This window comes from Shewanella abyssi (assembly GCF_023284025.1).
In the GTDB taxonomy this organism is placed as follows: Bacteria; Pseudomonadota; Gammaproteobacteria; order Enterobacterales; family Shewanellaceae; genus Shewanella; species Shewanella abyssi.
In genome coordinates this window covers 1-57,671 of the sequence record NZ_JAKIKR010000003.1, presented here as the reverse complement: position 1 = coordinate 57,671, position 57,671 = coordinate 1, and the positions used below count along the sequence as shown (strand labels likewise).

Annotated in this window: 48 protein-coding genes; 34 read left to right on the top strand and 14 right to left on the bottom strand. The window is 44.6% G+C overall.

The features are described from left to right. Positions 1–30: 30 nt before the first annotated feature. The gene (locus L2755_RS02555) at positions 31–552 is read right to left on the bottom strand and encodes a MarR family winged helix-turn-helix transcriptional regulator (RefSeq protein ID WP_248979188.1); all 522 of its coding nucleotides are present in this window, start codon (positions 550–552) and stop codon (positions 31–33) included. A 330-nt stretch (positions 553–882) separates the two neighbouring features. Here L2755_RS02555 and L2755_RS02550 point away from each other — a divergent pair, with 330 nt between their 5' ends. Beyond that, on the top strand, positions 883–2,421 hold the full coding sequence (locus L2755_RS02550) for an Ig-like domain-containing protein (protein WP_248979187.1): 1,539 nt from the start codon (positions 883–885) through the stop codon (positions 2,419–2,421). 862 nt (positions 2,422–3,283) lie between these two features. On the opposite strand, the gene L2755_RS02545 is transcribed toward L2755_RS02550, so the two are convergent. Together L2755_RS02545 and L2755_RS02540 are read right to left on the bottom strand one after the other, a co-directional pair. Further along, entirely contained in the window at positions 3,284–3,682 is a 399-nt protein-coding gene (locus L2755_RS02545; protein ID WP_248979186.1) for a DUF3301 domain-containing protein, read from the bottom strand. Beyond that, positions 3,679–4,692, bottom strand: a complete 1,014-nt coding sequence (locus tag L2755_RS02540) for a DUF3549 family protein (protein WP_248979185.1) — start codon at positions 4,690–4,692, stop codon at positions 3,679–3,681. The genes L2755_RS02545 and L2755_RS02540 overlap by 4 nt, the downstream gene beginning before the upstream one ends. Before the next feature lie 322 nt (positions 4,693–5,014). Here L2755_RS02540 and L2755_RS02535 point away from each other — a divergent pair, with 322 nt between their 5' ends. The 4 genes from L2755_RS02535 (at position 5,015) to purU (ending at position 8,188) form a co-directional block, all read left to right on the top strand. Next, positions 5,015–5,335 carry a YqcC family protein gene (locus L2755_RS02535; RefSeq protein WP_283102701.1) on the top strand — a complete coding sequence of 107 codons (321 nt, stop codon included), beginning with the start codon at positions 5,015–5,017 and terminating at the stop codon, positions 5,333–5,335. Positions 5,336–5,351: 16 nt separating this feature from the next. Further along, positions 5,352–6,185, top strand: coding sequence for a tRNA pseudouridine(65) synthase TruC (gene truC, locus L2755_RS02530; protein WP_248979267.1), 834 nt, complete (start codon positions 5,352–5,354; stop codon positions 6,183–6,185). Between the two features lie 278 nt (positions 6,186–6,463). Continuing rightward, positions 6,464–6,928 carry a flavodoxin gene (locus L2755_RS02525; RefSeq protein WP_248979183.1) on the top strand — a complete coding sequence of 155 codons (465 nt, stop codon included), beginning with the start codon at positions 6,464–6,466 and terminating at the stop codon, positions 6,926–6,928. 426 nt (positions 6,929–7,354) lie between these two features. Further along, the gene (gene purU, locus L2755_RS02520; protein WP_248979182.1) at positions 7,355–8,188 is read left to right on the top strand and encodes a formyltetrahydrofolate deformylase; all 834 of its coding nucleotides are present in this window, start codon (positions 7,355–7,357) and stop codon (positions 8,186–8,188) included. 68 nt (positions 8,189–8,256) lie between these two features. Here the strand turns inward: purU and L2755_RS02515 are convergent, their stop codons facing one another. From L2755_RS02515 to map, 4 genes are all read right to left on the bottom strand, one after another. Further along, on the bottom strand, positions 8,257–8,598 hold the full coding sequence (locus L2755_RS02515) for a DUF3718 domain-containing protein (protein ID WP_248979181.1): 342 nt from the start codon (positions 8,596–8,598) through the stop codon (positions 8,257–8,259). A gap of 212 nt (positions 8,599–8,810) precedes the next feature. Continuing rightward, a complete protein-coding gene (dapD, locus tag L2755_RS02510; RefSeq protein WP_248979180.1) occupies positions 8,811–9,635 on the bottom strand; it encodes a 2,3,4,5-tetrahydropyridine-2,6-dicarboxylate N-succinyltransferase in 825 nt (274 codons plus the stop codon). A gap of 34 nt (positions 9,636–9,669) precedes the next feature. Then, entirely contained in the window at positions 9,670–12,225 is a 2,556-nt protein-coding gene (gene glnD, locus L2755_RS02505) for a bifunctional uridylyltransferase/uridylyl-removing protein GlnD (protein ID WP_248979179.1), read from the bottom strand. A gap of 214 nt (positions 12,226–12,439) precedes the next feature. Then, complete coding sequence (gene map / locus L2755_RS02500; RefSeq protein ID WP_248979178.1) at positions 12,440–13,240, bottom strand: type I methionyl aminopeptidase; 801 nt, start codon at positions 13,238–13,240, stop codon at positions 12,440–12,442. Positions 13,241–13,535: 295 nt separating this feature from the next. Between map and rpsB the strand changes: the two genes are divergently transcribed. From rpsB to tilS, 17 genes are all read left to right on the top strand, one after another. Further along, positions 13,536–14,264, top strand: a complete 729-nt coding sequence (rpsB, locus tag L2755_RS02495; protein ID WP_248979177.1) for a 30S ribosomal protein S2 — start codon at positions 13,536–13,538, stop codon at positions 14,262–14,264. Between the two features lie 132 nt (positions 14,265–14,396). Then, positions 14,397–15,245, top strand: a complete 849-nt coding sequence (gene tsf / locus L2755_RS02490; protein ID WP_248979176.1) for a translation elongation factor Ts — start codon at positions 14,397–14,399, stop codon at positions 15,243–15,245. A gap of 148 nt (positions 15,246–15,393) precedes the next feature. Then, on the top strand, positions 15,394–16,122 hold the full coding sequence (gene pyrH, locus L2755_RS02485; RefSeq protein WP_248979175.1) for a UMP kinase: 729 nt from the start codon (positions 15,394–15,396) through the stop codon (positions 16,120–16,122). 271 nt (positions 16,123–16,393) lie between these two features. After that, entirely contained in the window at positions 16,394–16,951 is a 558-nt protein-coding gene (gene frr / locus L2755_RS02480; RefSeq protein ID WP_248979174.1) for a ribosome recycling factor, read from the top strand. 184 nt (positions 16,952–17,135) lie between these two features. Beyond that, a complete protein-coding gene (gene uppS / locus L2755_RS02475) occupies positions 17,136–17,936 on the top strand; it encodes a polyprenyl diphosphate synthase (protein ID WP_248979173.1) in 801 nt (266 codons plus the stop codon). A gap of 20 nt (positions 17,937–17,956) precedes the next feature. After that, positions 17,957–18,814, top strand: a complete 858-nt coding sequence (locus L2755_RS02470; RefSeq protein WP_248979172.1) for a phosphatidate cytidylyltransferase — start codon at positions 17,957–17,959, stop codon at positions 18,812–18,814. Positions 18,815–18,818: 4 nt separating this feature from the next. After that, positions 18,819–20,009: a 1-deoxy-D-xylulose-5-phosphate reductoisomerase gene (gene ispC / locus L2755_RS02465; RefSeq protein ID WP_248979171.1), complete on the top strand. Its 1,191-nt coding sequence runs from the start codon at positions 18,819–18,821 to the stop codon at positions 20,007–20,009. Between the two features lie 14 nt (positions 20,010–20,023). After that, entirely contained in the window at positions 20,024–21,394 is a 1,371-nt protein-coding gene (rseP, locus tag L2755_RS02460) for a sigma E protease regulator RseP (RefSeq protein ID WP_248979170.1), read from the top strand. A 31-nt stretch (positions 21,395–21,425) separates the two neighbouring features. Beyond that, on the top strand, positions 21,426–23,909 hold the full coding sequence (gene bamA / locus L2755_RS02455; protein WP_248979169.1) for an outer membrane protein assembly factor BamA: 2,484 nt from the start codon (positions 21,426–21,428) through the stop codon (positions 23,907–23,909). Between the two features lie 59 nt (positions 23,910–23,968). Continuing rightward, positions 23,969–24,466 (top strand): OmpH/Skp family outer membrane protein, encoded by a 498-nt coding sequence (locus L2755_RS02450; RefSeq protein WP_248979266.1) that lies wholly within the window; start codon positions 23,969–23,971, stop codon positions 24,464–24,466. A gap of 4 nt (positions 24,467–24,470) precedes the next feature. After that, positions 24,471–25,487 carry a UDP-3-O-(3-hydroxymyristoyl)glucosamine N-acyltransferase gene (gene lpxD, locus L2755_RS02445; protein WP_248979168.1) on the top strand — a complete coding sequence of 339 codons (1,017 nt, stop codon included), beginning with the start codon at positions 24,471–24,473 and terminating at the stop codon, positions 25,485–25,487. Positions 25,488–25,526: 39 nt separating this feature from the next. After that, the gene (gene fabZ, locus L2755_RS02440) at positions 25,527–25,988 is read left to right on the top strand and encodes a 3-hydroxyacyl-ACP dehydratase FabZ (protein WP_248979167.1); all 462 of its coding nucleotides are present in this window, start codon (positions 25,527–25,529) and stop codon (positions 25,986–25,988) included. After that, the gene (gene lpxA / locus L2755_RS02435; RefSeq protein ID WP_248979166.1) at positions 25,985–26,755 is read left to right on the top strand and encodes an acyl-ACP--UDP-N-acetylglucosamine O-acyltransferase; all 771 of its coding nucleotides are present in this window, start codon (positions 25,985–25,987) and stop codon (positions 26,753–26,755) included. Before fabZ ends, lpxA begins: the two co-directional genes overlap by 4 nt. Positions 26,756–26,826: 71 nt before the next feature. Beyond that, the gene (gene lpxB, locus L2755_RS02430) at positions 26,827–27,990 is read left to right on the top strand and encodes a lipid-A-disaccharide synthase (RefSeq protein ID WP_248979165.1); all 1,164 of its coding nucleotides are present in this window, start codon (positions 26,827–26,829) and stop codon (positions 27,988–27,990) included. 5 nt (positions 27,991–27,995) lie between these two features. Beyond that, a complete protein-coding gene (gene rnhB, locus L2755_RS02425; protein ID WP_248979164.1) occupies positions 27,996–28,604 on the top strand; it encodes a ribonuclease HII in 609 nt (202 codons plus the stop codon). Positions 28,605–28,718: 114 nt separating this feature from the next. Then, a complete protein-coding gene (gene dnaE, locus L2755_RS02420) occupies positions 28,719–32,189 on the top strand; it encodes a DNA polymerase III subunit alpha (RefSeq protein WP_248979163.1) in 3,471 nt (1,156 codons plus the stop codon). Positions 32,190–32,191: 2 nt separating this feature from the next. Continuing rightward, positions 32,192–33,547, top strand: coding sequence for a tRNA lysidine(34) synthetase TilS (gene tilS, locus L2755_RS02415; RefSeq protein WP_248979265.1), 1,356 nt, complete (start codon positions 32,192–32,194; stop codon positions 33,545–33,547). A 58-nt stretch (positions 33,548–33,605) separates the two neighbouring features. Here the strand turns inward: tilS and dgcS are convergent, their stop codons facing one another. Then, positions 33,606–34,496 carry a diguanylate cyclase DgcS gene (dgcS, locus tag L2755_RS02410; RefSeq protein WP_248979162.1) on the bottom strand — a complete coding sequence of 297 codons (891 nt, stop codon included), beginning with the start codon at positions 34,494–34,496 and terminating at the stop codon, positions 33,606–33,608. A gap of 167 nt (positions 34,497–34,663) precedes the next feature. Between dgcS and L2755_RS02405 the strand changes: the two genes are divergently transcribed. Both L2755_RS02405 and L2755_RS02400 read left to right on the top strand, forming a co-directional pair. Next, entirely contained in the window at positions 34,664–36,613 is a 1,950-nt protein-coding gene (locus L2755_RS02405; protein ID WP_248979161.1) for a monovalent cation:proton antiporter family protein, read from the top strand. Between the two features lie 29 nt (positions 36,614–36,642). After that, entirely contained in the window at positions 36,643–37,347 is a 705-nt protein-coding gene (locus tag L2755_RS02400; RefSeq protein ID WP_248979160.1) for an SGNH/GDSL hydrolase family protein, read from the top strand. 104 nt (positions 37,348–37,451) lie between these two features. Here L2755_RS02400 and L2755_RS02395 read toward each other — a convergent pair whose 3' ends face one another. After that, positions 37,452–38,576 (bottom strand): patatin-like phospholipase family protein, encoded by a 1,125-nt coding sequence (locus tag L2755_RS02395; RefSeq protein WP_248979159.1) that lies wholly within the window; start codon positions 38,574–38,576, stop codon positions 37,452–37,454. Positions 38,577–38,912: 336 nt separating this feature from the next. Here L2755_RS02395 and L2755_RS02390 point away from each other — a divergent pair, with 336 nt between their 5' ends. Then, positions 38,913–39,563 (top strand): response regulator transcription factor, encoded by a 651-nt coding sequence (locus tag L2755_RS02390; RefSeq protein ID WP_248979158.1) that lies wholly within the window; start codon positions 38,913–38,915, stop codon positions 39,561–39,563. A gap of 63 nt (positions 39,564–39,626) precedes the next feature. Here the strand turns inward: L2755_RS02390 and L2755_RS02385 are convergent, their stop codons facing one another. Beyond that, positions 39,627–43,121 (bottom strand): hybrid sensor histidine kinase/response regulator, encoded by a 3,495-nt coding sequence (locus L2755_RS02385; RefSeq protein WP_248979157.1) that lies wholly within the window; start codon positions 43,119–43,121, stop codon positions 39,627–39,629. 268 nt (positions 43,122–43,389) lie between these two features. Here L2755_RS02385 and L2755_RS02380 point away from each other — a divergent pair, with 268 nt between their 5' ends. The 8 genes from L2755_RS02380 to L2755_RS02345 all read left to right on the top strand — a co-directional run bounded on the left by L2755_RS02380 (position 43,390) and on the right by L2755_RS02345 (position 52,883). Further along, complete coding sequence (locus tag L2755_RS02380; protein ID WP_248979156.1) at positions 43,390–44,430, top strand: DcaP family trimeric outer membrane transporter; 1,041 nt, start codon at positions 43,390–43,392, stop codon at positions 44,428–44,430. Between the two features lie 165 nt (positions 44,431–44,595). Next, positions 44,596–45,393: an ABC transporter ATP-binding protein gene (locus L2755_RS02375; RefSeq protein ID WP_248979155.1), complete on the top strand. Its 798-nt coding sequence runs from the start codon at positions 44,596–44,598 to the stop codon at positions 45,391–45,393. Then, a complete protein-coding gene (locus L2755_RS02370) occupies positions 45,393–47,357 on the top strand; it encodes a long-chain fatty acid--CoA ligase (protein ID WP_248979154.1) in 1,965 nt (654 codons plus the stop codon). Before L2755_RS02375 ends, L2755_RS02370 begins: the two co-directional genes overlap by 1 nt. Then, positions 47,354–48,247: a branched-chain amino acid ABC transporter permease gene (locus tag L2755_RS02365; RefSeq protein WP_248979153.1), complete on the top strand. Its 894-nt coding sequence runs from the start codon at positions 47,354–47,356 to the stop codon at positions 48,245–48,247. Before L2755_RS02370 ends, L2755_RS02365 begins: the two co-directional genes overlap by 4 nt. 63 nt (positions 48,248–48,310) lie before the next feature. Then, entirely contained in the window at positions 48,311–49,384 is a 1,074-nt protein-coding gene (locus tag L2755_RS02360; protein WP_248979152.1) for a branched-chain amino acid ABC transporter permease, read from the top strand. 70 nt (positions 49,385–49,454) lie between these two features. Next, positions 49,455–50,741, top strand: a complete 1,287-nt coding sequence (locus L2755_RS02355; protein ID WP_248979151.1) for an ABC transporter substrate-binding protein — start codon at positions 49,455–49,457, stop codon at positions 50,739–50,741. A gap of 85 nt (positions 50,742–50,826) precedes the next feature. Beyond that, positions 50,827–51,645: an ABC transporter ATP-binding protein gene (locus tag L2755_RS02350; RefSeq protein WP_248979150.1), complete on the top strand. Its 819-nt coding sequence runs from the start codon at positions 50,827–50,829 to the stop codon at positions 51,643–51,645. 14 nt (positions 51,646–51,659) lie between these two features. After that, on the top strand, positions 51,660–52,883 hold the full coding sequence (locus tag L2755_RS02345; protein ID WP_248979149.1) for a phenylacetate--CoA ligase family protein: 1,224 nt from the start codon (positions 51,660–51,662) through the stop codon (positions 52,881–52,883). Positions 52,884–52,980: 97 nt separating this feature from the next. On the opposite strand, the gene L2755_RS02340 is transcribed toward L2755_RS02345, so the two are convergent. Next, positions 52,981–54,693, bottom strand: a complete 1,713-nt coding sequence (locus tag L2755_RS02340) for a proline--tRNA ligase (protein ID WP_248979264.1) — start codon at positions 54,691–54,693, stop codon at positions 52,981–52,983. 299 nt (positions 54,694–54,992) lie between these two features. Here L2755_RS02340 and L2755_RS02335 point away from each other — a divergent pair, with 299 nt between their 5' ends. After that, positions 54,993–55,571, top strand: coding sequence for a dihydrofolate reductase family protein (locus L2755_RS02335; protein ID WP_248979148.1), 579 nt, complete (start codon positions 54,993–54,995; stop codon positions 55,569–55,571). Positions 55,572–55,670: 99 nt separating this feature from the next. Here L2755_RS02335 and L2755_RS02330 read toward each other — a convergent pair whose 3' ends face one another. Genes L2755_RS02330 through rcsF form a run of 3 tightly spaced genes read right to left on the bottom strand, consistent with a single transcriptional unit; the run spans position 55,671 to position 57,449 of the window. Then, a complete protein-coding gene (locus tag L2755_RS02330) occupies positions 55,671–56,294 on the bottom strand; it encodes an acyltransferase (RefSeq protein ID WP_248979147.1) in 624 nt (207 codons plus the stop codon). Next, a complete protein-coding gene (gene tsaA / locus L2755_RS02325; protein WP_248979146.1) occupies positions 56,294–57,040 on the bottom strand; it encodes a tRNA (N6-threonylcarbamoyladenosine(37)-N6)-methyltransferase TrmO in 747 nt (248 codons plus the stop codon). The genes L2755_RS02330 and tsaA overlap by 1 nt, the downstream gene beginning before the upstream one ends. A gap of 25 nt (positions 57,041–57,065) precedes the next feature. Next, on the bottom strand, positions 57,066–57,449 hold the full coding sequence (gene rcsF / locus L2755_RS02320; RefSeq protein WP_248979145.1) for an Rcs stress response system protein RcsF: 384 nt from the start codon (positions 57,447–57,449) through the stop codon (positions 57,066–57,068). Between the last annotated feature and the right edge of the window lie 222 nt (positions 57,450–57,671).

Genomic DNA, 57,671 nt, shown 5'->3' with positions numbered 1-57,671 from the left:
AATACTCAATCTTTTATCCAACTTTAAAAGCTAACTGACTCCCATAAACTGAATACGCTTTGGGAATTCCCCATTAGTGCTATTCATACTTTTTAATATGCGTTGCATCAAACCGTCTAATTGCTCCAAATCCACTGAACTCAAGGCTCTCAGCATCTGTTTTTCCTGCTGGTGCAGCACTGGCATGATCTTCTCAAGGAGTTGTTTACCTTCGGCAGTGAGTGCTACCAGCTTACTTCGTTTATCTTCAGGGTTTTCAAGCCTATCAATTAGCCCTGCTTGCTGTAAACGGGTCAACACCTTAGTCAGTCCACCAGAGCTAAATAACATACTTTTATACAATTCAGTAGGCGAAAGTGTGTGCGGTGAAGGATTACGACGTAAGCAGCATAAAAGGTTAAAATCCGAACTTTGCAGCTGGTATGACTCCACACACTCTTTGATTATTTGGACAAAAATATTATTGACCTGGGTTAGGCGCAATAAAGCAGGATATGAAGTTTCTGCGCACTCAGGCCAATTAACTTCATTCAACTGCAAAATATCTTCCATACACTTTTCCACTTGCTCTACCTCTCATTATGAATAATTCGCCCCAACTTATCTTGCTGGAAAGACAATTGTCACGCAATATCTTTCTGGAAAGCCATATGCTTGATTTAAGCAAAAACGATGACATGAACGCATTCTATAACACCATATTTCTCGACACAAATACCAGTGCGAGAGGTTTTGAGTTGGTAAGGGCGTAATTGTATAGAAGACCCGCCATTTGGTGAGTGATATTGACCTCTGTGCTCATACACACGTTGACTAACTTACCGGATGGCACTGCCAGTGCCCTCCGTAAGAGGGGGTACTTATAATAAAGAGAGTGATGATATGATAATGTTTAAAAAAGCATCCTTAGCGATGCTAATAGGGCTAGCGCTTACTGGTTGTGGGAGCGACGATGCTCCAACAACTCCCGAAGTGCCGAATACAGCCCCCATTGCAGTAGCGGATGTTGCGAATGCAGTGCTAGGTTCACCGGTTCGTATTGATGTACTAGCCAACGATACCGACGCCGAGGGCGATGAACTAACACTTTTAGACTTCGTAATCCTTGAGGGCACAGGTTCAGTAGCTCAAGACGGTAACGATTTACTGTTCACTCCTGAATCGAAAGGTACCACGGTTGTCGACTACACAATCTCAGACCCATCTGGGGCTCAAGGATTCTCAACGGTGACCATTACCGTCGCTGAGCCTGAAGCAGAAACCCATGAGTATGTAGGCTCTCAAACGTGTGTTAGTTGTCATAGTGATAAAGCTACGTTCTTTGAAACAGGCCACAACTTCAAATTAAACAAGGTTGTTGACGGTAAAGCTCCCGAGTACCCATTCAGTTCGATAGAAGGTGCTGTTGAGCTAATGTACGGTGCGAATAACAGTCTAGGCACGCCTAATAGCTGGGATGATATCAGTTACGTGATTGGTGGCTATGATACTTGGGCTAACTTCTTAGATAAAGATGGCTACGTTTTATCTGGTACTGGAATAGCCGTCTCAATGCCACAAAATGGCGAAGATATCACTATAAACCACATGCAAGGCTATCTACCTGATTCTGCGCCAGATTCACAACCGTTCGACTGTGGCCGATGCCACTCTACAGGTTGGAAAGACTTCACTCCTGACTCGGAATTAAACCCAAACCACCAAGATGGTCTAAAAGGCTTTGCTGGGACGTACAACCAAGCGGGTATCCAGTGCGAAGCTTGTCATGGTGCTGGCGGGAAGCATATCAAAACGATGTCTCCCGACGATATTTCACGCATAGCTAAAGGACGTTTAACAGCCGATTTGATAAAAGATGATATGGGTTACGGGCAAGCTATCACCTGCGCGGAATGTCATAGTAAAAAGACAAATCGACAATACCCAGACTTCGTTAGTGAGCATAACGAAGATTTTGGTGGAGACAGTATCGGTGGACGTACAATCCCATATTTCGATGGTGGTCGTGTAGCTGGTGATGCAATGCTTGGTATTGATGTCAATACAGGCGAGATGACAGGTAAGAAGCGTGATATGGCGTGCCACACATGTCATAACCCGCATCGTTCTAAAGCTAACGAAGACCAGCCTGGACACGAAGATGCTCTTATAAAAGAGTGTACCGATTGTCATGGCAACAAAGAGTTTAATACCGACCTTGAAGTTCACGAATTTATGGCAAAATGTACAACCTGTCATATGCCAAAGAGCAATCATTTCTTTCGGATTAACTTAGAGTTTGCCTCAGATAGCCCTGAAAATCGCTCGGAAGACGGTATGTATGTACAGCCGTGGAACGTGGCGAAAGATAGTTGTGGCGGTTGCCATGATAACTACGATGAACGTGCAGCAATGATAGAAAAGATGCACAAACAAAACTAATTCTGAATAGAGCCCTAAAATAGCTTGAGGATTTTTATTTAGCCAGTTGGAACTCCCGACTGGCTTTTTTATTTGAAGCACTTATAAACTAAGGCAAGGTAAAAATGACTAGAAGAATCTGCAGGCTCTCTGATTAATAAAGAAAAGCGATTTCATCACATAGCATCTATAAAGCAAAGATGCGCTTTGCAAGTTGAAGCGGCTAAGTCACATTGGCCATCGTTTGTAAGCATTCGGTGAACTACCTTGAAGCGCTATCATAGAAATGACTAATATTCGTCCTTTTTGCGGCTCATCGACACCAGCACCAATAGTCTTCCATCGATGTAAATCATGACGTTACCATCAATTACAGATCTCTATCGTGATTTAACGCTTTACAGGTGGAATTTTTCCGTATTCGTAATCCGTCTATTCAGCGCTCGATTTATGTAAAACCCACATAACATCAGAGTGTTATTTGATTACGATATACCAATCGAGAATAGATTGCGTAAATAAACCGCATAGAACACCAAGCCCATCAGGATTAGCTCTACTAGGGCAATATTTATGAGACACACTCAGCGAGACCATTCATTCTAAGAAGCTTTGGGGCATTTCCAAGTTAGCGGCTGAAAGTTACCGTCGACTATAAATAGCAATTACTCAGTTTAGATGCGGCTGAGGCCGTCGAAAAAGTGACAGTTGGAAGCTCACATCCTTTATCAAACGAAGTTTGCTTAGCGTAACTTTCGGGGGAGCGAAGCACCACTAGTTGAATAGGCCGAAGACCTTAGTATCAAATGAAAATACAGATAAAAAAATGAGCCAGTATTTCTGCTGACTCATTCAAAGCTTGACTAACCCTTGGTGCTGGCGATTACTTACATCCGCCTGAACTACAATTGCTTTTGCCGCGTCCACCACCACAACCACCGCCGACAGTACCACGAGATTCAGGTGCATCATGCCATTCAGGCTCTGGAAAAATCGGCCACTGTACTTTTTGGATTTTCTTACCGTGCATCCACAAGCTACCGCGATATTGGTTAATACCATCGGTACTGAATTCAAATAGGTATTTTACTTTCCAAGTGAAACCAGTCGTGCCACCTAAGCTAGGTTTTGCCGTTTCCTGAGCAATGGCAAGTAGTTGAACTTTCTGCTTCTGGCACTCTTTTGTGGCAAAAACACGGCTCATCTCTGCCATTTGTCTTAATTGCCAAAAAAAGGCGGCGATAACAATTACCGCTACTATTAATAAAAAATCTGTCATCATGCTTTAATTACCTTAAATAAGCCGCCAATAGCTGCAGAAAGCTCTGCACTTCGGTTAGGGTTTCGCAATTGAGTGAGCAGTTGTGTGCGAATTAATGGAATAGCCACAATATCAGCAAAAATCTGGTTAAAGAAGTGTTGTTCTTGTTTAGCAAGCGCTTCTAAGTAGATACTGAGAGTTGGCTCATCTTTTAAGGCTGACCAATTTCGAGCTGCTATCGTAATCAACATGTCAGCGGATAGACCATTACAACTGTCTAAATAAGCTATCGCTTTCTGACTCTGCTCAGGGTGAGAGGCTAACGCTCTTAAAAGGTAAGCTTGGCTTTCTATGGCAGCAGCTTTAAATTTTTCGAAAAGTTGTGCCGCGAGAGCATCTTCAATTGTTAAGTGCTCTAGACATTGACACATGGCAATTTGTACTTCTACAGATGCGCGTTCGAAACTGGCACTAATATGTTGTTGGTGATCAAGTTCTGCAGCTCTGACACAAACATCAGCTACTCCCTGCATACCAATGTTTTGCCAATGTTCAGCTGGATGTTGTCCAGACAAATACTGGTAGGCAAATTCATATTGAGCAGAGGCCTTTTCGCCGAGTTGCTTTCGCACGAGTGCATTAAACACCGCTAACTTTTCTTGAGAGGGTTTAAAGTTAAAGGGATGATTTGCGAGTTGTTCTTGCTGTTGCTCAGTTAAAGGTTGGGTTGGATCTCTGCCTAGGGCTTCAATTATCATCTTGATGAATTGGAGGCGCGGTGCTGGCGCAAGCAATCCGCGTTCATCTAGGGCTAATTTTATAAACCAAATATAGTGTTTTTGGCTAGCATCCCAAAAGACAATAGCGAACTGAGCGTGTCCTTGAATTGGAGAGGGGTAAGGCGTGAGTAACTCTTCTATTTGGTGAAAAGCCATCATATCGATATGTTGAACTCTACGGCCCATATCGTAAACTTGGAATTGAGTTTTAGCAGTTTTAAGAAATTGGCTAAGGGTCGTTATTTCAGTCATATCGCTATCGAGTCAGTATTAATTAGCCCACATTATAGGGATAACTGTGGCTAGATGGTATGATCTGATGCGAAATTTCATTGAGTAATTTAAATTCTCGATGGCGGCAGTTTTTTGAACTGTAAGTTAATGCAATAGAGTTAAGATCACGATAACCCTGCTTCAAAATTGTTCGGTCTCATTGCACTATTCATTGTATATTTTTCCTTCGAACCTTTACAGGTATTAGTCTAAGGTGATTTCCCGGCGGTTATTATAATGGGAATACGCTAAATGATATTGCTAACCTTGTAGACAGGTTCATTAAACTGGAGTGCAAGATTTGTTAAGCCATTTTACCAGAGACAAGCTAACTCGATTGCAAGGCGATCTTGTTAACGCAGCATTATGGGCTGATATGCGACCTTCAGAAAGTGCAATGCAAAGTAGTGCACCGTTTGCCTGTGATACCATGGCATTTGAACAGTGGCTGCAATTTATTTTTATCCCCAAGATGCATCACTTACTTGATAGCGCGATGCCGCTACCAACAGCGATTGCGATTGCTCCCATGGCGCAACATGTATGGGCTGGTAAGCCTGAATTTTGTCGCATAATCAAAACCCTTACAGAACTAGATGAGCTATTAAGTGAAACAAAGTAGACCTGAAGTAACCCAAATCGATGAGGTCGATGAGGCGCTAGAGCTCACAGAACTCGAGGAGCTAGCGCTAGAGGATGAGATAGCACCTTATATCGAAATTTTATTTGAAGACGATGATATTGTTGCTATTCATAAGCCCGCGGGCTTATTGGTTCACCGTAGTTATTTAGCGAGACGAGAACGCTTTTTTGCAATGCAATTAACACGGGATATAGTGGGTTGCCATGTTTTCCCTGTGCATCGCTTAGACAGGCCTACATCGGGTATTTTGTTATTTGCTAAAAACAGTGAAATGGCCAGAGAATTGTGTGAACAGTTCGCCTCCCACACTATCGATAAAGAATATTTAGCCATTGTTCGCGGCAATATGCATGAAGCTGCTACGTTAGACTATGCGCTAAAAGTAGAGCTGGACGAATTGGGTGATAAAGATGTGGATCCTAATAAAGCGGCGCAGAATGCTGTGACTTCATATCGTCCGATGCTCAACTGTGAGATCCCTTTTGCCTCGGGACGTTATGCTACGAGCCGGTATGCACTGGTTCACCTTTCACCTCATACTGGACGTAAACATCAATTGCGCCGTCATATGGCACATCTACGCCACCCTATACTTGGGGACACGACACATGGTGATGGTAAGCAGAATAAGTTCTTTAGAACTCACTTTGGCGTAAATCGATTATGGTTAATAGCTAAAAAATTGAGCTTTAACCACCCTCGAACGGGTGAGCGAGTTAACATTGAAACCGAACTCGAACAGCATTGGCTAGACCTGTTCGCAGGGCTGGGATGGCAAGAAGAAGCATTGTCTGACGTAAACAACGCCATTCTAATCGCTGATAATTAACAGATAGGCTTACAGCGGTCTTTTAACTCGGCAGCCGAAGTTTGGGCATTATCATAGGCGAGTTGCAAAGACTTTAGATTTTTTACGGTATGGAAATAGCACATTCTTCTGATATGTGCTGAGCGGTTAAGATGTTTACGATGTTTTTGTCTGCAAGAGTGTCTCATTACGGCTCATCCTAGTACACATTCACTTTTAATTGCTGCGAGGCTTGCAGCAATGTTCATCGATACAGTATGTTAAGGATATAGCTAAATGGCTTTTAGGCGAAGTAAAACATGAAAAAAGTGAATCTAGTTTTTGGAACAGTTTATGGTGGCGCGCAGTACGTCGCCGAAACTCTACAGCAGGCCTTAACAGATTTAGGCCGTGAAGCTGTGTTATATCAAAGCGATGAGCTTGTGGGTTTTGTCCCTCCTCAAGATGAATTGCTATTGCTTATCTGTTCTACAACAGGCCAAGGCGATCTCCCTGATGATATCCAAGCATGGTTCTACGATATGCAATCTAAAGCTCCTTACTTGCCTGAGCTAAAATTTGGCGTGATTGGATTAGGGGATTCAAGTTATGAAACTTTTTGCGGTGCAGCAGAGCAACTAGCGGCGTTATTTGAAGAGCTTGGTGCACAACGTTTAGGTGATTTCTTAAAGATCGATGCCTGTGAAACCATGGAACCAGAAGTTGAAGCGTTAGCTTGGTTGCCTAGCTGGAACAAGTTGATTGATAAAGACCTCGCAGCTTAATATTATTTTAGGAGCCAAATTGGACAGCCAAATGAGCTCCTTATTGCTGAAACATAGTTCATAAAGCGTTAGCGCTATAAGATTTTGGTTTTATAATAACTTCATCAAGTCTGCTATTTTGCTCATGTTAACTTCTTTCCAATGGTAGCAAGCCTGCAAAAACAATTTGCGACTCTCCTTATTTCTGCCACCTTTAAACTCCATTGTATAACTAAGCTGCCAAATATATCGCTGACATTATTAGCTTAATCGCGGTATTTATTGATGTTTCTTCATTAAACAAGACAGATAATTAACGCTTTGACAATAGCTTCGCTATTTATCTGGCTTATTGTTTAGCCTCGGTTGTTTTCGCTAATTAAGACATTTATGTTGGCATTGGCTCATGTCACTCAAGGTATGTGCGTCTAAAGATAGAGAGGGCATATGGAACGAAAGGTACTGATTATAGACTGTGCCGATGCGCCAGGACTTATCACTAAGATTACTGGGGTGTGTTTTGCACACGGCCTCAACATCGTTAAAAATAGCGAATTTGTAGATAATGCTCAAGGACGTTTCTTTATGCGGACGGAACTTGAAGGCATTTTTGAACCTGCTAGATTGTTAGCTGAACTACAGAATGTACTACCGACTAAAAATCATACTAAATTAGTAGCTGTAGGCAAAAAACGTATCGTGGTGATGGTGACTAAAGAAGCACATTGCATTGGTGATTTGCTCATTAAGTCGTATTCGGGTGCCCTAGATGCTGAGATTGTTGCTGTTATCGGTAATTACGATCTGCTAGCACCTTTGACTGAAAAGTTTGATGTGCCATTTCATTATATTAGCCATGAAAATATCGATCGTAATCAACATGAGCAAGCAATGTTGAAGGTTATCAATGGCTACGATCCCGAGTACGTTGTACTTGCTAAATTTATGCGTGTATTAACGCCTGAGTTTGTGCGTCAATTTCCAGATAAGATCATCAATATCCATCACTCTTTCTTACCTGCTTTTATCGGCGCGTCACCCTATCGACAGGCTTGGGAGCGGGGCGTCAAAATAATCGGTGCTACGGCTCACTTTGTGACCAACTCATTGGATGAGGGCCCGATCATTAAGCAAGACGTTATCTCTGTTGATCATAGTTATAGCGTGGAAGCACTCTCTAAATGTGGCCGCGATGTAGAAAAAAGCGTACTCAGTAAGGCGTTGCAACTGGTCATTAATGAAGAGGTGGTTGTCTATGGCAACAAAACGGTGGTTTTTTAGCTAGGTGCATAACAAGAAAAGAGACCGCAGTCTCTTTCTTCTTTTTGCTGCTATTTTTAAAAAGTGATTTAGAAATTAACAACGTAAAGATCGTTGTCTTGTTCTGTTTGGGCAATATCTTTAATCGTCACAGTACCTCTAGCGTAGGGCGCAATTTTTGCCGCCGTTTTGTCAGCGCCAGCATTTAGAGCAAAATTGTAAAATGACTCACCATTACAAACCAGTCTTGGAAAGATTCGACTTTTATTGATACGGTAGCTCTTCATTGTGTTGTTGAATTGATAGTTGCGGTTACTGGCTCCAGCTTTACAAACTGATATGAGTGCGGTTTCCATATGAGGTGTCATTGCAGCATTAGCGCTAAATGTCATTGCTAGCGCGGCAACGGCTATCGCGAGTGTCTTGATCATGTCATGCTCCTACTCTTCCATTGGGGTTCACCATTGAGTAAAGCTCATCACATGAAAAATATTGTAACCATTGTGTAGATAACTGTATCAAAGTGTGGAATTTGGTTCATTGTATGACTGTGGGTTACAAGATGTTTCATTTCGGAAGGTATTTCAGCGGATACAAAAAATCCCACTAAGGAGTGGGATTTCAATAACACTATCAAACAAAGTTAGTCAACGATGCGTAACAGCTCGTTGATGCCGACTTTACTACGAGTCTTAGCATCAACTTTCTTTACAATGATAGCGGCATACAAGCTGTATGTGCCACATTTTGAAGGTAGATTACCAGAGACGACGACAGAGCCAGCTGGAACACGACCATAGTGAACTTCACCGGTCTCACGATCAAAAATACGTGTGCTCTGGCCGATATAAACACCCATTGAGATAACGCTGCCTTCTTCAACAATCACGCCTTCAACTATTTCTGAACGTGCGCCAATGAAACAGTTGTCTTCAATAATCGTAGGACCGGCTTGTAATGGCTCTAGCACGCCACCAATGCCCACACCGCCAGATAAATGTACGTTCTTACCAATTTGGGCACAAGAGCCTACTGTAGCCCAAGTATCAACCATAGACCCTTCATCCACATAAGCGCCAAGGTTGACGTAAGAGGGCATCAAAACGGTATTTCTGCCGATAAATGAACCTTTACGTACAGTAGCAGGTGGTACGACACGGATCGCTTCTGCTCTGAAACGAGCTTCATCATAGTCGGCAAATTTCATGGGTACTTTATCGAAGTACTTGGTTTCGCCGCCATCGATCACACCATTATCAAAGATACGGAACGAGAGTAGCACTGCTTTTTTTAGCCATTGGTGCACATGCCATTCGCCATCAATTTTTTCTGCGACTCTTGCTTCGCCTTTATCTAGCATTGCAATGACTTTCTCAACATCAGCGCGAACACTCGGTTCTACTGATGCTGGGGTAATTTCAGCGCGAGCCTCAAAAGCCGCCTCTATACGTTGGCGTAAAGCTTCCATTAACTTCTCCCGGTATTATCGTTTAGTCATAAGTTTAAAGAGCACTGGTGAGTGCTTTTCGTAATTTGATTTGTTGCGCTTCATCTAACTGTTCGTCTTCAGCGGTTTGCAACAAAAAGAAATCTTCCGCTCGCTCACCGATAGTGGTGATTTTCGCTGCTAATAATCGGATTTCGCAGCGATACAAGACTTCACCTATTCTGGCTAGTAGTCCTGGTGAATCTAATGCAATGAGCTCCATCATACTTGTACCATGACGGCGGGTAGGAGGGAAACTGACTTGCGTCGCTACTTTAAAAGGTTTCATCTTTCTTGATAGTTTTCTAAACTTTGGCAACTTTGGCGTATCACTGCTTAAGGCTTTAATTAACGTTTTCTTAATGCCTTGGATCCGCGATAGCTGCGAAACGGGCTTGCCATCTTGTTCTAAAATAACAAAAGAGTCTAGCGCGTATTTATCTTTCGAGGTCATAACTGTGGCGTCATGTACGTTAATATTTTTGTTGTCTAAAATCGCCATTACGGTGGCGAATAGCTTAGGTTTATCTTTGCCGTATATGAACAGCTCTGTACCGCCTCTAGTGGTGTGTTTAGAGATGAGCACCAGTATGTCTTCACTCTTGTGCTTGATAATGGCTTCTGCATGCCAAGCAATTTGATTCGGCTGATGACGCAGGAAGTAGTCGGCTTTAAATCGTTGCCATAATGCATCTAAATCTTTCTCTTTAATCCCGCGGCGTATAAGATCTTTTTTTACTTTTGCTTGGTGCTCACGGACGCGGGCTCTGATGTCAACGGGCTTTTCTTTGCCTCTCGCTAACACCCTTTGTGTTGAAAAGTAGAGTTCACGTAATAAGGAGCCTTTCCAGCTGTTCCAAGTTTTTTCATTAGTGGCACATATATCAGCCACCGTCAGGCAGTAAAGGTAACTGAGATGCACGCTATCACGCACTTTTTCCGCAAAATCACTAATGACATCAGGATCTGATATGTCGCGTCTTTGGGCGGTGACTGACATCACTAGGTGGTTATCTACTAGCCAGCTGACAAGTCTTCCGTCATGGTCGTTCATGCCGTGCAGTTTACAAAATTCGAGCGCGTCAACGGCACCTAATTTACTGTGATCACCACCTCGCCCTTTACCGATATCATGAAAAATAGCCGCGAGTACGAGTAGCCCCTTTTTAGGCAGCTGATTGATCAGTACCGAACCGAGAGGGAATTCTTCTTTTTGTTCAGGTTGTGAAAAACGATCGATATTGAGCAGCAGTCTATGGGTGTGTTCATCAACGGTGTAAGCATGGAAAAGATCGAATTGCATCTGCCCTTCAATACTTCTCCATGCGGGGAGGTAGGCTGATAAAATCCCATGCTTATGCATTAACGATAATGACACAATACCACGTGGGTGACGCAATATTTCCATAAACAGTTCGCGGCATTGTTCATTAAAGATGAGGGGGTGTTTTAGCGTTCTTCTGGCTAGCCTTAGACTGCGTAAAGTCACGGCATAAATAGATTTTACATTTGAGTTTTTAGCAACGCAGAGAAATAAGTGCAGAATGTTCTCTGGTGTATCAAACAGCTCAGGATAAAGGCTCTCTATAAATTTCCCACGTCGCTGGAATTGACTATTAATGGCGACCACGTCTAAGGCTTTAATATGGCCTAACGTAGCGCGTTTAAAAAGTTGCAACAACATTTGATTGAGTTCCATTACACGCCTAACTGTGCGGTAATAACGTTTCATCATCTGCTCTACAGCAAGTTGAGTTTTGTTTTCATATCCCATTAAATCTGCAACTTGTGGCTGCAAATCAAATAGCAGTCTGTTCTCATCTCGTCCGGAGATCAGGTGCAAGCAGCAGCGTAATTGCCACAAAAAATCTTGGCATTCGAGCAATTCGTCTAGTTCATGAGGCTCAAGAAAATCATATACCACCAGGTCTTCAAGTTTTTCAGCATTAAAGTGTCGCATTGCTACCCAAGCGACGGTTTGAATGTCGCGTAGCCCACCAGGGCAGCTCTTTAAATTGGGCTCTAAATCAAATGCATTGGCTTTTGCGTGGCGGACAATTTGTTCGTCACGTTTAGCGACATAAAAGTCGCTACTTGGCCAAAAATCATCTTGGCGGATATCATAATAAAGGCGGCTAAAGAGTACTTGTGGGCCACATAGTAAGCGAGATTCAAGTAGATTGGTTGCAATGGTAATATCTGCACGTCCCAGCGAAAGAGTTTCTTCTATGGAGCGAACACTGTGACCAACTTCTAGACCCACATCCCAAAGAAAGGCAATAAATGCACTCAATGCTTGTTCTGCGTCAGCCGTCAGTTCACCTTCAGTAAGAAACAGCAAATCGACATCCGATTGTGGGTGTAATTCGCCGCGGCCATAGCCACCAACCGCAATGAGTGCAATCGGGAATAGCTGTAAGCCATGTGACAACCACTCTTTTTTTAACAGTGCATCGACATGCTGGCAGCGCTCGCTTACGATCGCACGAATATCCGATCTGTCATTAAACGTATCGAGTAATGTGTTGTTTAAATCGATAAGAACGCTTTTTGCTGTTTGGGCACTGTTCATTAATATTTTCTTTAATGCGTTACTGTCATTGGTGTGCTGTGATTATCTATGCAATAAAAGTAAATTTGAAGCGCTTTATTGCCATAAATCATATCGGGATGAGCAGCAGTAAGGTTTTAGGGATAATGTACTTATTTAGAGGTTTGAATTTGCGAAAAACAATACAAAAAAGGCGTGATGATTCACGCACTTTAAATCGACGACCCCGAATCGTTTAATGATTAATGATACGAGGTAAGTCTTTTTCCTCTTCGCGTAATGTTAGCACTTCCACACCGGTTTTAGTGACCAGTAGTGTGTGCTCCCATTGTGCAGAGTTTTTGCCATCTGATGTGGTGACAGTCCAGTTGTCTGTCTTGTCGAGTACGCTAGTGTGACGGCCTGCATTGATCATTGGCTCTATGGTAAAGCACATACCTGGGCGAAGTACGGTTTTATCATTGTTTTTGTAATGCATTACTTGTGGCTCTTCATGGAATACCGCGCCAATACCGTGGCCGCAATAGTCGGTTACTATGCTGTACTTTTCCAATCCCGTCTTTTTAGACTTGATGAATTTTTCGATTAAAGTACCAATTTCACCTAATTTCATGCCCGGGCGGACTTTCTTAATGCTGGCATAGAGGCTTTCTTGTGCAATACGGCAAAGGCGAGTGTTTTTAGGGCTAACGTCACCGATAAAAAACATCTTAGAAGTATCACCATGAAAACCATTTAGAATGACTGTGATGTCGATATTGATGATATCACCGTCACTAAGTGGTTTGTCATTAGGGATACCGTGACAAATGACGTCATTAACCGAGGTGCAGATCGATTTAGGAAAACCGTGGTAATCAAGCGGAGCAGAGATTGCAGCGTTTTCTTCAGTGAACTTGGCACAGATATCATTTAGTTGATTGGTGGTGACGCCAGCTTTGACATACGGGGCAACCATTTCGAGTACTTGCGCTGCAAGTTTGCCTGCAGCACGCATTTTTTCAATCTCTTCAGCTGTCTTAATTACTATACTCATTTAAATGTCTCTTATATCTTTTAAGTTGTCGTCATTACAATAGGAGGATTATGCCTTAAAACGACGTCAATATTTGTGTTTTTTTTCATAATATGGTATAAAGCGCGCCGTTATGCTTGACTCTTGTTCGTTCCACTTCGAGTGATTCGACTGGGTCAAGATTACGGTCATTATACATGGCTATCGATAAATACTAAATCACACACATATCGACACATTCTTCGGGGTGCCCTTAACCGGGTCGAAGGTATGGGATATGTGGAGGTCTAACCCCCTAAAACTTAAGGTAAATAAAATGACTACAGTTTCAATGCGCGACATGCTTCAAGCCGGTGTTCACTTCGGTCACCAAACTCGTTACTGGAACCCAAAGATGAAGCCATTCATCTTTGGCGCACGTAACGGCGTTCATATCATTAACCTAGAGCACACAGTGCCTATGTTCAATGAAGCACTAGCGTTTATCAGCAACATCGCTTCTAAGAAAGGTAAGGTTCTTTTCGTTGGTACTAAACGTGCTGCGAGTGAAGCAATCAAAGAATCTGCTACTTCTTGTGACCAGTTCTACGTTGATCACCGTTGGTTAGGTGGTATGTTGACTAACTGGAAAACAGTTCGTCAATCAATTAAGCGTCTTAAAGATCTTGAAAGCCAGTCAATTGACGGTACTTTCGACAAGCTTACTAAGAAAGAAGCGCTAATGCGTACTCGTGAACTTGAGAAACTAGATAAATCTCTTGGTGGTATCAAGAACATGGCTGGTCTTCCAGACGTGATCTTCGTTATCGGTGCTGACCACGAGCATATTGCGATTAAAGAAGCTAACAACTTAGGTATTCCAGTTGTTGCTGTTGTTGATACTAACTCTTCTCCAGACGGTATCAACTACATCATTCCTGGTAATGATGATGCTATGCGTTCTATCCGTTTATACACTGAGTCTGTTGCTACTGCTGCTAAAGCAGGTCGTAACCAAGACCTAGCTGTTCAAGCTGAGCAAGACGGTTTCGTAGAAGCTGAATAATAAGGTTGATGATTTTCATCGCCCTTATTAACCAAGGTACTTGATTGGTAAACAGGGGCGCTCTCATCTTAGGTGGGAGGCCCCTGTTTTATATCTATTGAATTTGAAGAATTATTTGTAGAGGATTTAACAATGGCAATTACTGCTGCCCAAGTTAAAGAACTTCGTGACCGCACTGGCGCTGGCATGATGGACTGTAAGAAAGCATTGACTGAAACTGATGGTGACATCGAACTTGCGATTGATGCCATGCGTAAGAGCGGTGCTGCCAAGGCTGCTAAAAAAGCAGGTAACATCGCTGCTGAAGGTACTATCCTTATTAAGAATGGCGAAGGTTACGCTGTGCTTTTAGAAGTTAACTGTCAAACTGACTTCGTTGCAAAAGACGCAAACTTCCTAGCATTTGCTAACGCTGTTCTAGAGGTTGCTGCTGCATCTAAAGTCACTATTGAAGACTTGAAAGCACAATTTGAAGAAACCCGTGTTGCACTCGTGACTAAAATTGGTGAAAACATCAACGTACGTCGTATTGAGTACATCGATGGTGCAAACCTTTCTTCTTACCGTCACGGTGAGCGTATCGGTGTTGTTGTTGCAGGTGAAGCTGACGAAGAAACTCTTAAGCACATTGCAATGCACGTTGCTGCTTCTAAGCCAGAATTCGTTAATCCTGAAGATGTTCCGGCTGATCTTGTTAAAAAAGAGAAAGCACTTCAGATCGAAATCGCTATGAACGAAGGCAAGCCTGCAGAGATTGCTGAGAAAATGGTTTTCGGTCGTATGAAGAAGTTCACCGGTGAGATCTCTCTTACTGGCCAAGCGTACATCATGGAACCAAAGAAAACAGTTGGCGCAATTCTTAAAGAGAAAGGCGCTTCTGTTTCAAACTTCGTACGTTTAGAAGTTGGCGAAGGTATCGCGAAGAAAGAAGAAGATTTTGCTGCTGAAGTTGCTGCACAAATCGCTGCTACTAAAGGTTAATCTCCTTTTTTAGCGAACATAAGACCGTAGCAACAGCTGCGGTCTTATTGTATTTACTGAAATAAGTTTATGATGTTAGACATGAGTACTGCATTGTGAGGCTATTTGAGTATACAATTTCCTAAAGCCATTATCAGGACTAATAAATATGACTACCAATCCAAAACCTGCTTATCGCCGTATTCTTTTAAAACTAAGTGGTGAAGCGCTAATGGGTGATGAGGGCTTCGGCATCGATCCTAAAGTGCTTGATCGTATGGGCCAAGAGATCAAAGAACTTGTTGAATTGGGTATTCAAGTTGGTGTTGTCATTGGTGGAGGTAACCTGTTTCGTGGAGAAGGTTTAGCAAAAGCAGGCATGAACCGTGTTGTAGGTGACCATATGGGAATGCTTGCTACCGTTATGAATGGCTTAGCAATGCGCGATTCATTGCACCGTGCTTATGTCAATGCACGCTTGATGTCAGCCATCCCCCTTAAAGGTGTTTGTGATGATTACAACTGGGCAGAGGCGATCAGTTTGCTAAAGTCAGGTCGTGTTGTTATTTTTGCTGCTGGAACGGGCAATCCTTTTTGTACTACAGATTCTGCTGCATGTTTACGTGGTATTGAAATTGAAGCAGAAATTGTGATTAAAGGCACTAAGGTTGATGGCGTCTATTCCGATGATCCAGTGAAAAACCCTGAAGCGGTTAAATACGACCAAATGTGCTACAACGAAGTGCTCGAAAAAGAACTAAAAATTATGGATTTGGCTGCATTTACTTTGGCCAGAGATCACAATATGCCATTATTGGTGTTTAACATGAATAAACCTGGCGCATTGCGCCGCGTGATCATGGGCGAGCAAGAAGGCACGCTTATTAACGCAGGTTAATTAGTGCAGTGCGTTAGCCTATCGTGGGTGTTAAGCTGCAAATGAAACAGGTTCCGACAATATACTTTAGGTTGAGTGCGACTCTGCATTAGCAGATGCTAACTTAAAAGGCATTGATATAAGGTGGCAAGGAGTGTGCAGTACTTTAATCATACGCTTTATGCGCTTTGATTTTATGGCTTCACAGGTTGACACTCGTCTTGCGCAAAGAAACGAATTTAATAGGCCTCAAAAGGCAATTAGCTCCTAGTGACTAAAAAGGACATATAACGTGATAAACGAAATTAAAACTGATGCGAAAACACGCATGGACAAATGCATTGAGTCTACCATCACTCAAATGGCTAAAGTGCGCACAGGCCGTGCACACCCAAGCTTACTGGATACTATTAAAGTACCCTATTATGGCTCTCTTACGCCGCTAAAGCAGGTTGCAAGCGTTTCTATCGGAGATGCTCGCACGTTAAACGTATCGGTATTTGATCGTACTATGATTGCAGCAGTTGAAAAGGCAATCATGAGCTCTGATCTTGGATTAAACCCAATGTCTGCTGGTGCAACTATCCGTATCCCTCTGCCAGCATTGACTGAAGAGCGTCGTAAAGACCTGATTAAGGTTGTTCGTGCAGAAGCTGAGAATAGCCGTATTGCAGTTCGAAATGTACGTCGTGATGCAAACTCTGATATTAAAGCACTAGAGAAAGAAAAAGAGTGTACCGAAGATGACGTTCGTCGCAGCGAAGATGAAGTGCAGAAGTGTACTGATGCGCACATCAAGAGAATTGATGAAATTTTAGCGGCAAAAGAAAAGGAATTGATGGAGTTCTAATATTGAACACTATCAGACTTTATAGCGCTTTGTTAAAACGTCGAGTACGTTATCGCTCACGCCTTACGCTAAAAGCTTAATGATTGAGTGAATATTGAGCGTGAAACAGAAACAGGCTATAGAGTTCAGACGCCGTGTAGAGTTATACTACACGGCGTTTGTCTATTTTTAAGGGTAGTAATAGATGTCATTCGATTCCCAATCTGACACTCATTTGTCAGAGGCATTACCAGAAGATTTTTCAGCTTTGGTAAAACAGTCTATACCTAAACACGTTGCTATCATAATGGATGGTAATGGGCGTTGGGCGCAGGCGCAAGGGAAGCCACGAGTTGTTGGTCATAAGGCTGGCGTCAAGGCGGTTAGACGTGCGGTGAGTACTGCACGAACCCTAGGAGTAGAATCATTAACCTTGTTTGCCTTCTCCAGTGAGAATTGGCGTCGACCTGATAAAGAGGTCAGCTTGTTAATGGAACTGTTTTTTACGGTGTTGCAACGCGAGTTAAAGTTGCTGACTAAAAACGGCGTGCGACTCAATATTATCGGTGACATCAGTCGCTTTTCAGCGCGGCTGCAGAAGCAAATTGCAGTTGCTGAAGAGAAGACGGCTAAAAATAGTGATTTGGTATTAAATGTGGCGGCCAACTATGGTGGTCGTTGGGACATTATGCAAGCAGCACAGAAGCTAGCAATGAAAGTTGAAGCGGGTGAGATGAGTAGCGAGCAGTTCACCGAAGAGGCCTTAAATGAGCAGCTATGCATGCATAATCAATCTGAAGTTGATTTAATGATCCGCACCGGTGGCGATTGTCGAATCAGTAATTTTGTACTTTGGCAGGCAGCATATGCGGAGTTAGTCTTTACTGACACGCTATGGCCAGATTTTGACGAGGATGCTTTCAAAGATGCCGTCGTTAAGTTTGCTAGCCGACAGCGCCGTTTCGGTTTGACTGGTACTCAAATTGATACCATTCGCGCTTTGTAATTATAAATGAGGGCAGTTTTTTGCTAAAACAACGAATAATAACAGCAATATGGTTAATCCCCTTAGTTTTAGGTGCCATATTTGGCTTGCCGACTGAGTACTTTTCCTGGGCGCTTTTGGGCGTCTTTTTAATTGCCGCGAAGGAGTGGGGGCGTATCATTGATAGTCAGTGTGAAATGACTCAATGGAGCTTTGCCATCACTATCGGCGTTCTGCTGATCGCGCTTAATATTATGGTGCCAGCGGACGAGATTTGGTTTAAAGGAATGATGCACCCTATATTCTTAGGGGTGATAGCGATGGGCGGGTTGTGGTGGCTTATCTCATTTATGATGGTGGTCTCCTATCCACGCAGTGCAGGCTTCTGGAATAAGAGCCACATGCTTAAATCCATGTTCGGACAGCTTACTTTAATCCCATGTTTTGTTTCTTTATTGTCTCTAAAAGCGTTAAGCACTGAAGCATCTCCTTACTACGGCGGCACCTTAGTATTTTTAGTGATGTTAGTTGTTTGGGCTACTGATTCTGGTGCTTATTTTGCGGGTAAGTCATTTGGCAAACGAAAGCTGATGCCAAATGTGAGCCCAGCGAAAACCATTGAAGGCTTATTAGGTGGACTTGCAACAACCATGTTAGTTGTTGCTGGCGTAATGTACTTTTCGCCTGAACAAGAGCTTGGTTTATTGATTGCAGTGACTATATTTACCGCGCTAGCATCTGCAGTGGGTGACCTGTCTGAAAGTATGTTTAAGCGAGTGGCTAACATAAAGGATTCGGGCACGATATTACCGGGTCATGGCGGCGTATTAGATCGCATTGATAGCCTAACGGCTGCATTACCCGTATTTACCTTAATCTATATAGCTTTTTGGATGTAACAATATGCAAAATATGGTGATTTTAGGGGCGACAGGCTCTATTGGTGCGAGCACGTTAAGCGTCATGGAGGCTAATAGCGAGCAATATCGTGTCTTTGCATTAGTGGCCAATACCAATGTCGACAAAATGCTCGAGATCTGCATTAAGCACCGCCCTAAGGTTGCGCATATGGTTGATGCAAAAGCCGCTAATCAGCTTAAGTTGCAGCTACCAAATCATTTAGCCGTTGAAGTGACGACGGGGGAAGACGAGCTTTTATCACTCGTCAGTAGTGCAGAAGTCGATACCGTCATGGCGGCTATTGTTGGCGCGGCCGGTTTGCCGTCAACCCTTGCTGCGGTTAAAGCGGGTAAGCGAGTATTACTGGCAAACAAAGAGTCTCTGGTCATGTCTGGAGAGCTCTTTATTGAGGCGATGCAAGCATCTGGTGCACAAGTTTTGCCAGTCGATAGTGAACACAATGCGATTTTCCAGTGTTTATCTGAACGAAACCAGCTAGAGATTGGTCGATGTGATTTAACGGCCGCTGGTGTGTCACACATTTTGTTAACGGGTTCCGGTGGACCTTTTTTAACATCTGATTTATCAACACTCTCATCGATGACTCCAAAGCAAGCTTGTAAGCACCCCAACTGGTCGATGGGCCGTAAAATCTCGGTCGACTCAGCGAGCATGATGAATAAGGGCTTGGAATATATCGAAGCCCGTTGGTTATTTAATGCCAGTGCTGAGCAGCTAAAGGTGGTTATCCATCCGCAAAGCGTGATTCACTCAATGGTGCAGTATCGTGATGGCTCTGTTATAGCGCAATTGGGCAACCCAGATATGCGTACACCCATTGCTCATTGTATGTCTTTTCCGCAGAGAATTAACTCAGGAGTTGAACCTTTAGACTTTTTCAAAGTCGGACAGTTAAGCTTCTTAGAACCTGATTTTAATCGTTTCCCTTGTTTAGCGTTAACAATAGAAGCATGCAAACAAGGACAAGAAGCGACCACAGTGATAAATGCCGCCAATGAAATAGCAGTGCAAGCATTTTTAGATGGCAAGATACGTTTTACCGATATAGCAATCATCAATGAACAGAGCTTGAAAAACGTAACAGCAGATTCATTAACCAATATTGACGATATTATTGCGCTTGATAGCCAATCACGTCGATATGCATTCGAAGCGGTTAGTAAGCTCAATTAGTTCAGAGGAAGGGAATGATAGATTTTTTTTGGAACCTAGGTTCTTTTATTGTTGCACTCGGCATATTAATCGCCGCACATGAGTATGGTCATTTTTGGGTGGCTAGAAAATGCGGTGTTAAGGTAGAGCGCTTTTCAATTGGTTTTGGTAAAGCGATTTGGCGCCGAACAGGTAAAGATGGCACTGAATATGTGTTAGCAATGATCCCTCTTGGTGGTTACGTCAAAATGCTTGATGAGCGTGTCGATGACGTGCCTGAAGCGCTAAAAGAGCAAGCCTTTAACCGCAAAAATGTTTGGCAACGCATTGCTATCGTCAGTGCCGGCCCAATCGCAAACTTTATTTTCGCCATTTTCGCACTATATGCCATGTATCTTATTGGCGTACCAGCAATTAAACCGATAATAGATTCTACGATAGCGGGATCGCCAGCGGCGCAAATTATTGTAAAAGAGCCTCAACAAGTACTATCCGTTGGCGGCCAAAAAGTGAGAAATTGGGAAGAGGTGAATCTCGCACTTGCTGGTCACATAGGTGATGAGCAAGTCACAATATCCGTCGCGCCGCTTAGCCGTCTTGAAGGCACTAACACGGGTGAGCAAGAATATACGTTAGATACCCGAGATTGGAAATTTGACCTAGAAAAAGAATTACCGATAACAGCTATTGGTTTGGGCATGTACCGCCCACAAATTTTGCCGACACTGGCGTTAGTCAGTGAAGATGGAGCCGCAGGGCTTGCAGGCATTAAAGTGGGCGATATATTGGTTGCGATTGACGGCGAGCGCTATACCGAATGGCAACGATTTGTTAAAACAATTCAACAGTCAGCGAATAAAAGCGTCGATATCACGGTCAGAAGAGACGGTGAGCAGCTAACACTTAAAGTGACACCTAAGTCCCGTGAAAACGCTGCTGGCCAAATTGAAGGTGTGATCGGGGTGGCTCCGACAGCAGAACCTTGGCCGGAAAACATGAAGTTACAGCTAGAATATGGTTTTTTAGAATCATTTCCGGTTGCAGTGGATAAAACATGGCAACTTGTCTCGGTCAGCATTAAGATGATCGGCAAGTTATTTACTGGTGACATTTCAGTTAAAAATCTGAGTGGTCCTATTTCTATTGCACAAGGTGCAGGAAATAGTGCTAATGTCGGGTTGGTTTACTTTTTAGGTTTTCTTGCTTTGATTAGCGTGAACTTGGGCATTATTAATCTTTTGCCTTTGCCAGTGCTAGATGGAGGACACCTTTTGTATTACTTCGTTGAAGTGATAACAGGCAGGCCTGTACCTGAAAAGGTTCAGGAAATTGGATTCAGAGTTGGGGCAGCTTTGCTGTTGATGTTGATGAGTGTAGCGCTCTTCAATGACTTTTCCCGACTTTGAGCAAGGACAGACAAATAATTAGAAGTGCTCTATGAGATTGAATAAAATTTTTGCCTCGATGTTATTAGTCGGAGCGTCTTTTTCAGGGAACGGTTGGGCAGATACATTCCAACCTTTTGAAGTAACGGATATCCAAGTTGAAGGTTTACAGCGAGTCGCACTCGGTGCAGCTTTGCTAAATCTACCTGTTAAGGTAGGTGACACTGTTGATCAATTAAAATTGCAACAAGCGATTAAGAGCTTGTACGCGTCAACTAACTTCGAAAAAATTGAAGTGTTACGCGACGGTAATGTTTTGGTGGTGAAGGTCACCGAAAGACCGACAATTAGCTCTGTTACCTTTGAAGGTAACAAAGATATTAAAGATGAACAGTTGCAAGAAAGCCTTGACGGTTCAGGTGTTAAGATTGGTGAGTCGCTCGACCGCACCATGTTATCTGGCATCGAAAAGGGTCTACAAGACTTTTATTATGGCGTAGGTAAATACGGCGCTAAAGTCAAAGCTGAAATTGTAAATCTACCGCGTAATCGCGTCGAACTTAAGTTCACGTTTACCGAAGGGCTCGCTGCCGAAATTCGCCAAATCAACGTTGTTGGTAATAGTGAATTTAGCGATGAAGAGCTTATCGGTATGCTTGAACTCAAAGATTACGTTGCCTGGTGGGATCTGTTTGGCGAACGTCGTTATCAGAAGCAGAAACTACAAGCCGATTTAGAAACCATTAAAACCTATTACCAGAACCGTGGTTATATTCGATTTGATGTGACTTCAACTCAGGTCGCCATGACGCCAGACCGTAAAGGGTTGTACATTACGATTAATGTCGATGAAGGCGAACAGTATAAAGTGACCAAGGTTAACTTAACCGGTGACTTGATGGGCAGAGAAGAGTTACTTCAAGCTATTTTACCTATCAAAGAAGGCGATATGTATAACGGTGGCGATGTGACATTTACCGAAGAGATGTACGGTAAATACCTCGGCCGTTATGGTTATGCCTATCCTGAAGTGAAGACCTACCCAGAGATTGACGACGAAACCAAAGAAGTGACGTTGAACATCAATGTTAAGCCGGGTAAGCGCGTTTACGTGCGTAATATTAACTTCACCGGTAACATGGTGACTAAAGATGAAGTGATGCGTCGTCAATTGCGTCAAATGGAAGGTGCTTGGTTGAACTCCGCTCAGGTAGAGTTATCTAAGTCTAACCTCAACCGTTTGGGCTATTTTGAAACCGTTGATACTGAAACAGTACAGGTTCCCGGTACTGACGACCTAGTCGATGTTGCGTTTAACGTGAAAGAGCAGCCATCAGGATCATTTAACGCCGGTGTGGGTTATGGTACTGAATCGGGCCTTAGCTTGCAGTTCGGTGTGCAGCAAAGCAACTTCTTAGGTACAGGTAACCAAGCTGGTGTGAATTTGAACACCAACAAGTACTCTAAGAACGTTAACATGTCATTTACTGATCCTTACTTTACTAAAGATGGTGTCAGTCTTGGTGGTAGTATCTATTGGAGTGAGTTTGATGCCGATGAAGCTAACCTAGAAGCCTATAAAAACAGCTCTTATGGTATTTCATTAAACTCAGGCTTTCCGATTAATGAATATAACCGCATAAACGGTGGTATTGGCTATCGTCATAACGAAATTTCAGAGATTTCAGCCTACGAACAAGCGATTCGTTTCTACGATATCTACCGTGACTCGGATGATCCAAATGCTGGGTTGAGTTTCGATAATTTCGAGCTGAGCTTAGGTTGGTCACGTAGCACATTAAACCGTGGTACGTTCCCGTCAAATGGTTCGTCACAGCGCCTTAACGGTAAAATGACGGTTCCAGGTTCTGATCTACAGTATTTTAAAGCCGACTTTGACACTAACTTCTACTTCCCGATAAACCGTAGTCAGAGTTTTGTACTGCTGACTCGCGCTCGACTTGGTTATGGTAACGGTTATGGTCAGTTTAACAGTAATGACCAAATCTTACCTTTCTGGGAAAACTACTACTCAGGCGGAAGCAGTTCATTACGTGGCTTTAAATCGAATTCGGTTGGTCCACGTTCATTCTACCTTTACCGTGGTAGTGAGCCTTGCTCGCCGGATCCTGCTGGCGGCAATTGCTCGTTGCCAGGCGATCCAGATCAAATTCAAGTTAGTTCAGGCCGCTCCATTGGTGGTAATGCCATTGCGACAGCCAGTTTCGAGTTAATTGTCCCTACGCCATTCTTAGATGAAGCGTATAGCAACTCTGTTCGCACAAGCTTCTTTGTGGATGCGGGTAACGTATGGGATACTGAGTTTGACTATGAGTCGTATCGTTACCTTCCAGTTGAAGAGTTTGACAGACTTGAAGATTATAGCGATCCGAGTCGTATTCGTGCCTCTTGGGGCATGAGCGTGCAGTGGTTATCACCGATGGGACCTATGGTGTTTAGTCTTGCATGGCCAATCAAGGAGTACGAGGATGATGAAACAGAGATCTTCTCGTTTAATATTGGTAAAACTTTCTAACAATAATTTAAATATAATCGGCAAGTTTTGCTGAGATAAAGGAGTATGTTTTGAATAAGATGTTAAATCGCGCAATGATGGTTTTGGTTCTTGTAGGTGCCCCATTAGCAGCACAGGCTGAAAAAATCGCAGTCGTTGATATGCAAGCGGTATTTGAGCAGCTACCACAGCGCGAACAGATTAACGAAACCTTGAAAGCTGAGTTTGGTGATCGTGTTGCTGCGGTTCAAAAGATGCAAGAAGAGCTTCGTGGTTTGCTTGAAAAGCAACAACGTGATGCAGCCTTAATGAGTGATTCGCAGAAGACTGATATGGTTCGTAAAATGGAATCTATGAAGGCTGAGTTACAACTTAAAGGCAAAGCACTAGACGAAGATATGCGTCGTCGTAACGGTGAAGAGCAAAATAAACTGTTGCTTGAAGTTCAAAAAACAATCAATGCAATTGCTGAAAAAGAGCAGTATGACATGGTGTTACAACGTGGCGCAGTTATCTACGTTAAGCCAACAGCCGATATCAGCAACAAAGTTGTTGAAGCACTAGGTAAAGGCAAGTAAATAGATGAAAAGCTATACTTTAAGAGTACTGGCTGACCATTTAAATGCAGATGTTCAAGGTGACGAATCAGTTGAAATTGCAACTGTCGGCACTTTGGACAGTGCAGGTTTAGGTCAAATCTCTTTTTTGGCGAATTCAAAGTATCGCTCGCAGCTGGAAACAACGGCTGCGTCGGCGATCTTGATGACGCCTGCAGATGCAGATGGTTTTAAAGGCAATGCAATCTTACTTAAAGACCCTTATGTTGGTTTTGCGCGTATTGCCCAACTTCTCGATACGACGCCTAAAGCGGCAGACAGTATCCACCCTTCAGCACAAATAGCAGCTTCTGCTATGCTAGGAGAGAATGTTGCCATTGGCGCTAGTGCGGTCATTGGTGACAATGTTGTGCTAGGCAATAACGTGCAAATCGGTGCCGGAAGTGTGATAGGTCAAGATAGTGTTATTGGCTCTAACTCATTGTTATGGGCCAATGTGACCGTCTATCATAATGTTCATTTAGGCCAAGACTGCATTATTCACTCGGGTACCGTATTGGGCTCTGATGGATTTGGTTATGCCAATGAACGTGGTCAGTGGATTAAAATTCCACAAACGGGTGGTGTGCGTATTGGCGATCGCGTTGAAATTGGTGCTAATACCACCGTTGACCGTGGTGCGATAGCACATACCGAAATTCATGACGGTGTTATTATCGATAACCAAGTCCAAATTGCCCACAATGATATTATTGGCGCCAATACCGCAATCGCGGGTAGCACGGTTGTCGCTGGCAGTGTCACTATCGGTAAACATTGTATTATTGGTGGTAATTGTGCAATTTCTGGACACTTGAGTGTTTGTGATGGTGTTCATGTAACAGGCAGCACAAATATTACCAGTATGATCCGTGAGCCTGGGGTATATTCTTCAGCGACCGTCGCCATGGATAACAAGGTGTGGCGTAAAAACACAGTTCGCTTTAGACAGCTTGATGGGCTTTTTCAGCGCGTTAAGAAGCTAGAGAAAAACGTAAAGTAAAATGATTAGCTGCCTTGGGCAGGTTAAGGAATAAGTTTCGTGTCAAATCAATTGAATACAATGGACATCAAAGAGATCCTAAAGTTTTTACCTCATCGATATCCGTTTTTATTGATTGATAGAGTATTGGATTTTACTCCAGGTGAATCCTTACATGCTATCAAAAATGTCACTATTAATGAGCCATTTTTTCAGGGACATTTCCCGGTTCAGCCAGTGATGCCAGGCGTGTTGATTTTAGAAGCCATGGCGCAAGCCACTGGGCTTTTAGCATTCAAGACGATGAGTGATGCACCTTCTAATGATGCATTATACTATTTTGCCGGTATCGACAAAGCGCGTTTCAAGCGTGTTGTTGAGCCAGGCGATCAGATACATTTTGAAGTAAAAATGATTAAAGAACGCCGCGGGATCGGCGTCTTTACCGGTGAAGCCAAAGTGGATGGCGTGGTTGTTTGTTCAGCCGAAATTATGTGTGCTCGTAGAGAGATTTCTAAGTGATCGATAAATTAGCTTACATCCATCCAGATGCCAAAATTGGCAACAATGTCACCATAGGTCCATGGACCTATATTGGTGCAGACGTTGAAGTTGGCGACGACTGTTGGTTTAGTTCACACGTTGTTGTGAAGGGACCGACTGTCATCGGCAAAGGTAACAAGTTTTATCAATTCGCCTCAGTAGGTGAAGATTGCCAAGATAAGAAGTTTGCCGGTGAAGCAACGCGTCTCATCATTGGCGACAATAACGTTATTCGTGAATCGGTAACCATTCATCGTGGCACAACTCAAGATAATTGGGAAACCCGAATAGGTTCAGATAACCTATTTATGGCTTATGTGCACATCGCACATGACTGTGTGGTCGGTAATAACGTCATCATGTCAAATAATGCTTCAATCGCTGGTCATGTACATGTTGGTGATTTTGCCATTCTTGGTGGCATGACAGGTGTGCATCAGTTTGTGAAAATTGGTGCTCACGCCTTTACAGCAGGTTATTCTTTGGTCCTTAAAGATGTGCCACCGTTTGTGATGGCTTCTGGTCAGCCAGCAATCCCAAGAGGACTGAATAGTGAAGGGCTTAAACGCCGTGGATTCAGTAAAGAATCGCAACTCGCTGTTCGTCACGCTTATAAAACCTTGTATCGCAATGGTTTAACCGTTGAAGAAGCGGTAGAACAATTAAAGGAAGCCGCGGTTGACGATGAACAAGTCAAGTTGTTAGTTGACTTTATCGCTTCCTCAAGTCGAGGCATTGTTCGTTAGTAATAAATAAAAACCCGTTATCAAACGGGTTTTTTCTTTCTCATTTAACACATAAAAATAGACTCTTCTCTATGAGCATAAAAACACCTCCTATATTTGCCATGGTCGCCGGAGAAATCTCCGGTGATATCCTTGGCGCTGGCCTGATAAAGGCACTTCAAAAAAGCTATCCAAACGCTCGATTTGTCGGCATCGGTGGTCCGCGTATGGATGCGCTGGGTTTTGAATCTATTTTTTCCTACGAAGAACTTGCGGTAATGGGCATCGTTGAAGTGCTATCGCGCCTGCCAAGGCTACTGAAAGTGCGGGCGACGCTGATAGAAGAGTTTATGCAAATTCAACCTGACTGCTTTATTGGTATCGATGCTCCAGACTTTAATATTGGACTTGAGTTGAAACTCAAGTCTCGTGGTATTAAAACGGTACATTATGTTAGCCCATCGGTATGGGCATGGCGCCCTAAACGCATTTTTAAAATCGCCAAGGCCACCGACATGGTGTTGTCATTGCTACCTTTTGAAAAAGCCTTTTATGATAAACATGATGTGCCTTGCACGTTCGTAGGCCATACGCTTGCCGATGATATTGCGCTAGAAAGTAGCAAAGCGGATGCAAGGGCTTTACTGGGATTAGATCCTACTGCTGAGTATTTAGCGATATTGCCTGGTAGCCGAGGCGGCGAACTTAAACAGTTAGCCGAACCGTTTGTTAAAGCGGCGAAGTTAATTAAGCAGCGTTACCCAGATATCAAATTTGTCACGCCATTAGTGAACCAGAAACGGCGACAGCAGTTTGAATTAGCGCTGAGTACCCATGCGCCAGATTTAGATATTCACTTGGTCGAAGGCCATTCTCGTGATGTGATGGCTGCTGCTGACTGCATCTTACTGGCGTCAGGCACGGCAACACTCGAAGCCATGTTAGTGAAACGGCCGATGGTGGTGGCTTATCGTGTCAGCCCTATTACTTATAAAATAGCGAAAGGGATGATGCTTACAAAGCGTTACTCGCTCCCCAATTTACTGGCTGATGACGATATTGTTGAAGAGCTTATTCAAGCTGATTGTACCCCTGAAAAAATTGCAGACGCGGTCGCTTTGCAGCTTGATAGTGATTTTACTCCATTACACGATCGATTTATGACTATGCACCAGTCTATACGACGCGATGCTAGCGCTCGCGCAGCTGATGCGGTCATTAAATTGATTGAGACCGATGAATTAGTTGAGGATTGAGAATAATGGCCGTTATGAAAGATATTTCTGCAGCACAAATTGCTCAGATCTGTATTGGGCAATACGCTGGCGTCGATGAAGTTGGCCGCGGTCCATTAGTGGGCAATGTGGTTACTGCGGCGGTAATACTCGATCCTAATAATCCCATTACAGGTCTTAACGATTCTAAAAAGTTATCCGAGAAAAAGCGCGAGCTGTTGTTCGATGAGATCCAGCAAAAAGCGCTGAGCATCTCTGTCGGCTCTGCATCGCCACTCGAGATTGATGAGCTCAATATATTACATGCAACGATGCTGGCAATGCAGCGTGCAGTGGAAGGGCTAACGATTAAGCCTACTTCAGTATTAGTGGATGGTAATCGAACTCCTGATTTTGGTGTGCCGAGCCATGCCATCATTAAAGGCGATGGTCTGATTGATGCGATTAGTGCAGCATCGATTATTGCCAAAGTAGTGCGTGACCGAGAGATGGAAGCGTTGGCCGCTCAACATCCCGAGTATGGTTTTGAGAAGCATAAAGGTTATCCAACCAAGGTGCATTTCGAAGCTTTAGCACAACATGGCGTGCTAGCGGAGCATCGCAAAAGTTTTCGACCTGTTAGAGAAGCGATGTAAAGTCGTCCATCTGCGTGCTGAGTGAGTAGTTTAACTTGTTTGCTGCTAGACCTTGTTTTATTCTGTTAGCTTCATTGTTTGTCGTCATCTACCTAAAAGAAAGATACTCCATATATGTCTGATCCTCGTTTTGTGCATTTGCGCGTCCATAGTGACTTTTCAATGTCTGATGGGCTGTCTAAGGTTAAGCCTATTCTTGCGAAAGTATGCGAGTTGGGGATGCCAGCGGTTGCGTTAACCGATCAGACCAACCTGTGTGGATTGGTTAAGTTCTATGGCGGCTGCCATGGAGCGGGTATCAAACCGATTATCGGTACAGATTTTTGGGTACAGGTGCCAGGGATTGATGAACTCTGCTCTATCACCGCAATTGCGATGAATAATGAAGGCTACTCAAGCTTAACATTGCTGATCAGCGATGCTTATCTCCGTGGCCATATTAAAGATAAAGCCGTTATCGACCATGAGTGGTTAGCTAAATACAATGATGGTCTTATTTTGCTTTCTGGTGGGCGTCAGGGTGATGTAGGCCGTGCACTCTTAAAAGAAAATACCGCCCAGGTAGATTCATTGGTTGAGTTCTATCAAACTCATTTTCCAGACCGTTATTACCTTGAGTTATTGCGTACCGGACGACCAGATGAAGAGCGATACTTGCATATGGCCGTTAAGCTTGCGCAAGGCAAAGACCTGCCGGTGGTTGCGACCAACCAAGTGGTGTTTAATAAACCAGAACAGTTCGAAGCGCATGAAATTCGCGTGGCGATTTCCGATGGCTTCACGCTAGCGGATCCTCGCAGACCAAAAAAATACAGTGAGCAACAGTATTTTAAAAGTAGTGAGGAGATGTGCGAACTATTCGAAGACATCCCTGAAGCGATACAAAATACCGTTGAGATAGCCAAACGTTGTAATGTGACCGTACGTTTGAATGAGTATTTCTTGCCTAATTTCCCCACCGGCGATCTGTCTATTGATGACTTTCTGGTTGATGTTTCGGAGAAAGGTTTAGAAGCCCGCTTAGCCTTTTTATTTCCCGATCCAGAGGTCAGAGCCGAGAAACGGCCAGAGTACGATGAACGCTTAAAGATCGAGCTGAAAGTCATTAACGAAATGGGCTTTCCTGGTTACTTCCTTATTGTTATGGAGTTTATCCAATGGGGAAAAGATCAAGATATCCCCATTGGTCCTGGTCGTGGTTCAGGGGCTGGGTCGTTGGTGGCTTATGCGCTTAATATCACCGATTTGGATCCGCTTGAATACGATCTGCTGTTTGAGCGATTTCTTAACCCTGAACGTGTTTCAATGCCAGATTTCGACGTCGATTTCTGTATGGATAGACGTGATGAAGTGATAGACCATGTGGCCGAACTGTATGGCCGTGACGCTGTGTCGCAGATTATTACGTTCGGTACCATGGCGGCAAAAGCCGTTATTCGAGATGTTGGGCGTGTGTTGGGGCATCCATACGGTTTTGTCGATCGCATCTCCAAAATGGTGCCAACAGAACCGGGTATGACGCTGGCGAAAGCATTTGAAGTCGAACCCGCGCTGCAAGAGTCCTATGACGGCAGTGAAGAGGTCAAAGATCTCATCGATATGTGCCGCATTCTGGAGGGCGTAACGCGTAACGCTGGTAAGCACGCCGGTGGTGTGGTTATCGCGCCGACGAAGATCACTGATTTTTCACCAATCTATTGCGATTCAGAAGGTCTTAACCCGGTTACCCAGTTTGATAAAAACGACGTTGAAACCGCGGGTCTGGTTAAATTCGATTTCTTGGGCCTAAGAACGCTCACTATTATCGACTGGGCGTTGCAGATGGTGAACAGCGTTAAAGACAAAACAGGTGAAGAACATGTTCGGATTGAATCAATACCGCTAACTGATCCTAAGTGTTTTAAGCTACTTAAAAAATATGAAACCACTGCGGTTTTCCAGTTGGAATCTCGTGGTATGAAAGATTTGATTAAGCGTCTTCAACCCGATTGCTTTGAAGATATGATTGCACTGGTAGCGCTGTTTAGACCAGGACCTTTGCAGTCAGGCATGGTAGACAACTTTATTGAGCGTAAGCATGGTAGGGAAGAGGTCTCCTATCCAGATGCCGAGTACCAGCATGATTCGTTAAAAGAACTGCTAGCGCCCACTTACGGTATTATTTTGTATCAAGAACAGGTGATGCAGATAGCGCAGGTGCTTGCAGGCTACACCCTGGGCGGCGCGGATATGTTGCGTCGTGCTATGGGTAAGAAAAAGCCTGAAGAGATGGCCAAGCAGCGCGGAACCTTCGAAGAGGGATCGATTAATAATGGTGTCGATGGTCCGCTATCGATGAAGATCTTCGATCTGGTAGAAAAGTTCGCCGGTTACGGTTTCAACAAATCGCACTCTGCCGCTTATGCGTTGGTATCCTATCAAACGCTTTGGCTAAAAACCCATTACCCTGCACAGTTTCTAGCAGCGGTAATGTCAGCGGATATGGATAACACCGATAAGATTGTGATCCTAGTTGATGAATGTGAGCGCATGGGCATACCCCTTATTCCGCCTGATGTTAATAAAGGTCTATTTAAATTTACCGTCGATGATGAAACTAATATCGTCTACGGCATTGGCGCGGTCAAAGGCGTTGGTGAAGGGCCTGTTGATTCGATTTTAGAAGCCCGCAAAGATGGTCCATTTACTGATCTCTTTGATTTTTGTGCCCGTATTGATCTTAAAAAGCTCAATCGCCGGGTGATTGAAAAACTCATTTGTGCGGGTGCGCTGGATAATTTAGGGGCTCATAGAGCCTCTCTGGTGGCGACGTTACCTGCAGCAATACGGGCCGCTGACCAACATGCTAAAGCAGAAGCATTGGGCCAACATGATATGTTTGGTTTGCTCAATAGCGAGCCTGAAGATGACAAACAACAATTTGTTGAATGTACCCCATGGCCAGATAAAGTCTGGTTAGAGGGTGAGCGTGATACCTTAGGCTTGTACTTAACGGGCCACCCGATCAACCAATATCTAAAAGAGCTAAAGCATTACACCTCTGGTCGCTTGAAAGACGTGCACCCAACGGATCGCGGTAAAACAATGAAGGCCGCGGGTCTGGTTGTTGCGACGCGCGTGATGATGACGAAACGAGGCTCGAAAATGGGCTTAGTGACACTCGACGATAAGAGTGCACGGTTAGAGGTGATGCTGTTCACTGAAGCGTTTGAGAAGTTTAACCACTTGCTCGAGAAAGACCGGATTTTGATCATCGAAGGCGAAGTCAGCTTTGATGACTTTTCCGGCGGCAACCGTATGACCGCGCGCAGTATTATCGATATGGGTGAAGCGCGTAGCCATTTTGCCAACGCGGTAGAGGTCGATATAGAGTCTGAGGATATTAACGAAGACTGGTTAAACCGTTTTCAATCGGCAGTCGCGCCTTGGAAAAATGGCGCTGTCCCGGTTCTAATTAATTATGCCCAGCCCGAAGCTAAAGCGCAGTTTGCGCTTGGTGATGAGTGGCGAGTCAACCCAACGGATGACTTGATGCTGGCGCTAGAGTCACTGACTGGCTCAGACAAAGTCAGGATTGTTTTCTAGTGATGAATATTGCTCAGCTAATAAGTCTGTGCGTTGCAAGGTTACCCGTTGTCGCACTGTCAGCCGCGCCGCGTAAAATCGTGCTGGCTTATAGTGGTGGCGTAGATTCAGAAATCTTAGCCTATGGCTTAGCTCAGTATGCTAAACAGCACCCTCAATTCGATTATCAGTTAGTGCATGTTCATCATGGATTAAGTGCCAATGCCGATGACTGGGCTGTGCATTGCCAAGCACAAGCCGAGAAGTATCAACTTCCCTGTACCATCGCGCGGGTTAAGGTCGAACTTGCCCCTAGAACCAGTGTTGAGGCACTGGCTCGTTCAGTGCGTTATGAGGCCTTATTGGCGCAGATGCGCCCCGCTGATATCTTAATGACGGCTCACCACCAAGACGACCAACTAGAAACTATTTTGTTAGCATTAAAACGCGGACTGGGGCCAAAAGGCCTGTCGGCGATGGGTAAGGTGCAATCATTTGGCAAGGACAAGTGGCTTATTCGGCCGTTACTCGATTTAAGCAAAACTGATGTTGAAACCTATGCAAAAGCGCAGGGTATTGGTCATATTCAAGATGAGAGTAATTTTGATGAAAAGTACGATAGAAATTTTTTACGTCAGTCCATCATCCCGGCGTTAAAACAACGTTGGAGCGCCATTGCTGCAACGGCTAGCCGCAGTGCTGAACTGTGCGCAATGCAACAAAGTGTTGTTGATGAAGAACTGGCGCTGCGATTGCCACTAATTCAACGAGAGCAGGGCGGGGAGTGGGTTATCAATCTTGCCACCTTTGCGCAATACTCCAAAGCGTGGCAAGCATTGCTACTGCGCGGGCACATGGACTTTTTAGGCTTCGCTCCACCGTCGAAAGTGCAAGCAGAGCAAATTATTGCGCAATTACTTGATGCCAAAGTAGATGCTAATATCGAGATAAAGTTATCCGATGTGCTGATAAAACGCTTCAAAGGTGCTGGATATTTCTTGCCGATAATAGCGGTAACGCACTTTACCAAAGTCGCAGTGTCATCAATAGATGAACTATTAGCAACGGGGGTAACTTATGGTCATCAAAAGCTTGTTAAAGCGACGTTAGCCACTAACTCAGGAGTGCGTTTACCCCGTGCTGATGAAGAGGTTACCATTGAGTTTGCTTTGCCTGGCAGTACCCGTTGTCAACCACAACATCGCAGTAAAGGCCGAGAACTAAAGAAACTTTGGCAAGAATTTGCAGTGCCACCGTGGACAAGATCAACGGTACCGTTATTGTGTTATGACGGAAAATTAGTTTGTGCGATCGGTTATTGGAATGAGAAAGCCTTTGTTTGTGCTGAAAATGAACAGGGCCTAAGTGTTAAGTGTTGAGCCGTTAAATTCCCCTGAGACAAGTTAACGATTCGTCGTTGTTGCTGCCGTCTATGATCTATGCGTCAGTAGGCTGGAAAATACTATAACACTGCCTTCCCGCCGCTTTTGCTTGGTACAGAGCGCTATCAGATTTTTGATACAAGCTCTGCTCTGTATCATTATGCAGCCACAGTGCAATACCTAAGCTGGTTTTGACTTGGTAGTCCGCTAAGTCAGTATGGTCATCTACTGCAATTAAAATTCGCTGACAAAGAATCGCTGCTGCTTGTGCGTCCCCTTGTACCAATATCGTAAATTCATCACCACCAATCCTAAAAGCTTGATCGGTATCTCGAATCACAGTAGTTAGCATGTGAGCGAATGCAGCCAGTGTGTTATCGCCAAGTTGATGGCCGTAGCGGTCATTGAGCTGTTTGAAGTTATCAAGATCCAATGTGACTAAAGAAAAATCGCTATGGCATCGTTGGGCTCGGGCGATCTCTTTCTTTATTTGCTCAAGATAGTAGTGACGATTACCTAAATTGGTGAGTGCATCAAACATGGCTCGCTTTGATATTTCTTGAAACTGAATAGCATTAAATAATGGTTGTAACACCAAGCCTTGCAGCTGATTTAAACGTTGAGCTTGCGACGGCATCAAAGGGGCTTTTAGGTTATAGTTAACTTTTACACTGGTGTCAGCGAGTGCGAGGTGCTGCTCAATTGAATAGCCACCTTGACGACCCCAGTTAAAATGGTATTGCTTATAAGTGAGCTGTACGCCGTGAAGCGGCAAGTATTGCCCCATGATTTTTCCGAAACAGGCAAACACCGTCCGCGGGTCTAAGTGTTGGTGTAGTTGTTGGATAATATTGACGAGATCAAGATCTAGCGAGTAAGCCGATTCAACATCAGCTTGTACACGATATTCGTTAGGAAAAAACTTGGGCGCTAGACCAATTTCCATATTCTCTACTCCAAATTAATTAGCGGCATGACTAACTGAATACCTAGCAATAATTGTGCCGAAACGTTCGGTAATAATATTTGTCTTTATTTGTCATTCAGTTACTCTGTTTATTAGTGGAGTGTATTTTTCAGTGACAGCATTTTGACAAGGAGTAAATCACGCGCATGGAACACAGCTTTCTGATTCAAATATTGCTCATGCTGGTGGTGGCAATCATCTCTATTGCCATACTCAGGCGTGCCGGCCTGCCCGCAATTTTAGCTTATTTGGTAACCGGGATTATTAGTGGTCCAAGCGGTTTTCATTGGTTTTCACAACATCAAATGCAATCCGTGGCAGAGCTCGGTGTGGTGTTATTGATGTTTAGCCTAGGTCTGGAGTTTTCACTACCTCGACTGTGGGCAATGCGTAGAACGGTATTTGGCTTGGGTAGCGCCCAAGTGCTAGTGACCGCAGCACTGAGTATGGTCGTTGCTCTGCTGTGTAATTTAAGTGTGACTGAATCCATAGTGGTTGGTTCGGCTATTGCGTTATCTTCAACCGCGATAGTATTGAAGCTACTCAATGAGCAAGGCTGGTTAAGGCGTCGTCATGGCGAACTTTCGGTCAGTGTACTGTTGTTCCAAGACATTGCTGTAGTACCGTTATTGATTCTATTACCGCTGTTGGCTAACGACGGTGCACCATTATTGTTGAGTGATGTGGCTTACGCATTGTTAAAAGGTATCTTAGCCTTTATTGCTCTAATGGCTTTTGGTAAATGGGCCTTACCAAGACTGTTTGATGAAGTGGCGCGCTCACGTTCAAATGAGTTGTTTGTGTTATCAACACTGGTAGTGGCATTAGTCACTGGGGCAATTACCCAATGGTTAGGCTTATCTATGGCGTTAGGCGCCTTTATGGCCGGTATGCTGTTAAGTGAAAGCCAGTATCGTCGCCAGTTAGAAGCTGATATTCGCCCTTTTAGAGATCTGTTGATGGGATTGTTTTTTATCTCTATTGGTATGTTGCTCGACTTTCAGCTGGTAGCACAGTTTTGGTGGCAGATCATTTTAGTGCTTATCGCGGTGATTTTAGGTAAAGCATTAGTGGTTTTTTCACTGTTAAAACTGGCTAAAGAGTCATTTAGAGTCTCGGTTTCAACGGCCCTTAGTTTAGCTCAGGTGGGTGAATTTAGTTTTGTAGTATTAGCGTTAGCGGTTAATTATCAGTTGCTTGACGTTAAAACCAGTACCACCTTAGTGATGGTTGCCGTGCTATCCATGGCGTTTGCTCCTTGGCTGGTTCGCCATAGTGTCGATATTGCAAGAGTGCTGCAAGGACTTAAACCTAAGCTTGAAAAAAGTGAACCCATCGTTGTTAATGCCGATACGGCTGACGATCTTGTGCTGATCCTCGGCTACGGCCGTGTTGGGCAAACGATTGCACGGTTTATGAAAACCGAAGCTATCCCCTATCTTGTACTCGACCTTGACCCTAAACGGGTGTCAGAGGCCAGAGCCGCGGGCGAACCCGTGTATTTTGGCGATGTTTGTAAGCGCAGTATCCTTAAACAAGCACATGTAAGGCACGCTAAGCTAATTGTAATCACCTTTAGCAGTGAGCGCATCTTAGAGGAAGTATTGCCCTTGTGTCGCCAGTTGGCACCAGAGGCCAAGATCCTAGTGCGCACTCGTGATGATTCTTGCATGGAAGAGCTAGAGCAAGCTGGTGCAAGCCAAGTGATCCCAGAAAGCTTAGAGGGCAGTTTAATGCTGGTCTCACAGGTGCTGTATCAATGTGGTGTACCGCTAGCGAGAATCTTAAAACGCTTGGAGTCTGAGCGTCGTAACCACTATCAGTATTTGCATGGCTTTTTCTCCGGCGCTGAAACGGACTTTACCCTTGAATTGCTACACGCAGTAGCATTGCCGAAAGGCGCGAATGCCGTTGGGCAGACATTAGCCGATATCCCTTGGGAGAAACTACGAGTCGAGCTACGCGCCGTTAGGCGAGCGGGCGCAGAAGTGGAAAATCCTGAGTTCGACTGGCAGATAAAATCCGGTGACATTCTTATTTTACTGGGCAAACCAAGACGAATAGAGAAAGCCGAAACCTATTTACTGCAGGGCTGATTTTAAGAGATTTGTCTGGGAGATGACTTTTGCACAACGTTATATTTATTTTGTTATTGCCGCTTATGTTTATTCAAGGGCGGTTAGTTAAGAAAAATACCCCTAAACTGCCCGAGGCCGCAGGAGAACGCGTGGGCCAAATCGGTGTTGGGCCTGAAGTTTCCTTATTGGTCTTAGGCGATTCTGCCGCAGCAGGTGTTGGCGTTAATCGGCAACAGCAAGCACTCAGTGGCACTGTGACTGCAGGGTTAGCCGCTCACTTTAATGTGTCTTGGCAGCTCTTGGCAAAGTCAGGTTCTAACACAGAACAGACGCTCAACATGCTTAAAAAGAAGCATCATCAACAGCCTTTTAGTTTTGATATTGTGGTGGTGTCACTTGGGGTTAATGATGTACTGAGTCCAATCTCAGCTGCCCAGTGGAGTGAGCAACAATCAGAGCTTATTGAGTTTTTAACTTCAGAGGTGAAGTGTCGTCAGTTAATCCTAACTCAGGTGCCGCCGATGGGCGGCTTCCCAGCATTACCACAACCTTTGCGCTGGTTCTTGGGTAAACGCAGTGATGAGTTTAATCAGCAATTAAATCGATTAGCAATGTCAGCTCAGTTTATATTGCTCGACTTTGGCGCAGCACTGCAACCTGAATTCATGGCTGTTGACGGCTTTCATCCTGGCGCTAAAATCTACCAAGAGTGGGGCAAAAGCGTGGTCGATACCATATTACTTAAGTATTAAGTGTCAATTTAGTATCAACAACGACAGCAGGTTAATCAGGGGCTACTTTTTGACGGAGGAGCAAGGCTGGAGCCGATTGCTTACTCAGTGAGCAAGTTTAGGCATTATTCAATAGCAAAAAACGTTTTGATCTCATCAATTTGGCACATTGCATCTTCATAACCCAGCTCAATTAGCGCGCTACAATAGCTCTGCTCAAATAACAGGTATGAGCCGACACTAGAATCAGAATGCTCATTGATCCCTAAAGCTTTCATCATCATTTTGATTGCAATAGGCATATCTTGAAAATAACGTGAAGCAATCACACTTAAGTCTTCACTGGGCTTAATCACTAATGTTTCAATCTGCTTTAACGGCACACCTTTACGGCTCTGTTCTGGAATGAGTGACAAGGTGCTATTGATCCGTTCTAGCCGCTCTAAATCACTGTTTAATGTGTCTGAAAATATGGTGTCGAGCAGATGGCCTGCAATGGTAGCGGTTTTAGGATGGTGCTCTAGTTCTCTGGGTTGCACTTTATGGGGGCTTTCTAAATTGATCACCATTATTTTGTCAGCACCTAAATGGATAGGGCTGCTTAATGGTGCCAGCTGGTGGACGGAGCCATCGCCATAGTATTCTTGGTTTAGCCTTACTGATGGAAAGATCAAGGGGATGGCTGAGCTCGCCAATAGATGGTCTGTGTTCAAGCGGGTGCGCTGGCCGCAGCGACGTGCCCGCTGCCAATCTTCGATAAGGGGGTTACCTTGAAAAAAGGTGACCGAGCGAGAGTTGTTGTAGCAAGAGGTATCTAAGCTAACGGCATCGAGTGCGCCGCTACTAATGTTGCGACCAATGCGCTCAAAACTAATCAGGTCATTAAGCAAACCTCTTAATGGTTCACTGTTAAACAGGCTTCCTGCGCTACGTGAGGCACCATCACTTTGAACCCCTTTTAGCGCCATTTTACTTAAGTGTTTTAATACTCCACTGATAGAAGCTTGGTAGACTTTTTTTGCATGAATATGACGCCAAACCCATTCGAGTTTACGAACGCCTAAATGAAAACAGGATGCATGAGTCGCAATAGAGATGGCGTTTATTCCGCCTGCCGATGTTCCGCAGACAATTTTAAATGGGATCCCGTGATTACGCGGGTAAAACTGTACGATAGCTTTGAGAACACCAACTTGATAAGCCGCTCTTGCACCACCACCACCCAATACTAATGCTATTTTATCTGGCAAATTGGCGATCCTTATCAATTGAAAAATAGAACGTATTGGAAAACTATCCCATAATTTAGAATATGTGAGAGTCGCTTTATGTACAAGCTTTACCACAAGATTAGTGTGCTGATATATTTTTCAGCTGAGAACTTGCTTGTCTTTAGTTAGATTAACCTAGTTAATAAGTCTATGTTGTTGCTGGGCAATGATGAGGTTTTAACGGTGGTTATCATGCTATCCAATTGTAATTAAAGTGTTAAATTTGCATTTGTCAGCAGGGTAGAAGAATCGTTACGAGTTGATAATAAGAGGTAATGGAGTAGACTAAAAAAATGTAAATTTGAGGGTTCGAACATGTCACAGCCACTAAAAATAATAATAGCAGATGACCATCCATTATTTAGACAAGCACTGGTCAATATATTAACCACACACTTTGATAATGTGAGCTTGTTTGAAGCCGAGACGATTGCAGAGCTCGATGAAATATTGCAGCAACAAGATGCTGATCTACTGTTACTTGATCTTAATATTCCAAAAGCTCATGGGTTTAATACCCTAGTCAATATTCGTAATTGCCACTCTCAAATGGGCGTTGTGGTGATTTCAGGGCAAGAAGATAAAGTCACTGTAGGCAAGAGTATGTCGTTTGGGGCGGCGGGATTTATTCCTAAATCAACGTCGGTCGACATTATGGTCAAAGCGATTAAAGCGATACTTGCAGGCCAACAGTGGATGCCTGCGGGATGCGGTAATATTGAAGCAATAGAAGCCGATAGTATGATCAGCAAAATTATCAGCTTGTCACCGAGACAACATCGCATCTTGATGATGTTTGCAGATGGTCTCCTCAATAAACAAATTGCCTATGAGTTGGGGCTTTCTGAAGCCACCATTAAAGCCCATGCCAGTGCCATCTTTTTAAAGCTTGGGGTGCATACACGCACTCAAGCGGTTATTGCCATGAGTCAGCTACAACTGGATAAGACGCCACTCACTGCTTAGCAAAATGTTGATAGAGCATATTGTCGATGGTTTTACACATTATGCCGACATTCCCTTGTTGGCTTATTTCTCCTCTTCAGTACTGAAATGAGTCGTCGCCGATGCGGCATAGTTTGTCCGTAAGCTTGTTGCTAACGTGGCGCTCATCACTGCACGTAACGCGATAGGCTTAATTATCTTGCGTAGGTAAGCATAACCTTGCTCCTTGGCCCTATTGACGACAGCTTCGTCAATGGTCGCGGTGATCAAAATGGCGGGAACGGGTAGGTCTGATAAGCCTTGCAGCTCAGCCATTAAATCCAACCCATTTTGATTATCTTCAAGCTGATAATCCATCAATACAATGTCAATTTTATGGGCGTGTTTTGAAAATTGCGCCTTGGCTTGCAGTGCTGATCCCGCTTGATAGACATGGCATTTCCAACCATGGAGCAATTCAACCATCCCGGCGAGGACATTGGGGTCATTATCAACACACAATACGTGAACGCCATTCAGGGTCAGGATGTCAGCTGGGGGCTCAATGACAGGCGCAGCCTTTGCTAAAACCGTTTTTAACTGCAGGCTGAAGATACTGCCGCGATTAACTTTTGAAGAGAGCGTTAATTGATGCGATAACAACGAAGCTAAACCCTGCGCAATATTGAGGCCCAATCCGAGTCCATTAACACCTTCATGACCCGAGTGCTGTAACCGAGTAAACTGTTCAAAAATGACGGCCTGTTTTTCGGCGGGGATCCCAGGGCCATCATCGACGACTTGAATCGATATACTGCCTTGCATGCGACGATATCCCAACAAAATTTTACCTTTACCCGCATATCTAAATGCATTGCTGACAAGGTTCTGCAAGATACGTCTAAGCAGTACTTTGTCACTGCTGACCCACAGTTGGGTATTAATATGTTTGAATTTTACACCTTCTGTTGCTGCAATCGCACCAAACTCATCGACCAGTGAATCTATCACCTCCTGCAAGGCAAACTCGGTGATATCCGGCACTATGGTGCCGCTTTCTATGCGAGATATTTCGTTTAAGTCCAGCAGCAGTTCATTGGCCACTTGCAATGAGTTGTCGATATAACCCATTTGTTGTTTTTGTTTGCTGGAGAGCTGACCATTTTGCACAAAAGCAGAGGAGAACAACCTTGCCGCTGATAACGGTTGCAGTAGATCGTGACTACAGGCTTTTAGGTATTGACTCTTCTTTTGGTGTGCTTGTTCCACCTTTTGTAACGCCACTGCCAGTTCTTGATTAGAATGCTCAAGGCTAAGGTTTGCTTGCTCTAGTTTTTTGGTACGCTCATAGACTCTGGCTTCTAAATCGAGATTTTTTTCTTTGAGTAATTTTTCAGCTTCTCGATACATGGTGATATCAGAAAATATCATCACAAAGCCGCCATCCGGTATTGGATTGCCTTCAATTCTGATGGTTCTACCACCGGGTTGCAGCCGCTCTGTACTGTGGCGACTGCCTTGGCGAAGATAAGCTAAACGGCGTTCAACTTGCAGTGCTAAATCATGTTTAAATCGGTGGTCATGACTCAGATTAAATTCAATCAGTTGCTTGACGGGGCAGCCGATATAAACAAGATCTTCTGGGTAATTAAACAGCTTTAAATAGTGTTGATTCCAGGCGACTAAATTGAGTTCTCTGTCGATCACAGAGATCCCTTCACTGGCATTTTCTATCGCGCTATGTAGCACTGAACGACTAAATTCGGTGCGGTGGCTAGAGGCCTCTTCGACTAACTGGGCCATATCTTCGATAGCAATATCACGGCCATTGAGCGCGCAAGATATCACCAGTCGCGCAGAAGCTGAGCCCATGACGCTGGCGAGCATATTCTCGGTATAGAAGATGAGTGCTTGGTTGTGAGTGGTTTTATCGGCTATAGGCTGCTCTTGAGTTGAGAAGAAAGCGTGAAATCCTTGTGCGGCCTTATCTTTGCCGACAAAGCGAGCGACTAATAACTCTAACTCGGTCGGATTGATGTATTTAGCGACCGTGGGTTGCAGCTTCCCTAGAGGCGGGCGTTCAATAAAATGGGCTATTTGCATCTGCTCATGAACACTTTGGCGGGTAAACGAAGAGACTATCCATATCATAGAGATATTGACAAATAGCCCTACCAGAGTCGCCATCGTCGTCATTGAGTATTCGCTAGTGGAAAATGGGTGGTTATACAGGCCTAACTGCGGCAATAAGTTGAGTGTTAACCACAGTGAAAAACCGCAAATGATGCCTGCCAATACGCCAATGAGAGTGACTCTTCGCCATAGAAAAGCCGCAAACAGGGCCGGGCCAATTTGCGCGATAGCGCCAAATGCGACCTCTCCTAATGATGCTAGCGTATCGGGTGGTGCTAACAGAAACATGCCATAACTTAGGAAAATAACAAATAGAATTAGCCCTTTACGAATATTCAGCAGATGAGAACGAAATTTGTGAAAATCGCTACTCTGTATGTTGCTCACTTTAAAAAGTGTCGGGAAAACGACTTCATTACTCAGCATGGTACTCAGCGCAATCGTTGAGATGATCACCATTGAGCTGGCAGCAGATATCGCCCCTAAAAAACTAAATAGTCCAAGCCAAGCCTCACCACTAAAAGCGGGGAGAAACAGCACATAAGCATCGCTCTGCAGCGAGTCGCCATAGAGAATATTGCCAGCTTGGCCTAACGGCGTGGCAAAAAAAGCAAAAACTAGGATATAGATTGGAAAGGTCCAGCGGCTCCAAATGGCATGTTTTTGCTCTTTAAGTTCAACAATGAGTACTTGGAACTGTCGCGGTAGACAGAGAAATGCCGACATAACAATAAACAGCAATCCAAACATCGACACCATATTGGGGTAGGTAAACTCCGTGGTTACCGGTGAAGCTTCGGTCGCTTGGCGCCAAATATCCATTGGTGAATCAAACAGAAAGAAAGACACGAAAATACCAATGGTGAGGTAGGCGATAAGCTTGACGAAAGACTCAAAGGCGATAGCAAGCATCATCCCTGGATGGCGTTCGGTGACATCAATGGCTCTAACGCCAAAGATGATGGTAAACCCGGCCAAAATTAAGCTGACAACAAGGCCGAGTTGCCAAGATGATAATAGCTGATCTTGTCTTAAAATTTCATAGGAGTTCACAATGGCTTTTAGCTGCAGCGCGATATACGGCAAGGTGCCAAAGAGGGCGACAAAGGTGACAACCATCGCTAACAGTTGTGACTTACCAAACCGCGCCGCTAATAGATCTGCAATAGAGGTAATATTGAGTTTGAGACAGACGCGGATGATGCGCTGAATGAAAGGCCAAGCGAACATAAACAGTAATATCGGAGCGATATAAACCGGTAAATATGAGAACGAATTACTCGCCGCTTGACCCGCAGTACCCAGAAATCCCCAGGAGGTACAGTAGACACCTAGAGATAGCGAATAGATGATTGTATGTTGCTGCTTAAACAGCTTGTCTCGGTATCTATCACCCAGAAACGCCATCAAAAAAAGCAAACCAATATAGCTAATACTAATAGTCACTAATAGCCAATTAGGAAACATGCTGTCGTCATACCTTTTTATTAGGAAATCCCCGCGTGAATAGGCGAGGTAACCCTTAATTGTTATAGGAATTAACATAACATATTTTGATTGTATTTGGTCGGTAAGGGTTATCGACTTAAGTCTTAATCAATCGGTATTAATACTGATTGATTAATCCGTCTGTATTGCAGCTAACGTATTAAGACTACCGTACTAATACCAATACATAATTGAGTAAATCCCTTTATTTCTTCATCTTGAGTGCAGACATTAAAGGGGATAAAAAATGCTCATTTCAAAAATTAAAAAAATTACATTGGCGGCTTCATTGTGTTTATTAGCAGGCTCCGCAGCGGCGAGTTATGAATTTGAAGTTGGTGAAGATGGAAAATTAACCTTCGGTGGTTACATTAAAGTCGATGCGCGCTATGTCAGCGGTGACGTTGGTTATCGTGACTTTTGGATTGGTACCGGTGCGCCACTACAAGAGAGTGCATCTCAATTTCGAATTTTTGCCAATGAATCACGTTTTAATACTAAATATGTTCATGGCGACGTGATGGGTTTCATTGAAATGGACTTTCTCGGTGGTGGCGGTAATCAGGTGGTATCGAACTCTGCTAATCCAAGATTACGTCATGCGTTTATTAAGTATGATGGTTTAACTGTGGGTCAAACCTGGACCACCTTTATGAACACCAGTGCAATTCCTGAAACGGCTGACTTTGCTGGTGCGACTGTGGGTCTTGCGTTTATTCGTCAAGGACAGGTTCGCTACGACATCGGTGATTTTCAAGTCTCGATAGAAAACCCTGAGAGCGTCGGTGGTGACACCGCTAATGATGATCTTCCCGATGTGGTTGCTCGCTATAACTTCAAAGGCGATTGGGGCAACATCTCAATATCTGCACTTGGTCGCAGTCTAAATACGACAGAAGGTAATAGCGAAACAGCGGTTGGCGGCTCTATAGCGGGACGATTCAAAACCTTTGGTAAAGATGATCTGCGTTTTCAATTCCATCAAGGTGAAATCGGCCGTTATGTGGGTGTCGGTGCCGCGAGTGATTTAATTGGCGAGGAGGTCGAAAGTACCACTTCTTATTTGGCGGCATATCGTCACTACTGGACCGATACATTGAGAAGCACCGTACTTTATGGCCGTGTTGAAACTGATATCGCCGACGCGGAGCGCAGCCAGTGGAGCGTCAACTTATTTCAAAACTTAACACCACAGCTAGCGATTGGTATCGAAGTCGGCAATTTTGAAATTGGCGACCAAGATGTCGACTCAGACTACGCGCAGCTTTCATTCCGTTACGCACTTTAGCCGTTATATGGCAGTTGAGCTTACTCATCTGCCATCGCTGAATCGTGCATCGTAATGTTGGTAAATCCCGTTATTGGTTACCCATGACAGTCGTTTAACGCTAATGCTCAAGCTGGTTTGAGCGTAACGATTAAAGCGGTATGTGCAGTTTAAAGGAGTATGGGTGTGACAGATAAAATATTAAAAGTTGATCAGATCTCACTGGCGTTTGGTGGTGTTAAAGCATTAACCGAAGTGAGTTTCGAAGTTGAGAAAGGCGCAGTGTTTTCGATTATCGGCCCAAATGGTGCAGGCAAGACTTCAATGCTCAATTGTATCTCAGGTCGCTACCGTCCCTTTGAGGGCAGCATCCAATTTGATAACCAAGAGGTGACCCATTTACGCCCAAATGATCGCGCCGATTTGGGCATAGGCCGCACCTTTCAAAATCTCGCTCTATTTGGTCATATGTCGGTCCTCGACAACATCATGGTTGGCCGACATCACCAGATGAAAAACAACTGGTTAACCGGACCACTTTATTGGGCATCTGCCGCGCAAAAAGAGGAACTCAAACATCGTCGTCAGGTGGAAGAGATCATCGATTTTCTTGATATATCCCACGTGCGTAAATCGGTTGCTGGCACCCTATCTTATGGCCTGCGCAAGCGCGTCGAATTAGCCCGCGCTATCGCGCTCAATCCCAAGCTGATTTTATTAGATGAACCCATGGCCGGGATGAACTTAGAAGAGAAGGAGGATATGGCGCGCTATATCTTGGATCTCAACGAAGAGTTTGGCATTACCGTTGTCATGATTGAGCATGATATGGGGGTTGTTATGGACATCTCTCATCATGTGATGGTACTCGATTTTGGTAAGAAGCTCATCAGTGGTTTACCCGATGAGGTGATGGCCAACGAGCACGTTAGACAGGCCTATTTAGGCTTAGATGACAATGAGCAATTACAAGAGGTGGGCTAATGAAAACGGACAATCAGTCATCGGCAAATCGCTTTGAAATGGGCGACATGGATACCTTTCCAAAAATCTTACGCCATAACGCCACGTTGTGGGGTGATGACATTGCCATGCGTGAGAAAGAGTTTGGCATTTGGAGCGAATTTAGCTGGCTCGATTATCACAACCGTGTGAAGTGGCTGTCACTGACTCTGCGTCATTTGGGTATCGAAGCTGAAGCGACGATTGCATTACTCGGTGATAACCGACCCGAGTGGGTTTGGGGAGAAGTTGCCGCCCATGCATTAAGTTGTTATTCGCTAGGGATCTATCAAGACTCAATGCATGAAGAGGTCGCCTATCTACTTAATCGCAGTAATGCCCAGGTGGTGATAGCGGAAGATGAAGAGCAGTGTGACAAACTGCTTGAGCTCGGCGACCAAATCCCGGCGGTAAAATATATTGTTTATTGCGACCCAAGAGGGATGCGTAAATATAGCGATCCACGCTTAATCAACATCGAAGACGTCTATAAGACTGGGCAGCGCTTAGATACGCAAAACCCGCAAAGCTACGACGCACTCGTTGATGCCGGAAAACCTGAGGACATCGCCATCTATTGCACCACTTCCGGTACCACTTCAAAGCCTAAAATCGTCTTACTCCAAGGCAGTAAGTTTATCGAACATTGCTGCTCATATCTGCGCGCCGATCCTCGCCAACCTGGTGATAACTATGTGTCAGTACTGCCTCTGCCTTGGATTATGGAGCAGGTATATGCAGTAGGGCAGGCGTTAATCGCCCGACAAATCGTTAACTTTGTCGAAGAGCAAGAAACCATGATGGCGGATCTTCGCGAAATTGGTCCAAGCTTTGTGCTGCTGGCTCCCCGTGTTTGGGAGGGGATCTTAGCCGATGTTCAAGCGCGGATGATGGATTCCACGCCGCTGAAAAAGAGGTTATTTGAGTTTGCGATGAAACGTGCCAAAAACGCCCTTGCTAAGGGAAAACGCTCGACCTTCGCGGATGCCATTTTAATGAAAGCATTACGTGACAGATTAGGTTTTTCGTTTCTAAAGTCCGCCGCAACTGGCGGCGCTGCAATGGGGCCCGATACCTTTAAATTCTTCCAGAGTATTGGGGTGCCATTGCGTCAGCTGTATGGCCAAACAGAGATGTGCGGCGCCTATACCATTCATCATCAAGATGATGTCGACTATGACAGCGTCGGCGTGGCGTTCGACACCGCTCAATTACAGGTGATCAATACCGATAGTGAAGGGGTGGGAGAAGTCATCGCCAAAACAGTGGGAATGTTCAATGGTTATTTAGGCGACCAAGCCGCCTTTGATGAAGACGTTAAAGATGGCTGGATGCATACGGGAGATGCCGGTTATTTCAAGCCTTCAGGGCATCTTGTGGTGATAGACAGAATCAAAGATCTGGCTAAAACCAGTCACGGGATCCAATACTCACCGCAATATATTGAAAACAAATTGAAGTTCTCTTCGTTTATTGGTGAAGCCGTGATTCTCGGTAAAGACAAACCTTTCCTTTCTGCCATCTTGTGTATCCGCTTTAGCATCGTCTCAAAATGGGCTGAACAGCAAGGACTCTCATTTACCAACTACACCAACTTGTCGAGTTTACCCGAGGTTTATCAGCAGCTGACCAGAGAGATTGAAATCGTTAACCAATCGCTGCCTGACTCGCAAAAAATAAATAAATTCATATTGTTATATAAAGAGCTTGATGCCGATGATGGTGAGCTTACCCGTACTCGTAAAGTACGCCGCGGCGTGATTGCAGACAAGTACGCTGACATCATCGAGTCTATCTATAGCGATAAGCCCCATGTTGATATTGATACTGTGATCACCTTCCAAGATGGCAGTACATCTCGTATTAAAACCCAGTTAAACGTGGCTACCGTTATTGATGCTAGCGCAGCGTTGGACACTGATCTTGCTCAAAGGAGAGCCTCATGAATTTTGAACTGTTGCTACAGCTAATCATCAATGGACTGATTGTCGGTCTGTTATACGGTGTGGTGGGGATGTGCTTTGTCTTAGTCTATAAATCTACCCAGATTGTTAACTTTGCCCAAGGTGAGTTTTTGCTGATTGGGGCCTGGGTATGCTGGGCATTATTGGTGTACTTGGAGCTGCCCTTCTTCTTAGGCTTTTTCCTCACCCTCTGCTTTATGGCGGTATTTGGCGTCGTGTTACAGATGATAGTGCTGCGTCCGATGATTGGTGAACCGATTATCTCGGTGATCATGGTGACCATAGGTCTGTCGATTTTCTTCCAGTCTCTGACTAAGTGGATCTTTGGCGTATCGCCCCAGAGTTATCCTCGGGTTTTCGATACCGAATCTATCGCTATATTTGGGCTCAATATCGAGTTTGCTTACCTAATGAGTACCGTGATAGCCCTCATCATTATGGTCAGTTTCTTCTTTTTCTTTAAATATTCTAAGCATGGTTTGGCAATGCGCGCCACGGCATTTGACCAGCAGGTGGCCCAAAGCTTAGGCATATCGGTTAAACACGTTTTTGCCATGAGTTGGGGAATTGCAGCCACAGTGTCTGCAACCGCAGGAGTGGTGATCGGCATGGTCAATGGTGTCTCAGATTCGCTCTCCTCTATCGGTATCAAGGTCTTTCCTGCGGTCATTTTAGGGGGGCTCGACTCGATTGTTGGCGCGATTGTCGGTGGCATCATTATTGGTGTTCTTGAAAACGTAGCCGAATTCTTCGATAGCCAGTATCTGCATATCGGCAATATGTATGACATAGCGCCGTTTTATGTACTGTTGATCATCCTTTGGTTTAAACCTTACGGCCTGTTTGGTACTCGTGATATCGAGCGAATTTAAGTCTCATTCATTAGTTACTTATTAAGTTACTTACTTTCGCCCATTTTTGTTTAAGGAGTTTTTATGTCTAGCTTAGCGATGCGTCCGTGCGGTGATTTCCGCACCAGCTATAAAGCCGACAATACCATATTTGAAACCAAAACCATTCGGCTAATGATGATAGCGGTCATTGCCATTGCTTGCGGTGCACCTTTAGTGCTGGACGGCTATTTCCTGACCCTATTCATTCAAATATCTTACCTCGGTATAGCGGCATTAGGGCTCAATATACTGGTCGGATTTACTGGGCAGATCTCACTGGGTCATGGCGCATTTTTTGGTTTCGGTGCATTTGCCTCGGCCTGGTTAAATACCAGTTTTCAAATCCCGGTAGTGCTTTGTATCCCCTTAGCCGGTTTTCTAACCATGGCAGTTGGCATGATGTTTGGTATGCCCGCGGCACGGATTAAGGGATTGTATTTGGCGATAGCGACCTTAGCGGCTCAGTTTATCATTGAGGACTTTTTTGCCCGAGCTAATTGGTTCTCTGGTGGGTCCTCAGGTTCGATGGCTGCGCCTATTAATCTATTTGGATTTGAATTCGACACCGATCAGAGCTTTTACTACATTGCACTTTTTGCCTTGGTGTTTATGTACATCTGGGGCAGCAACTTGATGCGTAGCCGAGATGGGCGTGCCTTTGTCGCGGTACGTGACCACTACCTTTCTGCTGAAATAATGGGCGTAAAACTCAATAAATATCGCCTGTTATCCTTTGGGATCTCCTCATTTTACGCCGGTATTGGTGGCGCGTTATATGCGCACTACTTGGGCTATGTCTCAGCAGAGGGGTTTACCATTTTAATGTCGATTCAATTTCTCGCCATGGTGATTATTGGCGGACTTGGCTCGATTAAGGGCACCTTGATGGGGGTGGTGTTTATGGTGCTTCTGCCCGAAATGCTGGAAACCGTGGTCAGCCTGATGCAGTACACACCCTGGGGTGACATCCCCATGGTGACCGACGGTTTAGCCTATATCAAAGAGATGGCGATTGGACTGGTCATCATCCTGTTTTTGATTTTCGAACCAGAAGGACTTGCCCATCGTTGGGCGCAGATTAAGAACTACTGGAAATTCTATCCATTTGCTTACTAATTTTTATCGAGCTGTAACAAGTGCGGTATACAGCTTTCAACGTTGACTGAACATTTGAAGGATAATAACGATGCATAATAATACTGATAATAGCGGTTTAAATAAAGTGAAATACCTAAAATGGGCACTGGGCTCAAGCCTTGCTTGCTTAGCCACAACAGCCAGCGGTTTAGCGCAGGCAGAGGACGTCATTTTTGTTGGCCATTTAGCGGATATGTCAGGCCCAACCGCGTTCGTCGGCAAACCTTACGCTGATGGTGTACGTGATTCACTGGCTTATATTAATGCCCATGGCGGTATTGATGGCACCAAGCTTGAGTATGAAACTATTGATTACGGTTACAAGGTGCCTCAAGCGATAGCCTCTTATAAAAAGTGGCAATCGCGTAAAAATATGGTGGCAATGCAAGGCTGGGGCACAGCAGATACCGAAGCGCTGATCTCGTTTGCGGCTAAAGATAAAACCCCCATTTTTTCAGCATCCTATTCAGGTCACCTAACGGACCCTCAAGGCAAGAACCCCAACACTAAAAGGCCTGCGCCGTATAATTTTTTCTATGGTGCATCTTACTCTGACGCTTGTCGTGGACTGGTGCAATGGGCAGCAGATGATTGGAAAAATAAAGGTGGTCAAGGTAAGCCCAAATTTACTCATATCGGCGCTAACCACCCATTTCCTAACGCTCCGAAAGCGGCCTGCGGCGAATATGCCACAGAGCTAGGTTTTGATGTTCAGCCACCCGTGGTTATTTCAATGAAACCAGGTGACTTTAAGGCCCAGTGTTTAAGCCTTAAAAGCTCGAAAACAAACTACGGCTATATCGGTAACCTAGGTGGTTCAGTGCTATCTCTAATTAAATCCTGTAACACCGTTGGCACTGATATTCAGTTTATGTCGAATATTTGGGGCGGCGATAAGCTGGTCTTTAAAGCGGCGGGTGAGGGGGTTAAAAACTATATTTTCCCCACCATGACGCCATTTTGGACTGATGATGTACCAGGGATGAAGTTGGTCCGTGAAATATCAAAGATGTCCGACAGCGAAGGTAGTAAAGAGCGACTACATCACTATATCCGCGGTGTGTGCTCAACCTACTTTATGAAAGAGTCGATGGAGTGGGCAAAAGCCAACGGCGGTGTCACTGGCGAGAATGTTAAAAAGGGCATGTATGTACGTGATAACTGGGTACCAAAAGGGTTAGAAGGCGTGTGCTTAGCGGCAACATGGACCCCTGAGGATCACCGTGGCATTAACCAAGTGAATATCTATAAAGGTAACTTTAATGGTGGTGATATACGTGTTGAGAAAGTGAACCAGATAACGATAGAACGCCGCGTTGATTGGTTAGGATACTAAGCCATAACCACTGGTTTTATTCCGTTTAACAGCCTAGCAAGCCAGAGTTTTCTTGCTAGGCAATACATCGAAAGTTGGAGTAGTTATGACACAAGCTGTGCAGTTAAAGCCTGAAAGCCCTATGTTATCGATCAACAACATTGAAGTGGTTTACGACGATGTTATTCAAGTGCTACGTGGCGTTAGCATCGACGTGCCTCAAGGCGAAATTGTTACCTTATTGGGGCCTAACGGCGCAGGTAAATCGACCACATTAAAAGCCATTTCCGGTCTGTTAAAGACCGAAAATGGTGAAGTGTCACGCGGCGATATCCATTTTATGGGTGAGCGGATTGATGCTAAAAATGCTGACGAGGTTGTACGCTCAGGGCTTTTTCAAGTGATGGAAGGGCGACGGATCATCGAGGATATGAGCACGATTGAGAATCTTAAACTTGGTGCATATACCCGAAATGATGGCCAGGTAAATCAAGATATCGACATGGTGTTTAACTACTTCCCTCGCCTGAAAGAGCGCACGGGATTGGCGGGATATCTATCTGGTGGTGAGCAGCAGATGTTAGCGATTGGGCGCGCATTAATGGCACGACCCAAGATGATCTGCTTAGACGAACCGTCGATGGGGTTGTCACCACTGCTGGTTAAAGAGGTGTTTGGCATTATTGAGAAGATTAATCGTGATCAAGGGATCACTATGTTGCTGGTGGAGCAAAATGCTAACTATGCGCTAAAGGCGGCCAATTACGGTTACATCATGGAGTCAGGAAAAATCGTTCTCGATGGCAGTAAAGAGCAGCTACTGAATAATGAAGATGTGAAGGAGTTTTACCTTGGTGGCGGCAACGAAAAACGTAAGAGCTTTAAAAATCTGAAATCTTATAAGCGCCGTAAACGCTGGTTGTAATAGGAGCCATACCCATGTCATTTTTTAGTGCACAAGAGCAACAATCTTCAGCGCGGCGAGAAGCCAGGTTAATGTCTCGCTTAAGCGATTTTCTAAGCTTTGCCGAGCAGTCATCTGCTTACTACCAGCGTGTGTTCGCTGATGTAGATCTAAGCCAAGTCAACTCTCGCGCAGCGCTGGCTACGCTGCCTATTACCCGAAAGTCAGACTTAATTAAGCTGCAAGCGGCAAGTATGCCATTTGCGGGCATGGTGCCGAACATGAACGGTATTGGCCGAATATTTCAATCACCTGGACCCATTTATGAGCCAGAAGCGGATGGGCATGACTGGTGGCGTATGGGGCAAGCTTTTTTTGCGGCGGGTTTTAGGGCTGGCGATCTGGTGCAAAACTGTTTGTCATACCATCTTACCCCCGGCGGTTTTATTATGGACTCAGGTGCTAAAGCCTGCGGTTGTAGCGTGATCCCCGCAGGTCCTGGGCAGACCGATATCCAGCTAGATATCATCAGTAACCTAAGACCCAATAGTTACTGCGGCACGCCTTCATTTCTAAAAATATTGCTCGATAAAGCGCAACTTCAACAGCAAAAATTGTCATTCAAGAAAGCGCTAGTCAGTGGTGAGGCATTAACACCTGCACTTAAAGCTGTCTTTCATGAGGCGGATATAGAGGTTAAGCAGGCGTATGCGACTGCAGATCTCGGCCTGATTGCCTTTGAGAGTGTAGCGGATGCGGGGTTAGTCGTGGCTGAAGATATTATTTTGGAGATTGTCAGGCCCGGTAGTTTAGCGCCTGTTAGCCCAGGTGAAGTGGGTGAGGTGGTGATCACCAGTTTTAACCCTAACTATCCACTGATCCGTTTTGCGACCGGTGACTTAAGCGCTCAGTTAGACAGCACAAGTGAGTGCGGCCGCAGCAATATGCGGATTAAAGGCTGGCTTGGACGCGCCGACCAAAGCACGAAAGTAAAAGGCTTGTTTATCCACCCTGAGCAGGTTGAACGCATTAGACTTTACCATAGTGCTATAAAGCGGGTTAGGCTGGTGGTGAGTCATGAAAATAGTAATGACAAGATGTGTTTACTATGTGAAGTAGACGAAGATGCACAGCTTCCCACCGACATCAAAGCTATTCAACAAACAATTAGAGCGGTGACTCAACTCTCTGGTGACGTCAGTTTAGTGGCTATAGGCAGTATGCCGGACGATGGTATTGTGATTGAAGACCAGCGTTAGCTGCTGGAATAAAAAGTGCAAACAAAAACGCCGATGAATCATCATCGGCGTTTTAATGTCACAGCTAAAGCTAGTTTAAAAGCTTATATCACAGTGCTTAAGCGTGTTGTGCTTTTAAGAACTCAACAATTTGCTCAAACGGCACTTCTTGCTTCTCACCAGTACGGCGATTCTTATACTCGAACACGCCGTTATCAATGTTACGGTCGCCAATAACAACCACATTTGGCAAGCCAATCAGCTCCATATCGGCAAACATCACGCCCGCACGCTCTTTACGGTCATCAAACAAGACTTCGAAACCAGCGTCCGTCAGATCTTGATAAAGCTTTTCAGCGCTATCTTTAACGCGATGAGACTTGTGCATGTTCATTGGCAAAATACCGACAGTGAACGGGGCAATGGCTTGTGGCCAAATAATACCGCGGTCATCGTGGTTTTGCTCTATGGCGGCGGCAACCATGCGGCTCACACCCACACCGTAACACCCCATCAGTAAGGTCTTAGACTTACCGTTTTGGTCGAGTACGTTAGCGTGCATCGCTTCAGAGTAGTTGCTGCCTAACTGGAAGATATGACCGACCTCGATACCACGAAGCAGGGCAATAGTGCCTTTACCACAAGGGCTAGGCTCACCTTCGATGATGTTACGCAGATCAAATGCTTGTGCAGTCGGTAAGTCGCGCTCCCAGTTGATCCCAAAATAGTGTTTGTTATCTTGGTTAGCACCCGCGCCAAAGTCGCTCATGACCGCAACGCTGTGGTCGATAAACACTGGAATATCAAGACCGACAGGGCCAATTGAGCCCGGACCTGCACCAATCGCTTTACGGATATCAGCTTCATCGGCAAACTCAAATGGTGCTAGTACCGCATCAATTTTTTCAGCTTTGACTTCGTTAAGGTCGTGATCGCCACGAACCACAACCGCCACTAATGGCGCTGCTTTTGTTGCGCCTTTAACGATAAGTGTTTTAACTGTTTTCTCAATCGCAATGCCGTGTTGCTCAACCAGCTCTGCAATTGTTTTAGCATTAGGTGTATCAACAAGCGTCATTTCGCTGCTTGCAGCTTGACGAGTGTCAGTTGGCATCGGCGCTTCACATTTTTCAATGTTGGCGGCGTAATCGCTCTCAGTCGAGTATGCAATTAAGTCTTCACCACTGTTAGCCAACACGTGGAACTCATGTGATGTGCTGCCACCGATAGCACCGGTGTCTGCCAAAACAGGGCGGAATGATAAGCCTAAGCGAGTCAGAATGTTGCTATAAGCTTGGAACATCGACTCATAGGTTTCATCCATGGTTTCTTGATCTAAATGGAAAGAGTAAGCGTCTTTCATCAAGAACTCCCGTGAACGCATCACACCAAAGCGTGGACGCACTTCGTCACGGAACTTAGTCTGAATTTGGAACAAGTTCAGTGGTAGTTGCTTATAAGAGTTAACCTCTTTACGCACGATGTCAGTGATCACTTCTTCGTGAGTTGGACCCAAAACGAAGTCACGGTTGTGACGGTCTTGGAAACGCAGTAGCTCAGGACCAAATTTTTCTAAGCGACCTGACTCAACCCAAAGATCCGCAGGCTGAACCATCGGCATAAGGATCTCAACAGAACCCGCCTTGTTCATCTCTTCGCGAACGATAGCTTCAATTTTACGCAGTACACGTAAACCTGTCGGCAACCAGCTGTATAAGCCTGATGCATTACGACGGACCATGCCCGCACGTAACATTAACTGGTGACTAATGACTTCTGCATTAGCCGGTGTTTCTTTTTGAGTTGATAGCAGGTACTTGCTTACGCGCATTACCGAGTGTCCAAAATTGAGTTGAATGGGCGCTATTTTATCACTTGTTGAAGTGATGTCACCTAACCATTTCGACATTCGTTAAAATTGTTGGTTTTACTCAATATTGCAGCGCATAACCGCAGGTGCAGATCTCGCTCTTCGGCCTATTTAAAGCGGCTTTTTGCTTTCTCAACCTGATCTGTTTGAAATATGGCTCTAAACTAGGTATATGACGTAACTCACCTCTGCTGGTAATACGTTTGAAGCCTGCTGAGTACTCTTTAACGTGGTTAAATTAAAAATTTAGGTAAATGAATATGAAAAGCTCAGCGATAAAGTGTTCCGTCTATATTGCGACCAGTGCCGATGGTTATATTGCAACTACAGATGGCGGTGTTGATTGGCTACATACGGCTGGAAATACCGACGCTGATATGGGCGATGAAGATATGGGCTTTTGGGCCTTTATGAATTCTGTTGATTGTATGGTGATGGGGCGTAAATGTATGGAGATGATATCCAGCATGGATCTCACACCAGCGCAGTGGGTTTACGGCGATATGCCTATTATTGTGTTGAGTAAAACCGTAAAGCAACCACCTGAGAATATGCTGGGTAAGGTTGAGATGTATGCTGGTGAAATAGAAGCGCTTATGCAGGACTTCGCTGCCAGAGGTTTAAAGCATGCGTATATCGACGGCGGTTCGACCATCACCTCATTTTTAAATCTTAAACTGATTAACCAGATGATCATTACCAAAGTACCGCTGCTATTAGGTGAGGGCATTCCACTTTTTGGCAAGATTGACCACGTCGTTAAGCTGACAGATGCTCAGTCAGAGGCTTACGTAAACGATTTTGTTCAAGTTAGATACAATGTGAGCTACGAGCAGTAACATCAGTGAGAGTTATAAGTTATCTGATTAGCTAATGACTCGAACTAACACTAGCCCGCTGCAGATAATGCCAATTGCGTAATGCGTAATGCCAGAAGCTTAAGTTTTATCCCGTCTATCGCCAATCACTCCTGCTGGATTACCTGCAACAATGGCGTACTGGGCAACATCTTTAGTAACCACAGCCCCCATACCCACGACCGCGTGATCCCCAATAGTGACACCATCGACAATGCCGGCTTGAGCACCAATCCATACATCGTCACCAATCACCACGCCTTTAGAGTTAGAGGCTTGCTGGTAGACAGGGGTATTGGGTGCCATACCGTGGTTAAAAGCATAGATGGTGACATTGTTAGCGATACGGGTTTGGTTACCAATGGTGATCCCATGACGGCCGCCATCGAATGAACAACCATGATTGATGGCGACCTCATCACCCAAGGTGATAGGGCCGTGTAAAAAACTGTCGGCGGCAATCATGCACTGCTTACCCATTTCAATGTTGCGTCCTGGCTCGGCAAACAGGTTTGCCTCTGGTGCAATAAAGCAGTTCTCGCCAATCAATACTGTTTCAACGGCGCTAAAGTGGGCTTGTACTTCATCTTGCCAAGGTTTAGCCCAAGCGAGGTGTTTCTCTTTCAACGAAAAATACAGCCATGGCATATAGGACAGACGTTTTTTATGCTGGGTTTGGTAATCAGGCTTAGCCGCAGTCGTCATTATGGTGTGTCCGAGGTATTAGATATGCCCACTTGCGAAGGGATGATTTCAAGCACTTCTATTCCTTGTGGCAACATTTTCCACAGTATATCTAAGTCATAGAGGGCGACTTGATAAAGCTTGGGGTCTTGCTTTGCTTTTTTGTAGGCTGGGCGAGGGTCTTGGGCCAATACGCCTTCAATGAGCTTGGCTAAGCGTGGATAAGCGGGATTTTGCTGATACTGCTCCAGTTGCTGCTGGGCTGTGTCGCAAAATGTCACACTGGCGAGTTCCGGCGCATCTTGGGCTATGCCGCCCTGTGCGTCTTCAATGGAGTCTGAGAACGGAATATAGGGTTTGATATCGACGATAGGGGTGCCATCGAGTAAGTCCATACCTGAGATCTCAAGTCTGACTTTACCATTGTCGGTATGCACAGCATGCAATTTCACCACCGATTGGCCGATACCATTTGGTCTGAAAGTTGAGCGAGTGGCAAATACGCCAAGCTTTTCATTGCCGCCTAATCTTGGCGGACGAACCGTAGTCTTCCAGCCCTGAGCCAAATTCTCATGAAAGCAGAATAACAACCACAAATGAGAATATTGCTCAAGTCCTCGCACTGCATCAACTTGATTAAAGGGGGCGACAAGTTCAACAAAGCCATGTGCGGCTGACACTAAGCCAGGTTGGCGTGGAATACCAAACTTCTGTTTATAAGGCGTGCGGCAATATGCGACAGCTTGGATCTGATTAGTAAAGGACATTGATTACTCTTGGGCTTAAGCGTGGCTATTCTTGTACGCTGGTGGTCATAATGGCTTGGCCAACACAAAGAGCGCGAGTCACACAGTTGGTCGTAGCTTCTTCGATGAATAGACAATTCTTAATCACCAGACCGTTAGCCTGTTTGTCGGCAGCAGCACGGCGAGCCAAGGTGCGCGCTTCAACGATAGAAGCGGGAGCATCATTGTCACCAATTTGACAGGTTTCGCCTTCAACTAGGCCTTTTATTTCATAGGACCCTCTAGGCTGAACACTTCCTTCATAGAGGGTGACATCAGATACTTTGAAGTAGTCATTAATGGCATCGCTATCAAGGTTACTGTTAAAGGCATATTCACCCGCACATGCGCTAAGTAAAAGAACGAGAGATGCTGGAAGTAGGTATTTCATCGTGAGTGCCTATTATATGAGTTGTTGGGCTAAAAAAGAGTGTTCAAAAAAAGTGCTCATTAAGAGCACTTTTTCATCAAAATATTTTACTAGCGCTATAACTTTGAATTTTAGCGCTTTAGGTACTTTTGATAAAGCTGTTGATGACGATTATTTAAATCAATTTTTCGGCCATCAATGTACACCGACTCTATTGCGGCTTGCATCGGATCCAATATGTCG

Bases quoted from the DNA above. Each gene is read 5' to 3' on its own strand.
- rnhB (WP_248979164.1), top strand. From the start codon at position 27,996: ATGGCCGTTATGAAAGATATTTCTGCAGCACAAATTGCTCAGATCTGT.
- dapD (WP_248979180.1), bottom strand. From the start codon at position 9,635: ATGGAAGCTTTACGCCAACGTATAGAGGCGGCTTTTGAGGCTCGCGCT.
- L2755_RS02450 (WP_248979266.1), top strand. From the start codon at position 23,969: ATGTTAAATCGCGCAATGATGGTTTTGGTTCTTGTAGGTGCCCCATTA.
- L2755_RS02545 (WP_248979186.1), bottom strand. From the start codon at position 3,682: ATGATGACAGATTTTTTATTAATAGTAGCGGTAATTGTTATCGCCGCC.
- L2755_RS02380 (WP_248979156.1), top strand. From the start codon at position 43,390: ATGCTCATTTCAAAAATTAAAAAAATTACATTGGCGGCTTCATTGTGT.
- purU (WP_248979182.1), top strand. From the start codon at position 7,355: ATGGAACGAAAGGTACTGATTATAGACTGTGCCGATGCGCCAGGACTT.
- rpsB (WP_248979177.1), top strand. From the start codon at position 13,536: ATGACTACAGTTTCAATGCGCGACATGCTTCAAGCCGGTGTTCACTTC.
- ispC (WP_248979171.1), top strand. From the start codon at position 18,819: ATGCAAAATATGGTGATTTTAGGGGCGACAGGCTCTATTGGTGCGAGC.
- L2755_RS02330 (WP_248979147.1), bottom strand. From the start codon at position 56,294: ATGACGACTGCGGCTAAGCCTGATTACCAAACCCAGCATAAAAAACGT.
- L2755_RS02525 (WP_248979183.1), top strand. From the start codon at position 6,464: ATGAAAAAAGTGAATCTAGTTTTTGGAACAGTTTATGGTGGCGCGCAG.
- L2755_RS02355 (WP_248979151.1), top strand. From the start codon at position 49,455: ATGCATAATAATACTGATAATAGCGGTTTAAATAAAGTGAAATACCTA.
- L2755_RS02345 (WP_248979149.1), top strand. From the start codon at position 51,660: ATGTCATTTTTTAGTGCACAAGAGCAACAATCTTCAGCGCGGCGAGAA.
- dnaE (WP_248979163.1), top strand. From the start codon at position 28,719: ATGTCTGATCCTCGTTTTGTGCATTTGCGCGTCCATAGTGACTTTTCA.
- L2755_RS02385 (WP_248979157.1), bottom strand. From the start codon at position 43,121: ATGTTTCCTAATTGGCTATTAGTGACTATTAGTATTAGCTATATTGGT.
- tsaA (WP_248979146.1), bottom strand. From the start codon at position 57,040: ATGTCCTTTACTAATCAGATCCAAGCTGTCGCATATTGCCGCACGCCT.
- L2755_RS02515 (WP_248979181.1), bottom strand. From the start codon at position 8,598: ATGATCAAGACACTCGCGATAGCCGTTGCCGCGCTAGCAATGACATTT.
- L2755_RS02555 (WP_248979188.1), bottom strand. From the start codon at position 552: ATGGAAGATATTTTGCAGTTGAATGAAGTTAATTGGCCTGAGTGCGCA.
- L2755_RS02365 (WP_248979153.1), top strand. From the start codon at position 47,354: ATGAATTTTGAACTGTTGCTACAGCTAATCATCAATGGACTGATTGTC.
- L2755_RS02540 (WP_248979185.1), bottom strand. From the start codon at position 4,692: ATGACTGAAATAACGACCCTTAGCCAATTTCTTAAAACTGCTAAAACT.
- pyrH (WP_248979175.1), top strand. From the start codon at position 15,394: ATGACTACCAATCCAAAACCTGCTTATCGCCGTATTCTTTTAAAACTA.
- L2755_RS02390 (WP_248979158.1), top strand. From the start codon at position 38,913: ATGTCACAGCCACTAAAAATAATAATAGCAGATGACCATCCATTATTT.
- L2755_RS02360 (WP_248979152.1), top strand. From the start codon at position 48,311: ATGTCTAGCTTAGCGATGCGTCCGTGCGGTGATTTCCGCACCAGCTAT.
- lpxB (WP_248979165.1), top strand. From the start codon at position 26,827: ATGAGCATAAAAACACCTCCTATATTTGCCATGGTCGCCGGAGAAATC.
- dgcS (WP_248979162.1), bottom strand. From the start codon at position 34,496: ATGGAAATTGGTCTAGCGCCCAAGTTTTTTCCTAACGAATATCGTGTA.
- L2755_RS02550 (WP_248979187.1), top strand. From the start codon at position 883: ATGATAATGTTTAAAAAAGCATCCTTAGCGATGCTAATAGGGCTAGCG.
- L2755_RS02405 (WP_248979161.1), top strand. From the start codon at position 34,664: ATGGAACACAGCTTTCTGATTCAAATATTGCTCATGCTGGTGGTGGCA.
- tilS (WP_248979265.1), top strand. From the start codon at position 32,192: ATGAATATTGCTCAGCTAATAAGTCTGTGCGTTGCAAGGTTACCCGTT.
- bamA (WP_248979169.1), top strand. From the start codon at position 21,426: ATGAGATTGAATAAAATTTTTGCCTCGATGTTATTAGTCGGAGCGTCT.
- lpxD (WP_248979168.1), top strand. From the start codon at position 24,471: ATGAAAAGCTATACTTTAAGAGTACTGGCTGACCATTTAAATGCAGAT.
- rcsF (WP_248979145.1), bottom strand. From the start codon at position 57,449: ATGAAATACCTACTTCCAGCATCTCTCGTTCTTTTACTTAGCGCATGT.
- L2755_RS02340 (WP_248979264.1), bottom strand. From the start codon at position 54,693: ATGCGCGTAAGCAAGTACCTGCTATCAACTCAAAAAGAAACACCGGCT.
- tsf (WP_248979176.1), top strand. From the start codon at position 14,397: ATGGCAATTACTGCTGCCCAAGTTAAAGAACTTCGTGACCGCACTGGC.
- uppS (WP_248979173.1), top strand. From the start codon at position 17,136: ATGTCATTCGATTCCCAATCTGACACTCATTTGTCAGAGGCATTACCA.
- L2755_RS02350 (WP_248979150.1), top strand. From the start codon at position 50,827: ATGACACAAGCTGTGCAGTTAAAGCCTGAAAGCCCTATGTTATCGATC.
- L2755_RS02335 (WP_248979148.1), top strand. From the start codon at position 54,993: ATGAAAAGCTCAGCGATAAAGTGTTCCGTCTATATTGCGACCAGTGCC.
- glnD (WP_248979179.1), bottom strand. From the start codon at position 12,225: ATGAACAGTGCCCAAACAGCAAAAAGCGTTCTTATCGATTTAAACAAC.
- rseP (WP_248979170.1), top strand. From the start codon at position 20,024: ATGATAGATTTTTTTTGGAACCTAGGTTCTTTTATTGTTGCACTCGGC.
- L2755_RS02370 (WP_248979154.1), top strand. From the start codon at position 45,393: ATGAAAACGGACAATCAGTCATCGGCAAATCGCTTTGAAATGGGCGAC.
- map (WP_248979178.1), bottom strand. From the start codon at position 13,240: ATGAGTATAGTAATTAAGACAGCTGAAGAGATTGAAAAAATGCGTGCT.